This is a genomic window from Streptomyces longisporoflavus (assembly GCF_014649775.1).
GTDB lineage: Bacteria > Actinomycetota > Actinomycetes > Streptomycetales > Streptomycetaceae > Streptomyces > Streptomyces longisporoflavus.
This window is the reverse complement of sequence record NZ_BMTR01000011.1, coordinates 170,084-226,396: the sequence shown is the minus strand read 5'-3', so window position 1 is coordinate 226,396 and position 56,313 is coordinate 170,084. Positions and strand designations below refer to the sequence as shown.

Genomic DNA, 56,313 nt, shown 5'->3' with positions numbered 1-56,313 from the left:
TCGAGAAGATCGTCGTCACCGCGAGCCCGGACGCGCCGGGCCAGACCTTCCAGGGCATCGAGCCCACGGCCACGATCCGCAACGCGGACGACGGTTCCGTGCTCGCCACCTTCACGCCCCCGCAGCTCGGCGGCGAGACCGCCCTGGTGATCGTCGAGGTCTATCTGCGCAACGGCGCGTGGAAGGCACGCGCGGTCGGCCAGGGGTACTCGAACGGCCTGGCCGGCATCGCGACGGACTTCGGCGTCTCGGTCGAGGAGCCCGCGGCCCCGGCCGCCCCCGCCGCCGCTCCGGCCCCCGCCCCCATGGCGCCCCCGTCCGGCGCCCCGGTCCAGGGCCCGCCCCCGCCGGTCGCGGATCCCCGCCTGGCCGCACCGGCGGCGCCCGCCGCTCCCCCGGCGCCCGCGGCTCCCGCCCCCGGTGCCGGAAAGATCAACCTGGACAAGGGCCGGGTCAGCCTCCAGAAGAACCAGACCGTGTCCCTGGTCAAGGGCGGCCAGCCGCTCCTGTCCCAGGTCAAGATGGGCCTCGGCTGGGAGCCCGCGTTCCGCGGCAAGGACATCGACCTGGACGCCTCCGTCATCGCGTACGGCCCCCAGCGCAACCACGTGGACAGCTGCTACTTCGGCAAGCTGTCGATCGTGAACGGCGCGATCAAGCACTCCGGCGACAACCTCACGGGCGAGGGCGGCGGTGACGACGAGGTGATCGTCGTGGACCTCGGCCGTCTCCCGCAGGACGTGACGGGTCTGGTCTTCACGGTGAACTCGTTCTCCGGCCAGAAGTTCACGCAGGTCGCCAAGGCGTACTGCCGTCTGCTCGACGCGGCGACGGGCGAGGAGCTGGTCCGCTTCGACCTCACCAACGCCGAGGCGCAGACGGGCGTGATGATGGCCAAGCTGATCAAGCAGTTCACCGGCGAGTGGGAAATGACCGCAATGGGCGACTTCGTCAAGTCACGCACCGTGCGCGGAATGGTGAAGCCGGCGGCGCAGGCGCTGTAGCCGGGACAGACAGTGGTCGGCATGTGCAGGGGCGGCCGGCGATGAGGGGATGAACCCTCGTCGCCGACCGCCCCTTGTCGTGCGGTGCGAACACGCCCGCGGGCGTACGTCAGATCAGAGCTTGGCCAGCTTCGGGTAGGGACTCAGGAACCGTCCCTGGCGGCCTGCGAAGTCGATGACCACTGCTTCCTCGCCTTCGACTCCGACGATGCGTCCGAGTCCGTACTGGTCGTGAGAGACCCGGTCGCCCACGGCGAACTGCTCGATGGGCGGTGCGGGCGGCGGCGGAACGTTAAAGGGGCTGTTCGGCAGGTGGCGTCGGGTACCGGGGGGCCTCGTCATGTTCCGAGTATGCGCCCTCGGGACCCCGCCGCACCATGCTCCGAGCTCACACGGTCCTCACATCGGCATCAAACCGACACACAATCCAGGTTTTCCCGTAGCGTTACGTAGTTGCTTCGTGGCACCGCGCGCACATGTGTGCCCCACGGGCCCCGTCGGACCTCCAGCGCCCTTTCCCGCCACCGCGCGGAGGCCAGGGGTCAGAACAGGGCGCTGTAGGCGTTCAGGGCGGGCTGTCCGCCGAGATGGGCGTACAGGACGGTCGCGTCGCGCGCGATCTCGCCCCTCTCCACCAGATCGATCATCCCGGCCATCGACTTCCCCTCGTAGACCGGGTCGGTGATCATGCCCTCCGTGCGGGCCGCGAGCCGCATCGCGTCGAGGGTCCTCTCGTCGGGGAGCCCGTAGGTACCCGCGTGATAGCGCGGGTCCAGTTCGATGTCGGAGTCCTTCACCGCTGTCTGCACGCCGATCAGTTCGGCCGTCCCGCGCGTGATCCGGGCGATCTGCTCGCGGGTCCGGTCGGGGTCGGCGGAGGCGTCGATGCCGAGGACGCGGCGGGGTCGGCCGCCCTCCTCCTCCAGCGCGGCGAACCCGGCGACCATCCCCGCCTGCGTGGACCCGGTCACCGAGCAGACCACGACGGTGTCGAAGAAGACCCCCGACTCCTCCTCCTGTTCCGCCACTTCGTACGCCCAGCGCGCGAAGCCGAGACCGCCGAGAGGGTGCTCGGAGGCACCGGCCGGTATCGCGTACGGCTTGCCGCCCGCCTCCTCGACCTCGCGCACCGCCTGTTCCCAGCTCTCCTTGATCCCGATGCCGAATCCGGCGCGTACGAGGCGTACGTCGGCGCCCGCGAGCCTGCTGATCAGGATGTTGCCGACCTTGTCGTAGACGGCGTCGGGCCAGTCGACCCAGCTCTCCTGCACGAGCACGCACTTGAGACCGGCGCGGGCGGCGACGGCCGCGACCTGGCGGGTGTGGTTGGACTGGACGCCGCCGATCGACACGAGGGTGTCGCAGCCCTGCGCGAGGGCGTCGGCGACCAGGTACTCCAGCTTGCGCGTCTTGTTGCCGCCGTACGCGATGCCGGAGTTGCAGTCCTCCCGCTTGGCCCAGAGCGCGGCGCCGCCGAGGTGGTGGCTGAGGCGGTCGAGGGGGTGGACGGGCGAGGGGCCGAAGAGGAGGGGAAAGCGGGCGAAGGAGTCGAGGGATGCGGAAGAAGCGGACACGGGTGCCTCCGGGCGGTGCGGTGTCTTCAGGGGTGGGCGAGGTCTTCCAGGACGCGCCAGATCCGCGTGGTGACGGCCGCCGCCGCGTCCGCGTCGCCGTCCGCGCACGCGTCGATGAGCCGCTCGTGCAGTTCGGCCGATCCGCAGGTCACGCCCTCGCCGAAGCGCTGCCTCTCCAGACGGCGGATGAGCGGGGTGTAGCGGGCGATGGTGGCGGCTGCCGCGCTGTTGCCGCAGACCGCGACGAGGACGCCGTGCAGGTCGTCGTCCGCCCGCAGGGCCTCCTCCACGTCGCCGGACGCGACGGCCGCGGCGAACCGGCGGTTGGCGTCGCGCATCGCGTACAGGTGCGCGGGCTCCAGGCGGGGCACCGCGCCGCGGGCGACGAGTTCGTGCATGGCGCGGACCACGGCCGCCGCGTCCCTGACGTCGGCCGCGTCGAGCGGCGTCACACGGGTGTGGCTCTGCGGTTTGGTCTCCAGGAGCCCCTCGTCGACGAGGCGCGCGAAGGCCTCCCGGACGGGCGCGCGGGACAGGCCGAGCGACGCGGCGAGGTCGGCGTCCCGCACGACGCTGCCCGGCGGGATCTCCCCGCCGACGATCGCGTCACGGATCGATGCGTACGCCTGGTCCCTGAGGAGGGTGCGGCGCACCGGTTGCATGGCTCCCATGCATTGAAATGTTAGATACCAATCTCCGGCGCGGACAAGGGGCTTGAGGTCACCGACCCTCAAGCCCCCCGGTCCTCGCTCACTCCCGCGTCCACGGCCAGTCGCTCGAAGAACCCGCCTCGATCAGCTGCACCATCCGGAAAGCCGCGTCCGAGAGGCCCCCGAACACATGGCGGTTGCCCGTGCCGGACTCGCCGTGGCCCACCCGGTAGCCCGCGAGGTTCCAGGTGTAGACCGGGACGTTCGCCGGGACCTGCTCGGTCGGATCACCGTGGTAGTTGTACGCCGCCTGCTCGTCGGTGACGATCAGGACGCGGTCGTGCTTCTTGTAGAAGCGGCGCACCGCCTCGGTGGTGTTCGTGCCGCCGAGGCTGCCGAAGCGCTCCAGGACCTTCAGGACCGACTCGCCCTTGCGGTACTTCACCCGGGCGCTGCTCGTGCCGAACTCGACCAGGTCCGCGTGCTCCGCCCGCAGCGCGAGCGCCGTGCCGAAGACCGCGGCCGCGTCCGCGCGGTTGAGCTGCGAGCGGTCCGAGAGCGGCGACCACATCGAGCCCGAACGGTCGACCAGGATCAGCGAACGGCCGGTGAGCGCGGGCACGTTGCCCAGCGAGTGGCCGAGCGCCTGCTCGAGCGGGTACGCCCAGCGCAGCGACGGCGCGTGCTGGTACGCCGCGAGATAGCGGAAGGGGAACTGTCGCGACCTCGCGACCTCCGCCGGGTCCGCGAGCTTGGCCGCGACGACTGCCGCCGCCTCGTCCGAGACGCCTGCCTCGTCGAAGTTGCGGAGGTTGCGGACCAGCGCCATCGCGCCCATGGACGGAATGATCGCTTCCCAGGCCGCCTTGTCCATCGGCCCCTGCAGCCAGCCCGCGAGCGCCTCCCACGTCACGCCCGCCGCGGCGAGCCGCTCGGCGCCGCCCGCGCCGGTGACCACCGCGCGCCGCTCGGCGACCGGTACGGCCATCAGCTCGCGGTGCGCCGCGAGGACGCGGGCGGAGGCCGGCGGTACGGCGGTGTCGGGGTGGTGGCGGCGGTCGAGCGCGTACCGGAAGAGGTCGCCCTGCCACGGCTTGTCCGGGTCGGGTGCGGCGTGCACGAGGTTGAGGATGTCGCCGAAGCGGTAGCCCTTGGCCGCCGTGTCGTACTTGAGCAGCGCCCTCTCGCCGTACAGCCGGCGTACGGCGTCGGCGATGCCGCGCTTGACGGGCTTGGGGATGTTCCGGCCGTACGTCGCCGTCCAGTACCCGAGCAGCTCGCCGGGCTCGTCGGGGCGCCGCAGCACGGAGGCGACGACCCGGCGGTTGGCGGGGCCTTCGGTGGCGCCGGCGTCGAGGCGCGCCTTGACGTACTCGGCGGCGCCGACGATCGAGGCCGTGCGCATGTTGCCGTCGCCGCGCAGCCAGCCGAGCAGGCCCGCGACCCACTGGGGGTCCTGCACGGCCAGGCGCCGCACGAGCGTGGCGAAACGGTCGTCGCGGGTGTTCCCGGACTCGTAGAAGGTCTGCTGGGAAACGAAATTCGCCACCGCGAGCAGAAAGAGCTCGGAACGGGGATCGCGGAGACGGCCGCGACCGCCCTCGTGTGTCGCCGCGGTGCTCCCGGTCGACTTCACGACGGAAGTGACCAGCGCCTTGGCGGACTTGGTGTTGAAGCGTGCCATGTGAATTCCCCCGAATTCAGAATTTCCGCCTCCCGAGATCAAAGTGGCGGCGGCGTGGTTTCATCAGAAGAAGTAGCCGCCGCCCGCGCACCGGGAGGAGTTTCACTCTAAGAGAGTGGTAATTCGGGGGCCAATTGTTTTTCCGGGGGCCGTCGTTCAGGGGCGTCGGCGTCGCCAGGGGCCCGTGATCGCGAACATGATTCCGGGGGTCTGGATGTTGGCGTAGAGCGTCTTGCCGTCGGGCGAGAAGGTGACGCCGGTGAACTCGCTGTAGGAGGGCTTCTGGGGGGTGCCGCCGTTGAGTTCGTTGCGCGCGATCGGGTACGTACGGCCGCGCTCGGTCGCCCCGAAGAGGTGCTGGACGCCGTCGCCGTCCTCGGCGATGACGAGGCCGCCGTACGGGGAGACGGTGATGTTGTCGGGGCCGTCGAACGCGCCGTCCTCGGCGGGGTCCTGGTCGACGCCGAGCAGGACCTTCAGGGTGAGGGTGCGGCGCGAGGGGTGGTAGAACCACACCTGCCCGTCGTGCCGGACGGGGCTCTCGTCGCGGGCGAACGAGGCGACGATGTAGACGCCGCCGTCGCCCCACCACATGCCTTCGAGCTTGCGGGCGCGCGTGATGTCGCCGTCGTCGAACTGCTCGCGCACCGGGACCGTGCGGGCGTCGCGGTCCGGGACCTCGACCCAGTCCACGCCGTACACGGTGCCGATCTTGGTCGCGCGGGAGAGATCGTCCACGAAACGGCCGCCGGAGTCGTAGCACTTGGGCGCCTTCAGGACGCCGGCGTCGTCGGAGAGGGTGCGCAGCTTGCCGCGGCCGTGCTTGAAGCCGTGCGGCGGACTCCAGCGGTAGAGCAGGCCGTTCGGCCCCGAGGCGTCCTCGGTGAGGTAGAGGTGGCCGCGCTTCGGATCGACGACGACGGCCTCGTGGGCGTAGCGGCCGAGGGCCTTGATCGGCTTGGGGGCGCGGTTGGCACGCCGATCGTGGGGGTCGACCTCGAAGACGTAGCCGTGGTCCTTGGTCATGCCGTTCTGGCCGGCCCGGTCCTCGGTCTCCTCGCAGGTCAGCCAGGTGCCCCAGGGAGTGCTTCCGCCCGCGCAGTTGGTGGCGGTGCCCGCTATGCCGACCCATTCGGCGACGTGTCCGTCGCGGCGGACCTCGACGACGGTGCAGCCGCCGGCCGCCGCCGGGTCGTAGACGAGGCCCTCGGTGAGCGGGACCGGGTGCGGCCACTTGGACCGGGGGCCGCCCAGCTCGTGGTTGTTGACGAGCAGGGTCGTGCCGCGCGGACCCTCGAAGGTGGCCGTCCCGTCGTGGTTGGACGGCGTGAATTCGCCGCTCTCCAGCTTCGTCTTCCCGCTGTGGGTCAGGACGCGGTACGAGAATCCGGCGGGCAACGCCAGCAGGCCGTCCGGGTCGGGGACGAGGGGGCCGTATCCGGGCGCGCCGCGCAGCGCGTCGGTCTCGTCGGTCCCGCCGTCCGTCGTCTCCTCGGCGGCGAGCGCGCCGGGCGCGGTGGCGAGGGCGCCGACGCTGCCGGCCAGGGCGACCCCCGCGCCGGTGATCGCGGAGCGTCTGGTGAAGTCCCTGCGGGTGAGCGACACGATGTCTCCTCGGGGCGGGTCCGTACGAGCGGCCGGGCTGCTGTCGGCGTCACGTTCCCGCTCACGTATAAACGGCGGTTGAACACTGTTCGACGTCGAGGGGCTTCCTTCCATGAACCTGCCGGCCACCGACCGCCGCGTCCTGATCAGCGGGGCCTCCCGAGGCCTCGGGAGAACACTCGCCCGCGCCTTCGCCACGAACGGCGACCGCGTCGCGGTGCACTTCGGCTCGCGCGAGGAGGACGCGCGCGCGACGCTCGCCTCGCTCGACGGCGAGGGGCACGTCCTGGTGGGCGGGGATCTGTCGGACCCGGCGGGCGCCGCGGACGTCGCCGGGCGGGCCGTCACCGCGCTCGGCGGCATTGACGTCCTGGTGAACAACGCGGCCGTGAACCTGCCGCACCCCCTCGCCGACACGTCGTACGAGGACTGGGCGGCGCTCTGGCAGCAGCACGTCTCGGTGAACCTCCTGGCCACGGCGAACCTCAGCCACCTGGCGGCCCGCGACATGATCGACCGGGGCACGGGCGGCCGGATCGTGAACATCGGCTCGCGCGGCGCGTTCCGCGGGGAGCCCGACCACCCGGCGTACGGGGCGACCAAGGCGGCCGTGCACGCGCTCGGCCAGTCCCTCGCCGTGTCGCTCGCGCCGTACGGGATCGCGGTGGCGTCCGTGGCGCCCGGCTTCTTCGAGACGGAGCGGGTGGCGCACCGGCTGAGCGGCGACGAGGGCGCGGCGATCCGTGCGCAGAGCCCGTTCGGGCGTGCGGGCACGGCGGAGGAGATCGCCGCGGCGGTGCTGTGGCTGGCCTCGCCGGTCGCGGAGTGGGCGTCGGGCACGGTTCTGGACCTCAACGGCGCTTCACATCTGCGTACATGAGCCATGGGTCGGCGCACATGAGCCATGGGCGGGAAGAGACTTCGTAAACAAGGTCGACAGGCGCGGATCACCCGTAAAGCCAAGATTTCGTGCCAAACGCCTTGACCCGCCATCCGCACGGCAATAGACATCCCCTACCTGCATCACCCATTGGGGGAGGCGAGCCGCGTGGACGCTTCGCAGGCACGCAGCCTTCATGAGGGCCCGCTGATGAAGCTGGCCAATGTCACCGGTGTCGGCATCGGGAAGGACGAATTCTCGGGAGCGGACGTGATCGTCGTGTTCGTCGTCCGCAAAGTGCCCCGTGACCGGCTCCGGGACGAAGACGTGATTCCGGAAGAGCTCGAAGGCATCCCCGTGCGCGTCCTCGCCATCGGCGAGCCCACGGCGCAGTAGGACGGCCTGCGGAGGCCCACCGGAACTCCACCCTTCAACCAAGGGGAAGAGGTGGTCTGGCGTGGTGCGCCAGCCCGAATTGATGCGAGGACCCACCGGCGGTCAGCTCAGTGACAGCTCGCGCCGGCAGGCGACGGGTGACTTCCTGGGCCCCCAGACGTCCCCGGCCAACGTCGTCGGCTTCGGCCACGGCGTGAAGTGGGTCGACGGAGAGCCCACCGGCGAACCCGCTGTCATCGTGTTCGTGACCCAGAAGGTTCCGGAGTCCATGCTCCCGGAGCGGGATGTCATCCCCGCCCAGATGGACGACGGCACCCCCACCGACGTCGTCGCCGTCGGCCACGTCGCCGCGCAGCGCCAGCAGCGCAAGTCGTCCGGCCGCACCGAGGACCGCTCGATGACGTACGGCCCCGACGGCGGCGCGAGCGAGCAGCTCGCGGGCTATTCGCAGCCCATGCTGGAAGAGCGCGGCGGACTCGGCGCGTTCGAGCCGCAGCTCCTCAAGCGCCGCATGCGCCCCTGCCCCTCCGGCGCCTCGGTCGGCAACGTACGCGTGACGGCCGGCACGCTCGGCAGCGTGGTGTACGACTTCCTGCCCGGCGCCTCCGTGGACCCGCCCGGCGCGGGCCTCGGCGTACCGGCGAAGTTCTACGTCCTGTCCAACAACCACGTCCTCGCCGACTCCAACCGCGCCCAGCTGGGCAGCGCGATCGTGCAGCCCGGTGTCTTCGACGGCGGCCAGGACCCGGCCGACCGCATCGCGACCCTGGAGCGCTTCATCACGATCCAGTTCGCCCCGCAGATTCCGCCGGAGCGGCACAACAACGTCGTCGACGCCGCGCTCGGCACCGTCGACTTCCAGGACGCGACCCGTGAGACGTACTTCAGCGGGGCGCCGCGCGCCTGGCGCCGCAAGGCGAACGTCGCGGTCGGCGACCTGGTGAAGAAGACCGGCCGTACGACCAACATCTCCTTCGGCCGGATCATCGCCGTGGACGCCACCATCGACGTCAACTACGGCACCGCGGGCACGGCCCGCTTCAAGGACCAGATCCTGACCACGAACATCTCGGCGGGCGGCGACTCGGGGTCCCTGGTGACCTCGCTCGACAACGTCGCGCTCGGCCTGCTGTTCGCCGGTTCCTCGACCGTCACCGTGCTCAACCACTTCGAGAACGTCCGCGCGCTGCTGCGGGTCGAGGTCTCCGAACAGCTGGCCTGACCGGTCGCACCGCGAGAGGAGGGGTTCCATGACCACTCAGGCACGCAAGCAGAAGGGCCAGGCCCGCGGGGAGCACCGTTTCCACAATCCGCAGGGCGCCGAGGTCAAGACGCGCGACGAGGCGTTCGCCGCGCCCATGGACGTGTCCGCCGAGGCGGTCACCACCACCCGCAAGCTGGAGCTGCACAACGGTGCGATCACCTTCGCCATGGAGGTGAAATTCAACCCGAACACCTACCCGCACGTGGTGACCGGGGGCCAGATCACCTCCGGCATCTGCGGCGCCCCGTGGGAGATCACGGGCGGCATCATGGGCGACACGATCCGCCTGGACGCCAAGCGCACGGGGCAGGGCTCCTGCGCCGACACGGTCACGATCGTCGGCGAGTACCAGAATCCTCCGGCGTACCGGGGAACGTACGGCTTCAACGGCGCGACGTCGTCGTTCAAGCACACGACGCTGTACCAGTGCTGATCTGAGCTGAGCTGAGCAGCGCAGTGGCCGGGCCGCGCACCGCGGCCCGGCCACTGTCGGTGTCTGTCTGGGTCTGTCTGGGTTTGTCTGGGGCTGCCTGGGGCTGTCTGGGTCTGTCGGCGTCTACCGGCGTCAGACGCCCTGCTGCGAGCGCGCCTTGAAGGCCGCCTTGCGTGCTTCCTTGGCCACCTTCTTGTCGGGGTGCAGCCGCCCCATCGCCTCCAGGACGTCCGCGGTGGCGGGGTGCTCGACCCGCCAGGCGGCGGCGAAGAACCCGCTGTGCTGCTCGGAGAGCCCCTCCACGAGCCCCTGCAACTCGTCCGAGTTGCCCTCGGCGGCGAGCTGCGCGGCGATCGTGTCGATGGTCAGCCAGAAGACCAGGGCCTCGGAGGGCGGGGGCACATCGGCGGCCCCGTGCTCGGCCAGCCACACGCGGGCAAGGCCGCCGAGCTCGGCGTCGTCGAGCACCTCCCTGAGGGCGGGCTCCGCGCCGTCGCCCACCAGCGAGAGCGCCTGCTGGCACCGCAGCCGCCGCAGCGGCGCCCCCTCGTCCCCGCCGCGCGCGGCGGCCAGCAACTCCCGTGCCGCGTCCAGCGGTTCGTGCCGGGCGAGCCACAGCTCGATCTCGGCCTGCGCGGCGGCCTGCGGGAAACCGGCCGTCCCCGCGAGCAGCGCGTCGGCGCCCTTGTCCGCGAGGTCGCCGACCGCGGGGGCGTCCACACCGGCCTCCAGCATCCGGGCCCGGATGCCGTACACACCGAGCGGGGTCAGCTTGACCATGCCGTACCGCGAGACGTCCTCGTCGTCGTCCGGGAGCGGCGCTTCGGCCTCGTCGATGTCCACCATGAGGGCCTCGTCGACCGGCTGGTACTCGACGAGCCCCAGCGGCTCGAAGAGCCGGAACTGGTCGTCGAGCTTCATCATGGCGTCCGACACCTGCTCCAGGACGTCGTCCGTCGGCTCGCCCATGTCGTCGGGCACGAGCATCGACGCGGCGAGCGCGGGCAGCGGCACCGGCTCCTCGCCCGCTCCGGCGTCACCGGCGGTCAGCAGGTAGAGGTTGCCGAGCACGCCGTCCAGGAAGTCCGCCTCGGCCTGCGGGTCCCAGCCGAGCTCCTCGAAGTCGATCTCGCCGTTCTCCTCCAGGACGTCCAGGAGGTTGTCCATGTCGGGCACGGTCGCGTCCCCGTACACGGTGTCCAGGGCGCCGAGCCAGACGGCGAGGATGTCCTGCGGGCTGCCGGAGGTGAGCGCGGCGAGGTCCTCGCCCGCGGTCACCGTCCCGGGGGCGTCCTCGCCTTCTTCCTCGTCCGCGTCCGTGACGTCCACCAGGCCCGTGTCGACGGCCACGCGCCAGGCCTCGCTCGCGTACGCGGCGGCGTCCGGGTCGTTCGCGTCGAGGCCCAGCTCCGCCGCGGCGGCCGGCAGCTGCTCCTCGACGAGCTCACCGCCCGCCCCGACACGCGTACCCGGGCCCGCCCAGCGGGCGAGCCGCGCGGCGCGGGAGAGCAGCGGCGAGGCGAGCGCGGCCCGCGCGAGTTCCGCTTCGGAGTGCAGCAGCACCGGCGGCAGGGTGGCGGGACTTACGGACATCGGCTGATTCTCCTCCGAAGGATGGGGCCTCCCCTGCTCGAGCGATGTCGGGAGCCCGGGGAGGGACGGCTGGGCTGAAGCCTAGACGGATTTGGGCGCATGCCGCCCGGTTCATGTCCCTGTCAGGAGACATACACGGTGAGAACACCCGCCGAACCTTGACAACTCCCCTGGTCACGCAAGAGATTGACGCGCGTAGAGCGCCGGGCACCCACCGGTTCGCCTCACCCGCCTCATACGTACTCACCCCTCATATACGTACTCACCCTCATCCGGAGTCTCTCCATGCCGTACATATCCCGTGCCACCCGGCCCGCCGCGAGATCCGCCGCCGTCTCCGCCGTCGTGGCCGCCGCCCTCGCGGCCGGCCTGCTCGCCGCGAGTTCCCCGTCCGCTTCCGCCGCCGAGGTGCAGGTCCACGACATCCAGGGCGCCACCCGCCTCTCGCCCCTCGCCGGGCAGCAGGTGACGGACGTGACGGGCATCGTGACCGGCGTCCGCTCGTACGGCTCGAAGGGCTTCTGGCTCCAGGACCCCGAGGGCGACAAGAACCCCGCGACCAGCGAGGGCGTCTTCGTCTACACCGGCTCCGCCGCCCTGACCGTGCGGGCGGGGGACGCGGTCCGCGTCTCCGGGACCGTCGGCGAGTACGTCCCCGGCGGCCAGTCCTCCGGCAACCAGTCCCTGACCCAGATCACCAAGCCGACGGTGACGGTCGAGTCGTCCGGCAACGCGCTGCCCGCCCCCGTCACGGTGGACGCGAAGACGGTGCCCTCCGCGTTCGCGCCCGACGGCGACCCGGCCGACGGCGGCAGCATCAACGCGCTCCCGCTCAAGCCCCGCTCGTACGCCCTGGACCGCTACGAGTCCCTGGAGGGCATGAACGTACGCGTCGGCACCTCGCGCGTGGTCGGCGCCACGGACCCGTACTCGGAGCTGTGGATCACCGTGAAGCCGCACGAGAACGCCAACCGGCGCGGCGGCACGGTCTACAAGTCCTACGACGACCAGAACACCGGGCGTCTCCAGATCCAGCAGCTGGCCCCGGTCTCCGAGCAGCCCTTCCCGAAGGCGAACGTCGGCGACACACTGACCGGCGGCGCGGCGGGGCCGCTGGACTTCAACCAGTTCGGCGGTTACACGCTGGTCGCGCGGACGCTCGGCAAGGTCACGGACAAGGGCCTTGAGCGGGAGACGACGCGGCGGCAGGCCAAGGGTGAGCTCGCGGTCGCGACGTACAACGTGGAGAACCTCGACCCCACCGACCCGCAGACGAAGTTCGACGCGCTCGCCGGGGCCGTCGTCTCGAATCTCGCCTCGCCCGACATCCTCGCCCTGGAGGAGATCCAGGACGACAACGGCGCGAAGAACGACGGGACGGTCTCGGCGGAGGCGACCCTGAAGAAGTTCACGGACGCGATCGTCGCCGCGGGCGGGCCGCGGTACGCGTGGCGGTCCATCGACCCGGAGAACAACGAGGACGGCGGCGAGCCGGGCGGCAACATCCGCCAGGTGTTCCTCTTCAACCCCGAGCGGGTCTCCTTCACCGACCGGGGCACCGGGGACGCGACGACGGGCACGGACGTCGTACGTTCCGCCGGGCGCGCCGCGCTGACTCTCTCCCCCGGCCGTGTCGACCCCGCGAACGCCGCGTGGACGGACAGCCGCAAGCCGCTGGCCGGTGAGTTCAGCTTCCGCGGGCGGCCCGTGATCGTGGTCGCCAACCACTTCGGGTCGAAGGGTGGCGACGAGGGCCTGACCTCGCACCACCAGCCGCCGGTGCGGTCGTCGGAGGCCAAGCGGTTGCAGCAGGCGCAGGCCGTGAACTCCTTCGTGCGGGATGTGCGCAAGGTGCAGAAGAACGCCGACGTGGTGGTCGTGGGTGACGTGAACGACTTCGAGTTCTCGGCGACGACCGACGCCCTGGAAGCGGGCGGCGCGCTGAAGTCCGCCGTCAAGTCCCTTCCCCGGTCGGAGCGTTACTCGTACGTCTACCAGGGCAACGCCCAGGTCCTCGACCAGATCCTGACCAGCCCCGGGGTGGGCGGCGCGGGCGCCTTCTCGTACGACAGCGTGCACATCAACGCGGAGTTCGCGGAGCAGAACAGCGATCATGATCCGCAGGTGCTGCGGTTCCGGCCGTAGTCCGGGGCGTGGGGCCGTCGGGGCCGCTCGCTAGCCGTAGAGCCTGAGCAGCCAGTCGCGCCAGGCCAGTTCGGTGCCCTTGGGGTCCGCGTGCGGGGCGAAGTCGTGGATGCTCAGGGCCACGGGGGCGCCGAAGTGGTTGCGGCCGAAGAACCGCAGGAGCGCGGTTTCCGTCCGCAGGCCGATGAAGTGCCGGCTGCGGAAGTCGATCATCGCGTCGAGGTGTTCTCCGGGGGCGTCCACACGGACGCGGGCGCCCTCGGAGGCGTCGTCGGGCAGGCCGAGGCGTCGGCCCAGCCTGGCGAAGGCGTCCGGGGCGGCGGCGGGGGCGGGGCCTTCGAGTGCGGTGAAGGTGACGGGGAGGCCGGGGAAGTACGTGAGGTACTGGCGCAGGGTGTGCAGATAGAAGTCGGCGTGCTTGCCCGCCGCTTCGCACCTGCCGTCCCAGTCGTCGGTGAGGATGCCGCTGTGTTCGTAGCGGACCCAGGAGCGGCGGCCGCCGTCGCGGGGCTCGATGGTGTGGTCGAGCTGATCGAGGGTCTGGCCGGGCGGGAGCGTCTCGGGGTTCTCTACGCGGCCCGTCAGGCGGTGCGGCGGATCCCAGCGGGTGACCGTGCCGCCCGAGGGGGCTGCGCCGCCTTCGCGGGGTTCGTACTCCATGGGCCACAGCCAGCCGCCGGTGCCGGTGGTGAGCGCGTCCCAGACCACGGCGGGAGAGGCGTCGACCTCGAACTCCCGCGCTATCTCGAACTCCTTGCCGGTGGCCATGGCGACTCCCTGGTGCTGCCCGGAGGGCCGAGGTCCCCTGCGCCCGCCCCCGCACGGAGATTCCACCGTCCCACCGCCGAATATTTTCGTCCAGGGGATGCCGGGGCGGACGCCGGGCCTCCGGCGGTGCGCGGCGAAAGCGGAGCGCGCGCGACGCCGGCCGTGCGCTCAACGGCGCGGCCGGAAGTGGTACGCCAGGCGGTACCTGCCCTCCTCCGGCAGCCCGTCCCCGCTCTCGAACTCCGCGTAGCGGATCACCCGCGCGCCGTCCGTCGTCTCGTGGAAATGGACGGAGATCAGCCCCGGCGCGGCCTCCGGCACCCCGCCCTCCGCGCCGGCGTCCGCCTCGGTGATGACGACCGCGTCGGCCACCCGCTCGTCACCGGCGGCCCGCGCCACACCGCCCCGCAGCCGCGTCTTGTTCAGCCCGAGACGTTCGATGCCCGGCACGGCCGCGTCGATCTCGGCGTTCCGCTCGTCCCTGCCGCGGGCGAAGAAGTCCTGGTACGCCTCGTCGTCCCGCCACTGCGAGCGATGCGCCACCGTCGAGCCGTCCGCACCCGCGTACACGGTGTAGGAGAGCAGCCCCGCGTGCGGCCACGGACGGCTCGCCCAGGCTTCGGCGATCGCGTCGACCGCCGCCCGCTGCCGCTCCGGCGTGCCCGTGCTCCACGTGCTGAGGAAGACGAGACCGCCGTCCGCGCGGGCCGGGTCGGGGAGGGTCGTGGCATCGGTGAGGGTCTGCATGGCCTGCTCCTTCGGTGTGTGGGCGGGGTTCCGGCCCGCGACCCACACACTGCTACCTCAAGTGAACTTGAGGTCAACCCAGGAGATGTCCGCCGCACCGATCAGGCCAGAGGCCGTGCCGCTCCCCCTTCTACCCCTTTCCCTTCTCGTCTTCCGAAAGGCGAGCCAACTCGCCCTGGAAGAGGTCGAGTCGGGCCTGGAGGAGCGCCGCCTCGGCGACCAGTTCGGGCACTCCCAGGGCCTCGGCGGGCGTTCCCGGCACGGTGTCGGGGCGCGCCGCGGTGACCGTGAGCCCCTCCCCCGCGAGACGGGCGAACTCCGTGAGCCGCAGCGACATGCGCTTGCCCACGCAGGCACCGCACGCCCCCTCGACCACCCGCCACCCCGGCCTGCCCCATCCTGCGTCGGCGAGGACCGCCGCCCGCGCACCGCAGCCGCACGGCCGCACGGTGACGGTGCGCACCCGCTGGCGCGCGTACCGGAAGCCGCGCTCGAAGCGGATGTACGCGCCGAGCACCGTCACTTCGAGCAGCGCCGCCCCTCGGTGCTCGCCGGTGCACAGGAACGCCTCCGCCGCGGCGCGCTCGTGGACGCAGTGGAATCCGCAGTCGCAGCGGCGGTGCGGGGCCTTGTGCCGCCGGCCGTAGACGCAGTGGGCCGCGTCGAGGACGCCGTAGGGCAGGGCCGCGCCCAGGGAGACGCCGGTGAACCCGGCCCTGGCGCCGTCGTGGGACAGCGCCAGGCGGGCGATCTTGTATCCGGTCGGCGGCTCCGTCGGGCGTTCCTCGGGGAGCCGCAGCCTCACCGGACTGCCGGAACCCCGGCCACGGGCCTGTCGGCTGCGGGCCGCCCGGCCGCCGCCACCTGTTCGGACTCCGCCTCCGTGGGCCGCTCGGACTGTTCGTGCCGCTCGGGCTGCTCGGGCTGCTCTTGGCGCAGGCGGTCCTGCGGGGCTTCTTCGGCGATCCCGGTGGCGAGTGCTTTGCCCAGCCTCATGACGCCTCCTGTGACCGGCCGCGGTGCCGCGCGGCCATCCATCGACTACCGACGTCCCCATGGTGGCCCATACGGGGGCGAGTTGGCAGTAGCGCGCGACTGCCCACTCGCCGCCATTTCGTAGCGTTCCTGTCGCTTATCTCGTAGCAGAATTAAGTGGAGCTTCAGCGTCGGCGTACCGACACTGCCTTTATGACCTCTCCCCCAGCTCGCCCAGCTCCTTCAGCTCGCTCGGCTCCTTCAGCGACGCCTCCCCCTTTCGGTCGGGCCCTCTGCGCGATGGTCACGCCCTTCACGGCGGACGGGCTGCTCGACCTCGACGGGGCCCGGCTGCTCGCCGAGCGTCTGGTGGCCGAAGGCTGCGACGGGCTCGTGCTCTCCGGCACCACCGGCGAGTCCCCCACCACGACCGACGACGAGAAGGCCGCACTCGTACGGGCGGTGGCCGAGGCGGTCGGCCACCGGGCCGCGATCGTCGCGGGTGTCGGCAGCTTCGCGACACGGCACACCGTCGAGCTGGCGTTGCAGGCCGAGAAGGCGGGCGCGGACGGCCTGTTGGTGGTCACGCCGTACTACAGCAGGCCACCGCAGGACGCCGTCGAGGCGCACTTCCTGGAGGTCGCCGACGCGACCGGGCTCCCGCTCGCGCTGTACGACATCCCCGGGCGCACCGGGACCCGCATCGAGCCGGAGACGATGCTGCGGCTCGCGGAGCATCCGCGGATCGTCGCCGTCAAGGACTGCGCGTACGACCTGATGGGCACCCAGAAGGTGCTCTCGCGCACTGACCTGGCCTACTACACGGGCTGCGACGAATCCATCCTGGCGCTGTACGCGGTGGGCGGCGCCGGGTACATCAGCACGGTGGCCAACGCCGTGCCGCGGCAGCTGCGTTCGATCATCGACGCGTTCGACGCGGGCGACACCGAACGGGCCCGGCGACTGCAGCGGCAGTCCATGGAACTCATCGAGCTGATGATGGGCGCGGGCCTGCCGGGCGCGGTCACGTCCAAGGCGCTGCTCGACGCCCTCGGCCTGCCCGCGGGCCCCGTCCGCGCACCGCTGCACTCCGCAGGCCGGGAGGCGACCGGCGGGCTGCTCGCGGCGTACGAGGCGCTGCGGCAGGCGTCCCGCGGAAGCTTCAGCTCGTAGCGCCTCAGCTCGTGGCGGGGAAGCCGCCTGCCTTGGTCCAGGTGAGCTTGTCGGTGCCCCGGCTGAAGGTGGCCTTCTTTCCGCCCGGCGCGACGGCGATCTTCTCCCAGCCGTCGAAGTCCTTCGTGAGGTGCGTGGCCCACTTCGTCAGCGGGCCCGTGGCGACCGCGGCGACCGACTCGGTCGGCGGTTCGCCGTCCGCGCAGTACACGCCGAAGTCTCCGAAGGCGGCGACCGTGCCGTCCTTGGCCTTGAGCGTGATGCCCTGGCAGGCGTCGGTCTTGGTCCCGTGGACCAGGGCCGACTTGGACCAGCCCTTGGCCTTGGGGCTGTAGTCCTGGGCCAGGAGCCCCTTGCCCTTCATGTAGTGCATCGCCACGCGCCGCCCGTCGGCGAGCTTGACCTGTGCGTCGAACGGGCTCGGGCTGCCGCTCCAGGGAATGTCGCTCTTCTCCAGCGGGTAGCGGTGGTCACCGGCGGAGGCCCGGCTCACCTGCTGCGCGGCCCCGCCGCCGGCGTCCTTGCCCTGCCCGGCGCTCGCACCGCACCCGGCGACAAGACCGAGCGCCGCCACCGCGCCCAGGGCCATGGCCCGCACACCAACTCGCCGCATCACGCTCTCTCCCGTCGTCCCACGCGGCCCGCGCACGCGTGACAGGGCAGCTTACGCACGCCACGACGCGAAGAGCGCCCTCCGGTGTGGACCGAAGGGCGCTCCCGGCAGAAGGCGGTGCTCAGTTGTGGCTGTGCAGCACGTCGTTCAGGCCGCCCCACACCGCGTTGTTCGGGCGGGCCTCGACGGCGCCGGTGACCGAGTTACGGCGGAAGAGGATGTTCGAGGCGCCGGAGAGCTCGCGGGCCTTGACGATCTGCCCGTCGGGCATGGTGACGCGGGTGCCCGCGGTGACGTAGAGACCGGCCTCGACGACGCACTCGTCGCCCAGCGCGATGCCGACCCCGGCCTCGGCGCCGATCAGGCAGCGCTCGCCGATGACGATGCGGACGTTGCCGCCGCCGGAGAGGGTGCCCATCGTGGAGGCGCCGCCGCCGATGTCGGAGCCGTCGCCGACGACGACGCCCGCGGAGATGCGGCCCTCGACCATCGAGGTCCCCAGGGTCCCCGCGTTGAAGTTCACGAAGCCCTCGTGCATGACGGTCGTGCCCTCGGCGAGGTGCGCACCGAGCCGGACGCGGTCGGCGTCGGCGATGCGGACGCCCTTCGGCGCGACGTAGTCCGTCATGCGCGGGAACTTGTCGACGGAGGTCACCGCGAGGTGCAGGCCCTCGGCGCGGGCGTTGAGCCGCACCCTCTCGACGTCGTCCACGGCGACCGGGCCGAGCGAGGTCCAGGCGACGTTGGCGAGGAAGGCGAACTGGCCGTCGAGGTTCACGCCGTGCGGCTTGACCAGGCGGTGCGAGAGCAGGTGCAGCCGGAGGTAGACGTCGTGGGCGTCCACGGGCTTCTCGTCGAGGGACGCGATGACCGTACGTACGGCGATGGTCTCCACGCCGCGACGGGCGTCCGGGCCGATGGCCTTGGCCGCGCCGTCCCCGAGCAGCTGCACGGCGCGCTCGGCGGTGAGCCGCTCGGTGCCTGCGGGGCCCGCTTCGGCGACGAGCTCGGGCGCGGGGAACCAGGTGTCGAGGACGGTGCCGTCGGCGGTGACGGTGGCGAGGCCTGCGGCGACGGCGCCGGTGGTGCGGGAAGCGTTCGTGTCGGTCATGGGGAAAACCTAACCGGCGGCACACCACCCGAGCGAACCGGTCTCAGTGCCCGGGCCACCACCGGCACCGGCGCCCACCCCCACCGAGCCAAGCCCTCGCCCCACCCCAAGGACCACACACCCCACCGCCCAACCAAGCACCGCCCACACCAGCCGCAGCAGCCCCCTCACCGCCGCCGTACACCGTCCCGTACCGCTTCCCGCCGCGTACGCCCGCCCGGACGCCTGTCCGCCCGGCCGGGCGGCAGTCCCCGGAGCCCGTCCCGCCCTTCCGGCGCGCGCCCGCCTAGAGCAGCCGGTCCAGCATTTCGCGCGTGTAGACCGGGTCGTACTCACCGCCCGTGAGCAGCACCTGGAGGGATATCCCGTCCATCAGCGCGACGAGGGCGCGCGCCGTGACCGGGTCCGTGCGTCGCTCGAGCACTTCGGCGAGCCCCGCGCACCACTCCGCGGCCACCGGCCGCAGCGCGGGCCTGCGCAGGGCGGCGAGGTAGAGCTCGTACTCCAGCTCGACCCCTGACCGCTCCCCCGCGAACCAGTCGCCGAGAATCCGCGCCAGCTCCGCCGCGAGGTCGGCCTCGGGGTCCTCGAACGCGCGACCAGCGGCCATCACCTTCGCGAACCCCTCGTTGGACTGCCGCAGCGCGGCCACCATCAGCTCGTCGAGCGTCTTGAAGTGGTACGTCGTGGAGCCGAGCGGCACATCGGCCTCGGCGGCGACCGAGCGGTGGCTGAGCCCGCCGATACCCTTCTTCCCGACCACGCGGATCGCGGCGTCGATGATCCGCTGGCGGCGTTCGGGGTCGTACCGGCGGGCCATCAGTGGGCACCGCCGAGGTTGAGCAGGACGACGCCCGCGATCACGAGGGCGATCCCCGCGATCTTGGCCAGACCTGCGGACTCCCCCATGAAGATCATGCCGATGGCGGCGACCGCGGCGGTCCCGATCCCGGCCCAGATCGCATAGGCGGTGCCGACCGACAGCGTCTTCAGGGTCTGCGCGAGCAGGGTGAAGGCGATCAGATACCCCGCGACGGTGATCACCGAGGGCCAGAGCTTGCTGAACCCCTCGCTGTACTTCATGGCCGTCGTCCCGGCCACCTCCGCCACGATCGCGCCGGCCAGCAGTCCGTATCCCATGCGTACGAGAGTACACAACGTTGCGTACGGGCGTACATAACGAGGCCGATCGAACCGGCTAAGGTAACGCGACCGCTGTGGGGGGCCACAGGGAGCGCACGCGGGGCACCGCACGGAAATACGGAGCTACGGAGCACAGGGGCGAATGTCAGACACAGGGTGGGGACCTCAGGGACCGCAGGGACCAACAGGGCCGCAGGGACCGTACGGCGGGCAATACGGCGGACCGTACGGCGGCGGCTGGTACGGCGGAGGCTGGCCCGGTGGCTGGGCTCCGCCGCCCCCGCCGCCCAAGCCGGGCGTCATCCCCCTCGCCCCGCTGAGCGTCGACCGCATCCTCGCCGGCACCTTCACCACGATGCGCCGCTACGCGAAACCGCTGTTCGGCACCGCGCTCGCGGCATACGGCCTGCTGCTGGCGGTCGTGGCGGCCGCAGCCGTCATCGCCTACGTCACCGTCCGGGACCACTGGCACGCCCTGTCCGAGCCGGGCTCCACCTTCTCCTGGGACGACGGCAGACCCGCCCTGATCGCCTTCGGCGCGGTATGGCTGCTCGCCATGGTCTGCACGCTGGCGGTCAACTCGTTCATCCAGGCCTCGTGCGCGGCCACGCTGCACGAGGCGGTGCTCGGCCGCCCGGCGACCTTCGCGGCGGTCTGGCGCCGGGCGTGGGCGCGGACGCCGTCCGTGACGCTCGTGACCCTGCTGCTCGCGTTCATCGTGATGCTGCCGGTGGGCGCGTGCGTGCTGCTCTTCGCGGGCCTTTTCGTCTTGCTGCTCAGCGGGTGGGCGGTCCCCTTCGGCGCGCTCTTCCTGCTGCTCCTCGTCGTGACCCCGCTCGCGGCCTGGTTGTACGTCATCTTCGCCTTCGCCCCCGCGGCCGCGGTCCTGGAGACAGCGGGCCCGCTCCAGGCCCTGCGCCGCTCCGTACGCCTGGTCCGCGGCGCCTGGTGGCGCACGTTCGGCATCTCGCTGCTCGCCGGGTTCATCGTGGGCGCCGTGTCCCTGGCGGTGCGCCTCCCCCTCCAGTTCGCCGCGCCGACCCCGCCCTCGGTGGACCCGGACAGCTCCACCTCCGCGGTCCTGCTCGACCAACTGCGTTCCCAGTTCGGCCTGTACGCGGTGTTCACCCTGGCCGCCACCCTCGTCACGCAGCTGGCCGCCAGCGTGTTCCTGCCCCTGGTGACCGCCGTGCTCTACATCGACCAGCGCATCCGCAAGGAGGGCCTGGCCCACACGCTGGCGCAGGCCGCCGCCGAGGACGCCGAGGACCAAGCCGAACGGGGCGGCGCCCTGAGCTCCGCCCCGTGAGCCGAAAACGGTTCGGCCCCCCGCGCCAGATGCGCGGGGGGCCGAACCGTCAGTACTGCCGAAAAAACCTCAGACGTTGAACCCGAGCGCCCGAAGCTGCTCGCGGCCGTCGTCCGTGATCTTGTCCGGGCCCCACGGCGGCATCCAGACCCAGTTGATCCGGAGCTCGTTGACGATGCCGTCGGTGGCGGACTTCGCCTGGTCCTCGATGACGTCCGTCAGCGGGCAGGCCGCCGAGGTGAGCGTCATGTCGATCGTCGCGATGTTCGCGTCGTCGACGTGGATGCCGTAGATCAGGCCGAGGTTGACGACGTCGATGCCCAGCTCGGGGTCGACCACGTCGTACAGCGCCTCGCGGACCTCCTCCTCGGAGGCCGGCTTGGTCAGGGTCTCGTTCTCGCTCATGCGGTCTTCCTCTCAGCGACGTCGGTACCGAGTGCCTGTGCCGTCGCGTCCTTCCACGCCATCCAGCTCAGCAGAGCACACTTCACACGCGCCGGGTACTTGGAGACCCCGGCGAACGCGACGGCGTCCTCAAGGACCTCCTCCATCGCGTCGTCCGGCTCCAGCTTGCCCTTGGACTGCATCAGCTCCAGGAACACCTCCTGGACCTTCTGCGCGTCGGCGAGCTCCTTGCCGACCAGGAGGTCGTTCAGGACGGACGCGCTGGCCTGGCTGATGGAGCAGCCCTGGCCCTCGTACGACACGTCGGCGATCGTCGACCCGTCGTACTTCACGCGCAGCGTGATCTCGTCGCCGCACGTCGGGTTGACGTGGTGCACCTCGGCGTCACCCTCGCGCAGACCGCGCCCGTGAGGGTGCTTGTAGTGGTCCAGGATGACTTCCTGGTACATCGAATCCAGCTTCACGTCCCGGTCAGCCCCTCAGCCGAAGAAGTTCCGTACGTGCTCCAGGCCGTCGATCAGCGCGTCGATCTCGCCGGGCGTGGAGTACAGATAGAACGACGCTCGCGTGGTCGCAGGAATTCCGTAGCGGAGGCAGACGGGGCGGGCGCAGTGGTGACCCACGCGGACCGCGATGCCTTCCTCGTCCAGAACCTGGCCCACGTCGTGCGGGTGGATGTCGCCGAGCGCGAAGGAGATCGCGGCGCCGCGGTCCTCGGCCGTGGTCGGGCCGATGATCCGGAGGTCGGGGACCTCCAGGAGGCGCTTGACCGCGTACTCGGTGATCGCGTGCTCGTGAGCGGCGATCTTGTCCATGCCGATCGCGGAGAGGTAGTCCACGGCCGCGCCCAGGCCGACGGCCTGGGAGACCGGGGGCGTGCCCGCCTCGAACTTGTGCGGCGCGGGAGCGTATGTCGACGAGCTCATCGACACCGTCTCGATCATCTCGCCGCCGCCGAGGAACGGCGGCAGGTCCTCGAGCAGCTCCTGCCGTCCCCACAGGACGCCGATGCCGGTCGGGCCGAGCATCTTGTGGCCGGTGAAGGCCACGAAGTCGGCCTGCAGCGCCTGCACGTCGAGCACCATGTGCGGGGCGGCCTGCGAGGCGTCGATGCAGACCAGCGCGCCGACCTCCTGCGCACGGCGGATGATCGCCTCGACGGGGTTGTGCGTGCCCAGGATGTTCGAAACCAGGACGAAGGAGACGATCTTCGTCTTCTCCGTGATGATCTCGTCGATGTTGGACAGGTCGAGGCGGCCGTCGTCCGTGAGACCGAACCACTTCAGCTTCGCGCCCGTGCGCTGCGAGAGCAGCTGCCACGGCACGATGTTGGAGTGGTGCTCCATCTCCGTGATGACGATCTCGGTCTCGTGGTCCACGCGGTAGGGCTCGTCGGCCCAGCCCAGCATGTTGGCCACGAGGTTGAGCGACTCCGAGGCGTTCTTGGTGAAGATCACCTCGTCGCGGCTCGGCGCGTTGATGAACGCAGCGACCTTGTCACGGGCGCCCTCGTAGAGCGCCGTGGCCTCCTCCGCGAGGACGTGCACACCGCGGTGGACGTTGGCGTTGTGCTGCTCGTAGTACTCGTTGAGTACGTCGAGCACCTGGCGCGGCGTCTGGGACGTCGCCGCGTTGTCCAGGTAGACGAGCTTCTTGCCGTCGTGGATCGTGCGATCCAGGATCGGGAAGTCCTTGCGGATCGCCTCGGTGTCGAGGAGGCCGGAGAGCCCCTGGTGGGCCACTGTCACGCGGATGCGCCACCCTTCGTGTAAGCCTCGTAGCCCTCGGCCTCCAGCTTGTCGGCGAGCTCGGCGCCGCCGGACTCGGCGATGCGGCCGTTCGCGAAGACGTGCACGAAGTCGGGCTTGATGTAGCGCAGGATGCGCGTGTAGTGCGTGATCAGCAGGGTGCCGACCTCGCCGGTGTCGCGGACGCGGTTGACGCCGTCCGAGACCTGGCGCAGGGCGTCGACGTCCAGGCCGGAGTCGGTCTCGTCGAGGATCGCGATCTTCGGCTTGAGGAGCTCCATCTGGAGGATCTCGTGGCGCTTCTTCTCACCGCCGGAGAAGCCCTCGTTGACGTTGCGCTCGGCGAAGGCCGGGTCCATCTGGAGCTGCTCCATCGCTCCCTTGACCTCCTTCACCCAGGTGCGCAGCTTGGGGGCCTCGCCGCGGATCGCCGTCGCCGACGTACGCAGGAAGTTGGAGACCGAGACGCCGGGGACCTCGACCGGGTACTGCATGGCCAGGAACATGCCGGCGCGGGCGCGCTCGTCGACGGACATCTCCAGGACGTCCTCGCCGTCGAGGGTGACGGTGCCCTGCGTGATCGTGTACTTGGGGTGACCCGCGATGGAGTAGGCGAGCGTCGACTTGCCGGAGCCGTTCGGGCCCATGATGGCGTGCGTCTCGCCCTGCTTCACGGTGAGGTCGACGCCCTTGAGGATCTCCTTCGTGGCGTTGTCGGCCTCGACGGTGACGTGCAGGTCGTGGATTTCAAGCGTTGCCATGTGCCTCAGGACTCCTGGGTGAGGGAGACGAGCACATCGTCCCCTTCGATCTTTACGGGGTATACGGGGACGGGGCGCGTCGCGGGGAGGCCGGACGGCTTGCCGGTGCGGAGGTCGAAGGCGGAGCCGTGCAGCCAGCACTCGATCTGGCAGTCCTCCACCTCGCCCTCGGAGAGGGAGACGTTCGCGTGCGAGCAGATGTCGTTGATCGCGAACACCTCGCCCTCGGTGTGGACGACCGAGACCGGCGTGCCGTCGAGTTCCACCCGCTTCGGGGTGTCCTCCGACAGCTCGCTCAGTCCGCAGGCGCGTACGAATGTCATGCCGCGGACGCCTCCAGCTCCTCTTCGATCTTGGTGAGGAGGCGCTCTTCGACGTCGGGCAGGCCGATCTGCTGGATCAGCTCGGCGAAGAACCCGCGGACGACCAGGCGGCGCGCCTCGCCCTCCGGGATACCGCGCGACTGCAGGTAGAAGAGCTGCTCGTCGTCGAAGCGGCCGGTCGCCGAGGCGTGGCCCGCTCCGACGATCTCGCCGGTCTCGATCTCCAGGTTCGGCACGGAGTCGACACGGGCGCCGTCGGTCAGAACGAGGTTGCGGTTCATCTCGTACGTGTCCGTGCCCTCGGCGGCGGCCTCGATGAGGACGTCGCCGATCCACACCGCGTGGGCGTCGTCGCCCTGCAGCGCGCCCTTGTAGATGACGTTCGACTTGCAGTGCGGCTGGTTGTGGTCGACCAGGAGGCGGTGCTCCTGGTGCTGGCCGGCGTCGGTGACGTACAGGCCGAGGAGCTCGGCCTCGCCGCCGGTGCCCGCGTACTCGACGCGGGGGTGCAGGCGTACGACGTCGCCGCCGAAGGTCACGACGACCGACTTGAAGGAGGCGTCCCGGCCGATCAGCGCGTTGTGCTGCGCGATGTGCACGGCCTTGTCGTCCCAGTCCTGGACGGAGACGACGGTGAGCTTGGCGCCGTCGCCCAGGAGGTAGTCGACGTTGGCGGCGAGCACGGCGTCACCGGTGTGGTCGATGACGACGAGGGCCTCGGCGAACGCGCCCACCTCGATGACCTGGTGCGCGAAGGCGGTGCCGCCCTCGCCGTGCACGGCGATGCGGATCGGCTCGGTCAGGACCGTCTCCTTGGGGACGGTCACGACCGAGGCCTTCTCGAAGGAGCTGTAGGCCTGCGCGGCGACGCGGTCGACGGGCTTGCCCGCCTTGCCCACGCGCGCGTCCTCGCGGCCGACGGTCTCCTGGGTCACGCCCGCGGGGGCGCTCACCTCGACGCGGATGCCGCCGGTGGCCACAGCCGTGCCGTCGTGCAGCCCGCGAAGGCGCTCCAGCGGCGTGAACCGCCACTCCTCCTCGCGGCCGTGGGGGACGGGGAAGTCCGCCACGTCGAAGGACGGGGGAGCGCTCATACGGGTGGCGACGGTGGACTCGGCGGCCACCGCGATCGATCCGGCGGTGGTGGACCCCACCGGGATGTTCTGAGCCTCAGCCATGGCTGTCGTCGTGCTCTCTCTCTGGGTAAGAAATCTGCTCGCTGCGGGGGACGCGGCCGGTATTAACCGACCGAACCCTCCATCTGCAGCTCGATCAGCCGGTTCAGCTCCAGGGCGTACTCCATGGGCAGCTCCTTGGCGATCGGCTCGACGAAGCCGCGCACGATCATCGCCATGGCCTCGAACTCCGTCAGACCGCGGCTCATCAGGTAGAAGAGCTGGTCGTCGGAGACCTTGGAGACGGTCGCCTCGTGGCCCATGGACACGTCGTCCTCGCGGACGTCCACGTAGGGGTACGTGTCCGAGCGGGAGATCGTGTCGACGAGCAGCGCGTCGCACAGGACGTTCGACTTCGATCCGGCCGCGCCCTCGCCGATCTCGACGAGACCGCGGTAGGAGGTACGGCCACCGCCACGCGCCACGGACTTCGACACGATGTTGGAGGAGGTGTTGGGCGCCATGTGGACCATCTTGGAACCGGCGTCCTGGTGCTGGCCCTCGCCCGCGAAGGCGATGGACAGCGTCTCGCCCTTGGCGTGCTCGCCCATGAGGTAGACGGCGGGGTACTTCATCGTCACCTTGGAGCCGATGTTGCCGTCGATCCACTCCATGGTCGCGCCCTCGTACGCCACGGCGCGCTTGGTGACCAGGTTGTAGACGTTGTTCGACCAGTTCTGGATCGTCGTGTAGCGGCAGCGGCCGCCCTTCTTCACGATGATCTCGACGACCGCGGAGTGCAGGGAGTCCGACTTGTAGATCGGCGCCGTGCAGCCCTCGACGTAGTGGACGTAGGCGTCCTCGTCGACGATGATCAGCGTCCGCTCGAACTGGCCCATGTTCTCCGTGTTGATGCGGAAGTAGGCCTGGAGCGGGATCTCGACGTGCACGCCCTTGGGGACGTAGATGAACGAGCCACCGGACCACACGGCGGAGTTCAGCGACGCGAACTTGTTGTCGCCGACGGGGATGACCGTGCCGAAGTACTCCTTGAAGAGCTCCGGGTGCTCCTTCAGCGCCGTGTCGGTGTCCAGGAAGATGACGCCCTGCTCCTCCAGGTCCTCGCGGATCTGGTGGTAGACGACCTCGGACTCGTACTGGGCCGCGACACCGGCGACGAGGCGCTGCTTCTCCGCCTCGGGGATGCCGAGCTTGTCGTACGTGTTCTTGATGTCCTCGGGCAGGTCCTCCCAGGACTCCGCCTGCTTCTCCGTGGACCGCACGAAGTACTTGATGTTGTCGAAGTCGATGCCGGAGAGGTCCGAGCCCCAGTTCGGCATGGGCTTCTTGTCGAAGAGGCGCAGGCCCTTGAGGCGGAGCTTGGTCATCCACTCCGGCTCGTTCTTCTTGGCCGAGATGTCCTTGACGACGTCTTCATTGATGCCGCGCTTGGCAGAGGCACCGGCGACGTCGGAGTCGGCCCAGCCGTATTCGTACGTGCCCAGACCCTCGAGTTCGGGGTGGGCAGTCTCCGTGGGGAGCGTCATGCGGGGTTCCTCCCGGCCGTGCTTGCGGATGCGTTATCAGTGGTCTGTGAAGACTGCGGGGTGTTGCGGGGGATGAACGTCGTGCAGACGCCGTCGCCGTGGGCGATGGTGGCAAGGCGCTGCACGTGCGTTCCGAGGAGGGCGGAGAAGATCTCCGTCTCCGCCTCGCAGAGTTGTGGGTACTGCTCGGCGACGTGGGCGACCGGGCAGTGGTGCTGGCACAGCTGCTCGCCTACGGGGGCCGTGCGGGCCGTAGCAGCGTACCCGTCGGTGGTCAACGCCTTCGCCAGAGCCTCGGCACGCCGCTCGGGGGGCGCCGCCTCGACCGCCTTGCGGTAGGCCACCGCCTGGGCGGCCATCCGGTCGCGGGCGAATTCGACGACCGCTTCCTCGCCGTGCCGCTCGCTGATCCAGCGCAGGGCGTCGGCGGCCAGCTTGTCGTACGACTGGTCGAAGGCGTCCCGGCCGCAGTCGGTGAGCGCGAAGACCTTGGCGGGGCGGCCGCGCGTACGAGCGCCGTAGACCCGCTGTTCGCGGGGCTCGACGACGTTCTCGTGGGCGAGCGTGTCGAGGTGGCGGCGCACGGCGGCCTGGGTCAGCTTGAGGCGGCCGGCGAGGTCGGCCACCGTGGAGGGGCCGTGGTCCAGGATGGAGCGCGCGACCCGGTTGCGCGTAGACCGCTCCCCGGTCGCGAGTTCCTCCTGCGGAGCCTCGCCAACGTTTTTCACAACGCCATTGTTGCGTAATTCCTCAGAGCCTGACAACCCGCGCCGGGATCAAGGACCGGTGCGCTGCGTCACTTAGGCATACCTAAGCTGACCTGCGGAAATGATCACTGATCGATCAAATCGGTGGCGCGCGACAGCGGGTCCGTGCAGACTCCCTGACCATGCCGACACCCCCTCCCACCGGCCCTTTGTGTACGCGCGCGTCTCTCGCGGCCGACCTCCGCGAGCTCGGCGTGAGCCCCGGTGAGACCCTCCTCGTGCACTCCTCTCTCAGCTCCATGGGCTGGGTCGTCGGAGGCCAGGTCGCCGTCGTCCAGGCGCTCCTGGACGCACTGGGCCAAAAGGGGACCCTGGTGGTCCCCACGCAGTCCAGCGACAACTCCGACCCTTCCGAGTGGGGAAACCCGCCGGTGCCCGAGTCCTGGTGGCCCGAGATCCGCGCGTCCATCCCCGCCTACGACCCGCGCACCGCCCCCACCCGAGGCGTCGGCGTGATCCCCGAGACCGTGCGGACCTGGCCCGGCGCCCTGCGCAGCGCCCACCCGCAGACCTCTTTCGCCGCCGTCGGCCCCCGCGCACGGGCACTCCTGGAGGGGCACGCGCTGGACTGCCGCCTCGGCGAGCGCAGCCCGCTGGCCCGCCTGGAGGAATCGGGCGCCCGAGTGCTGCTGCTCGGCGCGGGATTCGACACCTGCACCTCGTTCCACCTGGCCGAGTACCGGATCCCCGCCCCCGAGACCGAGAACTCCTTCGCGGTCATGACGCCGGAAGGGCGCCGCTGGATGACGGTGCGCGAGCCCTCGATCTCCGAGGAGCGCTTCGACGAACTCGGCGCGGACTTCGAGCGGGACCGGCCCGTGCTGCGGGGCACGGTGGGCGCGGCGACGGCCCGGCTCTTCCCGGTGGCCGACGCGGTCGCGTACGCGCAGAGCTGGCTCCAGACCCATCGGCCGCGGGCCGAGTGGGCCCTCCAGCAGCCCCCTGCCCGCCGCCCGTCCGGTCCTCTCTAGACTTCCCGCCATGGGAAATGAGTCCGTCGTCCAGGTCACGGGACTGGTCAAGCGGTACGGCAGCAAGACCGCGGTGGACGGCCTCGACCTCCGGGTCCGCACGGGCACCGTCACTGCCGTCCTCGGCCCGAACGGCGCCGGGAAGACCACCACGATCGAGACCTGCGAGGGCTACCGCAGGCCGGACGCGGGCACGGTGCGCGTCCTGGGCCTCGACCCGGTCCGCGAGGCCGGCGCGCTGCGCCCCCGCATCGGCGTGATGCTCCAGTCCGGCGGCGTCTACTCCGGTGCCCGCGCGAACGAGATGCTGCGCCACATGGCGAAGCTGCACGCGCACCCCCTGGACGTGGGCGCGCTGATCGAGCGCCTGGGCCTGGAGAGCTGCGGCCGCACCACCTACCGGCGCCTGTCCGGCGGCCAGCAGCAGCGCCTCGCGCTCGCCATGGCCGTGGTCGGGCGGCCCGAGCTCGTCTTCCTGGACGAGCCGACCGCGGGCCTGGACCCGCAGGCACGCCGGGCCACCTGGGATCTCGTACGCGATCTGCGTGCCGACGGCGTCAGCGTCATCCTGACCACACACCACATGGACGAGGCCGAGCAGCTCGCCGACGAGGTCGCGATCATCGACGCGGGCAAGGTCATCGCCGAGGGCACTCCGGAGGCGCTGTGCCGCGGGGGCGCCGAGAACACCCTGCGCTTCTCCGGCCGCCCCGGGCTCGACGTCGGCTCCCTCCTCAAGGCGCTACCGCCGGACTCCGCGGCGGCCGAACTCACCCCGGGCGCGTACCGCGTGAGCGGCACGGTCGATCCGCAGCTGCTCGCCACGGTCACCTCCTGGTGCGCCCAGCACGGCGTGATGCCGGAGAAGATCGCCGTCGAACGCCACACGCTGGAAGACGTCTTCCTGGAACTCACGGGCAAGGAGCTGCGCGGATGAGCGCCGCCGGTACGTACACGCCGAAGCCGGGCGCCGCCCCGCTCTCCCGCATGATCGCCGCGCAGGCGGCGCTCGAGACGAAGATGCTGCTGCGCAACGGCGAGCAGCTGCTGCTCACGGTGGTGATCCCGACTCTCCTGCTCGTGCTGTTCAGCGCGGTCGACATCGTCGACACGGGCAAGGGCGAAGCCGTCGACTTCCTCGCGCCCGGCATCCTCGCCCTCGCCGTGATGTCGACGGCGTTCACCGGCCAGGCCATCGCCACCGGGTTCGAGCGGCGCTACGGAGTCCTGAAGCGGCTCGGCGCCTCTCCCCTGCCCCGCTGGGCCCTGATGGCGGCGAAGACCCTGTCGGTCCTGGTCACCGAGGTCCTGCAGATCGTCCTGCTCACGGTGATCGCCTTCGCCCTGGGCTGGTCACCGCACGGCAACCCCTTCGCCGTACTCCTCCTGCTGGTCCTCGGCACCGCGGCCTTCTCCGGCCTCGGCCTGCTGATGGCGGGCACCCTGAAGGCGGAGGCGACCCTCGCCGCGGCGAACCTGGTCTTCCTCCTGCTGCTGGTGGGCGGCGGAGTCATCGTGCCCCTGGACAAGTTCCCGGACGCGGCCCAGTCGGTGCTCGGCCTGCTGCCGATCTCCGCGCTCTCCGACGGCCTGCGGGACGTGCTGCAGCACGGCGCGGGGATGCCGTGGGGGGACCTCGGGATCCTTGCGGTCTGGGCGGTCGTCGGGCTCGGCGCCGCCGGGAAGTTCTTCCGCTGGGAGTAGGAAACGGCGTAAGACGCGTCACAGAAGCACCGGATACGTCCCCCTCGTGAAGCCGTGCACAAGCGGCCCCCTACGATGGGCGCGTGCCAAACGTGACCCGAGCCGACGCCGTCTCCGCCGTGCGCAACCCGCTCGCCTTCATCGCCGAACGCTGGACCCCGCAGCAGCGGACAGTCCGGCGTGCCGCCCTCATCTCGCTCGCGATGACGGTGTGCATCGTGGTCACCGGCGGCGCCGTCCGTCTCACCGGATCGGGCCTCGGCTGCCCGACCTGGCCCAAGTGCACCGACGAGTCCCTGACGGCCACCCACGAGATGGGTTTCCACGGGTACATCGAGTTCGGCAATCGCCTGCTGACGTACGTGCTCTGCGCGGCCGTCGGCTGGGCGATCATCACGGCCCGGTCGCAGAAGCCGATGCGGCGCAGCCTCACCCGGCTCGGCTGGGTCCAGTTCTGGCTGGTCATGGGCAACGCCGTGCTCGGCGGGATCGTGGTCCTCGTCGGCCTGAACCCGTGGACGGTCGCCGCGCACTTCCTGCTCTCCACCGCCCTGATCGCGGTCGCCGTCACGATGTGGCAGCGCACCCGCGAGGGCGACGGCGAAGCTCGTCCGCTGGTCGGCAAGGCCGTGGCGCAGCTGGTGTGGTTCCTGGTCGCGGCGTCCGTGCTGCTCATCGCGGTCGGCACGCTGGTGACCGGCTCGGGGCCGCACGCCGGTGACTCCAGCGAGGTGCCGCGGATGGGCTTCGACTGGGAGGCCGTCAGCAAGCTGCACGCCGTGCTCGCCTGGATCGTGGTGACGCTGACGTTCGCCCTGTGGTTCGTCCTCAAGGCGGTCGACGCGCCCAAGGGCCCGCTGCACCGCACCCGCGATCTGTTCCTGATCCTGCTCGCGCAGGGCGCGATCGGCTACGTCCAGTACTTCACGGACCTGCCCGAGGTCCTGGTCGGCCTGCACATGTTCGGCTCGTGCGTGGTCTGGATCGCCGTGATGCGCGTCCTGCTCTCGCTGCGTGAACGCCCGTACGGCACGGCGGAGGTCCCGTCCCAGAGCGCCGACTCCCGGCTGTCGGCCGTCTGAGGCTCAGGACCTCCGGACCTCCGGAAGTCCGCACGTTCTGAACCCGGCTTCCGGCGTCAGACCTCCGGAAGTCCGGCCTCCGAAAGCCCGTACACGCGCCGGGCGTTGCCCGCCGCGATGAGACCGGCCACCCGCTGCGCGTCCGGCAGCGACCACGCCCCGTCCGCGACCCACCCGCCGAACACGCGCCCGATCGCCTCCCCGAAGAGCCGCGCGCCCACCACGTGCAGTTCGGGCAGGCCGTGCGCGCCGCTGGAGAACAGCAGCTTGCCGAAGGGCGCGAGTTCCAGGATCTCGGCGAGCACGGCGGCCGCGCGGGCGCCGGTGCGCACCAGCGCGGGCCCCAGATCGGCGTACACGTGCGGGAAGAGGCCCGCGAGGTCCGCGGCGTTGCGGTGGTACGGGTAGCCGTGCAGCAGGACCAGATCGGTGCCGAGCCCCGCGGTCGCCCGCGCGAACCCCCCGAAGTAACCCTGCGGATCGCCGGCCCCCGCGTGCAGTTGCAGCGGACGCCCCGACGCGACGGCGATCCACAGCAGATGCCTGAGCAGCACGGGGTCCCGCAGCGCCCCGCCCACCTGCCGCCGGGCGAGCCACCGGTCAGCCGCGCCCCGCACCTCGCCGGGCCCCGGCGGTTCGGGGGCCATGGCGAGGCTGCGCCGGGCGCCCGCGACGGACGTGAACGCGACGGCGTGCGCGGCGGCCGCGTGCACCGACTCGGCGAGATTGGCCAGGAACGAGTCCACCGTGCCGGAGGTGTCGGCCACCTGTTCGGCGAGGAGTTCCAGGCGGACGATCTCGTGGGCGTCGGCGCAGCCGGCGGACGCCATCTCGCCGGGCCCCGTCAGATCTCCGGGCAGCCCCGTGTCGACGAGGTAGGTGGTGATGCCGCTGCCCCGCAGCAGCCGCCGCCCCGATTCCAGTACGCCCAGTTCACGGCGGCGGGCGAGGTACCGGGGAGGCGGGCAGTGCGGTTCGAGGCCGAGCAGCGGGGGGCACCAGCGGCGTACGGCGAAGCCCGTCTGGGTGTCGAAGAAGGTGGTGCCGGGAGCGGGCGGGCCCTCGCCGCGGCCGAGGTGGGCCTCGAAGGTGCCGAGGCCCAGCTCCGTACGCAGCACGCCATGGCAGTACTGGTCCACCAGGGACGGCGTTTCGATCATCCGGGCTCCCGGTAGGCGGACCGTGCGTCCTACGGTCTAACGGGTGACCCGGGCGTCAGGTGTTGCTTTCGGACGCTCTCGGAAACAGTGCCGAAAACTGTGGCGTCTCAGCCGTTGGAGGGGCCGCCGAGCTGAATGCCGGCCATGCGCGACCACTCGTACGGGCCGGTCTTCACCTTGGCCGCGAACTCGCCGTCGAACTCCTCGTGGACCGTGATCCCGGCCTTCTCCACGGCGCTCTGGGCGACCGCGTAGGTGGGCGCCACCAGGTCGCCCCAGGCGCCGTCCTCGCCGACCAGGACGATGCGGGTGCCCTCGTGCCCGATGTACGCGATCTGCCCCTCGGCACCGCCGTGCGCCCGCGCGAAGGTGCCGATCTCCTTGGCCAGCTTTACCGCCCGGCGCTCGGCCTTGGCGGCCTGCTTGCTGTCGTCGACCTGCTGCGTCTTAGCCGTGTCTGCCATAGCCAGGATGCTACCGACGGGTAGATCAACTGGCGACGGGCGGGGCACGTGGTGTTCGACACCACGTGCCCCGCCCGTCGGCGAGTCTGTTGCCCCGGCTGCCCCGGCTATCTCAGCGCAGGAAGGGGTCCACCGCGACCGCAACGAAAAGGAGCGAGACGTAGGTGATCGACCAGTGGAAGAGGCGCATCTCCTTGAGCTTGCCGCCCGTGACCTCCGCCTTGGCGCGGCTTTGCAGACCGTGCGCCTCCCACAGCCACCAGCCGCCGGTCACCGCGGCGACCACGGTGTAGAACCAGCCGGTGTAGCCGAGCGGCTGGAGCAGCAGCGAGACGGCGACCATCACCCAGCTGTAGAGGACGATCTGACGCGCGACCACCTTGTTCGACGCCACGACCGGCAGCATCGGTACGCCCACCCGGGCGTAGTCGTCCTTGACCTTCATGGACAGCGGCCAGTAGTGCGGCGGCGTCCAGAAGAACATGACGAGGAAGAGGATGACCGGCGCCCACGACAGGGAGTTCGTCACCGAGGACCAGCCGATGAGGACCGGCATGCAGCCCGCGATGCCGCCCCAGACGATGTTCTGCGAGGTCCGGCGCTTCAGGATCATCGTGTAGATGACCACGTAGAAGAGCAGGGCGCCGAGCGCGAGCCACGCGGACAGCCAGTTGACGGCGAGTCCGAAGAGGAGCGTCGAGCCGATCGCCAGTGCGATGCCGAACACGAGGCACTCGCGGGGGCTGACCATTCCCGTGACCAGGGGCCGCTGCGACGTACGGTCCATGAGGGCGTCGATGTCGCGGTCGATGTACATGTTGAGCGCGTTTGCGCCGCCCGCCGAGAGGTAACCGCCCAGGCAGGTCACGAAGACCAGCCACAGGTCGGGCACCCCCTGCTCGGCGAGGAACATCACCGGAACGGTGGTGATCAGGAGGAGTTCGATGATTCGCGGCTTGGTCAGCGCCACGAACGCCATGACACGGGCCCCGAGTGGCCGGTGGCTTGGGCTAGAGCTCGTCCCAATTGCTCCCGCTGGACGGGATTCAACGGCCGTCACGCACACCCCTGACAGAGACTTCCCAGCAAGCCGCGTCGGACGTTCTGACATGAAGATCCGGTAAAGGCTCGCGCGTACCACGCCACTGTAGACGTTGCCCATACCTCGCCCTTCGCGGGGGTGGGGTCGTGTTGGGCGGCGTGTTGGGCCGCCCTGAATACGGGCTGCATGCGGCCCGAATGCGGCCCGAATCCGGTTCGACACCCATTCAGATGAGCGGTGCCGTACTCGTTCCGAGAGTCCAGATGAGCGGCTTCGGGATCACATGGTGAACACCGTGGATCCCTTTCGGGAGGCGGATCGCGGCGCACCCCGGCACTCTGGAATCACTCGAAAAAATGCACGTCTTTACAGCGGTAGGCTCGACATCGGCCGGTGAGATCTACATCGCCGGCATTCGACATGTGGAGAGGAGCCCTGACTCAGGGTGAGCACCAAGCCGACCACCACAGACCTCGAGTGGACCGAACTGGACCAGCGGGCTGTTGATACTGCCCGCGTCCTGGCCATGGACGCCGTACAGAAGGTCGGCAACGGCCATCCTGGTACGGCCATGAGCCTCGCGCCTGCCGCCTACACCCTCTTCCAGAAGGTGATGCGGCACGACCCCGCGGACGCCGACTGGACCGGGCGCGACCGGTTCGTTCTCTCCGCGGGCCACTCGTCCCTGACCCTTTACATCCAGCTCTACCTGGCCGGCTTCGGCCTGGAGCTCGATGACCTGAAGGCGTTCCGCACCTGGGGTTCCAAGACCCCCGGCCACCCGGAGTACGGGCACACCACGGGCGTCGAGACCACGACGGGTCCGCTCGGCCAGGGCGTCGCGAACGCCGTGGGCATGGCGATGGCCGCCCGTTACGAGCGCGGCCTGTTCGACCCGGAGACCGCTGCCGGCGAGTCGCCGTTCGACCACCACATCTTCGCGATCGCCGGTGACGGCTGCCTCCAGGAGGGCATCTCCGGCGAGGCGTCGTCGCTGGCCGGGCACCAGAAGCTCGGCAACCTCGTACTGCTGTGGGACGACAACCACATCTCCATCGAGGGCGACACGGAGACCGCGGTGTCCGAGGACACCATGAAGCGGTACGAGGCCTACGGCTGGCACGTCCAGCGCGTGGAGCCCAAGGAGGACGGCGACCTCGACCCGGCCGCCCTCTACCGCGCGATCCAGGCCGCCAAGGCGGAGACGGAGCGCCCCTCCTTCATCGCGATGCGCTCGATCATCGCCTGGCCCGCGCCGAACGCGCAGAACACCGAGGCCGCGCACGGCTCGGCGCTCGGCGAGGAAGAGGTCGCGGCCACCAAGCGCGTCCTCGGCTTCGACCCGGAGCAGACCTTCGAGGTCTCGGACGAGGTCATCGCGCACACCCGCAAGGCCCTGGACCGCGGCAGCGACGCCAAGGCCGAGTGGGCCAAGAGCTTCGCCTCCTGGCGCACCGCCGAGGCCGAGCGCGCCGCCGAGTTCGACCGCATCGCCGCGGGCGAGCTCCCGCAGGGCTGGGAAGAGAAGCTCCCCGTCTTCGAGACGGGCAAGGGCGTCGCGACGCGTGCCGCGTCCGGCAAGGTCCTGCAGTCGCTCGGCGCGGTGATCCCCGAGCTGTGGGGCGGCTCCGCCGACCTCGCGGGCTCGAACAACACCACGATCGACAAGACGTCGTCGTTCCTGCCGGCGGGCAACCCGCTGCCGGAGGCCGACCCGTACGGCCGAACGATCCACTTCGGTATCCGCGAGCACGCCATGGCCGCGGAGATGAACGGCATCGCGCTGCACGGCAACACCCGCATCTTCGGCGGCACCTTCCTGGTGTTCTCCGACTACATGCGCAACGCCGTCCGCCTGTCCGCGCTGATGCACCTGCCGGTGACGTACGTCTGGACGCACGACTCCATCGGTCTCGGCGAGGACGGCCCGACGCACCAGCCGGTCGAGCACCTGGCCTCGCTGCGCGCCATCCCCGGCCTGAACGTGGTCCGCCCCGCGGACGCGAACGAGACCGCGATCGTGTGGCGCGAGATCCTCAAGCGCTACACCAAGGAGTTCGGCAAGGGCGCCCCGCACGGCCTCGCGCTGACCCGCCAGGGCGTGCCGACGTACGACCGCGAGGTCACCGAAGGCGCCGTCAAGGGCGGTTACGTCCTGTTCGAGGCCGACGGCGGCACCCCCGAGGTCGTCCTCATCGGCACCGGCTCCGAGGTGCAGCTCGCCGTCGAGGCGCGCGAGCAGCTCCAGGCGGCGGGCGTTCCGACGCGTGTCGTCTCGATGCCGTGCGTCGAGTGGTTCGAGGCGCAGGACCAGGGGTACCGCGACAGCGTCCTTCCGCCGTCCGTCAAGGCGCGCGTGGCGGTCGAGGCGGGCATCGGCCTGACCTGGCACCGCTTCGTGGGCGACGCCGGGCGCATCGTCTCGCTGGAGCACTTCGGTGCCTCGGCCGACGGCAAGGTGCTCTTCCGCGAGTTCGGTTTCACCGCCGACGCGGTCGCATCGGCCGCCCGGGAATCGATCGACGCCGCTCAGCGCTGACGCCGACATACGACCTAGTAGGAGATGTAATCCTCATGACAGACGCACTCAAGCGCCTTTCCGACGAAGGCGTCGCGATCTGGCTGGACGACCTGTCGCGCAAGCGGATCACGTCCGGCAACCTCGCCGAGCTGATCGACCAGAGCCACGTGGTGGGCGTCACCACCAACCCGTCGATCTTCCAGAAGGCCATCTCGCAGGGCGACGGCTACGACCAGCAGCTCAGCGACCTCGCCGCGCGCGCGGTCACCGTCGAAGAGGCCATCCGCATGATCACGACGGCGGACGTCCGTGACGCCGCCGACATCCTGCGCCCGGTCTTCGACGCGACGGGCGGCCAGGACGGCCGGGTCTCGATCGAGGTCGACCCGCGCCTGGCGCACAACACCAAGGCGACGACCGCCGAGGCCAAGCAGCTCGCCTGGCTGGTGGACCGGCCGAACGCGCTCATCAAGATCCCGGCCACCGAGGCGGGCATCCCGGCGATCACCGAGGTCATCGGCCTCGGCATCAGCGTCAACGTCACGCTGATCTTCTCGCTCGAGCGCTACCGCATGGTCATGGACGCCTACCTCGCCGGCCTGGAGAAGGCCAAGGAGCGCGGCCTGGACCTCTCGAAGATCCACTCCGTGGCGTCCTTCTTCGTGTCCCGCGTGGACACCGAGATCGACAAGCGCCTGGACGGCATCGGCACGGACGAGGCCAAGTCCCTCAAGGGCAAGGCCGCGCTCGCCAACGCCCGCCTGGCCTACGAGGCGTACGAGGAGGTCTTCTCCTCCGACCGCTGGGCCGCGCTCGACAAGGCGCAGGCCAACAAGCAGCGTCCGCTGTGGGCCTCGACCGGCGTCAAGGACCCGGCGTACAAGGACACCCTGTACGTCGACGAGCTCGTCGCCCCCAACACGGTGAACACGATGCCCGAGGCGACCCTGGAAGCCACCGGCGACCACGGCCAGATCACCGGCAACACCATCGCGGGCACCTACGACCAGGCGCGCGCCGAGATCGCCGCCGTCGAGAAGCTCGGCATCTCGTACGACGAGGTCGTGCAGCTGCTCGAGGACGAGGGCGTCGAGAAGTTCGAGGCGTCCTGGACCGACCTGCTCAAGTCGACCGAGGCGGAGCTCCAGCGCCTCGCTCCTTCGAAGGGCTGACCCACTTTGTCAAGCAGCAATCCGCTGCGTGACGCCGCAGACCGACGGCTCCCGCGTATCGCGGGGCCGTCGGGCCTGGTCATCTTTGGCGTCACGGGCGATTTGTCCCGTAAAAAGTTGATGCCCGCCGTCTACGACCTCGCCAACCGGGGTCTCCTTCCGCCGGGCTTCTCGCTCATCGGCTTCGCCCGCCGCGACTGGGAGGACGAGGACTTCGCCCAGGTCGTCCACGACGCGGTCAAGCAGCACTCGCGGACGCCGTTCCGCGAGGAGGTCTGGCAGCAGCTCATCCAGGGCATGCGCTTCGTCCAGGGCAACTTCGACGACGACGCCGCGTTCGAGCAGCTCAAGGCCACCATCCAGGAGCTCGACAAGGCGCAGGGGACGGGCGGCAACTTCGCCTTCTACCTCTCCGTGCCGCCGAAGTTCTTCCCGCAGGTCGTCCAGCAGCTCAAGAAGCACGAGCTCGCGGACGCCCCGCAGGGTTCCTGGCGCCGCGCGGTCATCGAGAAGCCCTTCGGACACGACCTGGCGTCCGCCAAGGACCTCAACTCGATCGTGCACGAGGTGTTCGCCCCGGACCAGGTGTTCCGGATCGACCACTACCTCGGCAAGGAGACCGTCCAGAACATCCTGGCGCTCCGCTTCGCCAACCAGATGTTCGAGCCGATCTGGAACCGGTCGTACGTGGACCACGTCCAGATCACGATGGCCGAGGACATCGGCATCGGCGGCCGCGCCGGCTACTACGACGGCATCGGCGCCGCCCGTGACGTCATCCAGAACCACCTGCTCCAGCTGATGGCGCTGACCGCGATGGAGGAGCCCGCCTCCTTCGACGCGAACGCCCTCGTGGCCGAGAAGGCCAAGGTCCTCGGCGCCGTCCGGCTGCCCAAGGACCTCGGCAGGGACACCGTCCGCGGGCAGTACGCCGCGGGGTGGCAGGGCGGCGAGAAGGCCGTCGGCTACCTCCAGGAAGAGGGCATCGACCCCAAGTCGAAGACCGACACCTACGCGGCCGTCAAGCTGGAGGTGGACAACCGCCGCTGGGCGGGCGTCCCGTTCTACCTGCGCACCGGCAAGCGCCTCGGCCGGCGCGTCACCGAGATCGCGGTCGTCTTCCAGCGCGCGCCCCACTCCCCCTTCGACCACACGGCGACGGAGGAACTGGGCCAGAACGCGATCGTCATCCGCGTCCAGCCCGACGAGGGCATCACGGTCCGGTTCGGCTCCAAGGTGCCCGGCACCTCGATGGAGATCCGCGACGTGTCGATGGACTTCGCGTACGGCGAGTCCTTCACCGAGTCCAGCCCGGAGGCGTACGAGCGCCTGATCCTGGACGTCCTGCTCGGCGACGCCAACCTCTTCCCGCGCACGGAGGAGGTCGAGCTCTCCTGGAACATCCTCGACCCGATCGAGGAGTACTGGGACAAGCACGGCAAGCCCGCGCAGTACCCGTCCGGGACCTGGGGCCCGTCCGAGGCGGACGAAATGCTCGCACGAGACGGACGGAGCTGGCGCCGGCCATGAAGATCGACCTCACGGACACCACGTCCAGCAAGATCAACAAAGCGCTCGTCAAGGGCCGCAGGGCGATCGGCACCCCGGCCGTCGGCATGGTGCTCACCCTCGTCATCGTCACCGACGAGGAGAACGCCTACGACTCCCTGAAGGCCGCCAACGAGGCGTCCCGCGAGCACCCCTCACGCACATTGGTCGTCATCAAGCGCGCCGCGCGCTCGCCCCGCGACCGCACGACGTCGCGTCTTGACGCCGAGGTGCGGGTCGGCGTCGAGGCGGGCACCGGCGAGACGGTCGTCCTGCGGCTGTACGGCGAGGTCATCGACCACGCCCAGTCGGTCGTCCTGCCGCTGCTGCTTCCCGACGCCCCCGTGGTCGTGTGGTGGTCGGTCAACGCGCCGCTCGACCCGGCCAAGGACCCGCTCGGCGCGCTCGCCCAGCGCCGCGTCACGGACACGTACGCCGCCGAGGAGCCGATCCACGAGCTGACCGCGCGCGCCGAGGCCTACCACCCCGGCGACACGGACCTCTCCTGGACCCGGATCACCCCGTGGCGCTCGATGCTCGCGGCCGCTCTGGACCAGGTCGCCTGCCGGGTGACGTCGGTCGAGGTGGAGGGCGAGGAGTTCAACCCGAGCTGCGAGCTGCTCGCCATGTGGCTCGCGGACCGGCTCTCCGTCCCCGTCAAGCGCTCGCTCTCCGCGGGCCCCGGCCTCACCGGCGTACGCATGGACACCGACTGCGGTCCCATCGTGCTCGGCCGGGCCGACGGCTCGCTGGCCACGCTCTCCATCCAGGGGCAGCCCGACCGCGCGGTGGCGCTCAAGCGCCGCGAGACGGCCGAGCTGATCGCCGAGGAGCTGCGCAGGCTCGACCCGGACGACACCTACGCGTCCGCGCTGAAGTACGGCGTGGACCGCTTGGGCATGCCCGTCGGGGAGAAGGAGGCGCCGGCGGACGAGGCGGCTTCCGAGGAGCCCAAGAAGGCCCCCGCGAAGAAGACCGCGGCCAAGAAGGCGGCAGCGAAGTGACCGCGGCCCCGCAGCTGGTCGTGCACCGCGACAAGGAGCTGATGGCGCAGGCCGCCGCGGCCCGCCTCATCACGAAGATCGTCGACGCGCAGGCCGCCCGCGGCTTCGCGTCGGTGGTCCTCACCGGCGGCCGCAACGGCAACGGCCTGCTCACGGCGCTGAGTTCGTCCGCGGCCAAGGACGCGATCGACTGGTCGCGCCTGGACCTGTGGTGGGGCGACGAGCGCTTCCTGCCGGACGGCGACCCGGAGCGCAACTACACCCAGGCCAAGGAGGCGCTGCTCGACTCGGTGCCTCTCAACCCGGCCCGGGTGCATCCGATGCCCGCTTCGGACGGCGCCTACGAGGTGGACGCGGCGGCCGAGATGTACGCCGCCGAGCTCACCGCGGCCGCCGGGCCCGAGGACCACGGCCGGGTGCCGACGTTCGACGTGCTGATGCTCGGCGTCGGCCCGGACACCCATGTCGCCTCGCTCTTCCCTGAGCTGCCCGCGGTCCGCGAGAGCGAGCGGACGGTGGTCGGCGTGCACGGCGCGCCCAAGCCGCCGCCCGTACGCATCACGCTCACGCTCCCGGCGATCCGGTCGGCGCGTGAGGTGTGGCTGCTCGCGGCCGGCGAGGACAAGGCGAACGCCGCGGCGATCGCCCTGTCCGGCGCGGGTGAGGTACAGGCGCCCGCCGCGGGCGCGTACGGCAGGGCGCGGACGCTGTGGCTGCTCGATGCCGCCGCGGCCTCGCAGCTGCCGCGCGATCTGTACCCGCCGGCTTCTCCCTGAGCGGCCCCGCAACAGCAAGCAGGCCCGGTCCGCCTCTCGGCGGACCGGGCCTGCTTGCGTTTCAGCGACTCAACGGCCGCGCATGGTGCGGTACTTGGCGACCAGGGCCGTCGTCGACCCGTCGAGGTCCGGCACGTCGGCGCCCTCGGTCAGGGCCGGCTCGATGCGCTTGGCGAGGACCTTGCCGAGCTCGACGCCCCACTGGTCGAAGGAGTCGATGTTCCACACGGCGCCCTGCACGAACACCTTGTGTTCGTAGAGCGCGATGAGTTGACCGAGAACCGACGGCGTCAGCTTCTTGGCGAGGAGCGTCGTGGTCGGGTGGTTGCCCTTGAACGTCTTGTGCGGGACGAGTTCGTCCGGCACACCCTCGGCCCGCACCTCGTCGGGCGTCTTGCCGAAGGCCAGCGCCTGCGTCTGCGCGAAGAAGTTGGCCATCAGGAGATCGTGCTGGGCGACCAGGCCGGGCCGCAGATCGGCCACCGGCTCGGCGAAGCCGATGAAGTCGGCCGGGATCAACTTCGTGCCCTGGTGGATGAGTTGGTAGTACGCGTGCTGCCCGTTGGTGCCCGGCGTGCCCCAGACCACCGGTCCCGTCTGCCAGTCCACGGGCTCGCCGTCACGGTCGACGGACTTGCCGTTGGACTCCATGTCCAGCTGCTGGAGGTAGGCGGTGAACTTGGAGAGATAGTGCGAGTACGGCAGCACGGCGTGCGACTGGGCGTCGTGGAAGTTGCCGTACCAGATGCCGAGGAGGCCGAGCAGCAGCGGCACGTTCGACTCGGCGGGCTCGGTGCGGAAGTGCTCGTCGACGAGGTGGAAACCGTCGAGCATCTCGCGGAAGGCGTCCGGGCCGATGGCGATCATCAGCGAGAGGCCGATCGCCGAGTCGAAGGAGTAGCGGCCTCCGACCCAGTCCCAGAACTCGAACATGTTGGCCGTGTCGATGCCGAAGTCGGAGACCTTCCCGGCGTTCGTCGACAGGGCCACGAAGTGCTTGGCGACCGCGCTCTGGTCGGCGCGCAGCTCGGTCAGGAGCCAGTCGCGCGCGGAGGTCGCGTTCGTGATCGTCTCGATCGTGGTGAACGTCTTCGAGGCGATGATGAACAGCGTCTCGGCGGCGTCCAGGTCCCGTACGGCCTCGTGCAGGTCGGCGCCGTCGACGTTCGACACGAAGCGGACGGTCAGATCGCGGTCGGTGAAGGACCGGAGCGCCTCGTACGCCATGGCGGGGCCGAGGTCGGAACCGCCGATGCCGACGTTCACGATGTTCTTGATGCGCTTGCCGGTGTGTCCGGTCCACTCGCCGGAGCGGACCTTGTCGGAGAAGGCGGCCATCTTGTCGAGCACGGCGTGCACGGCCGGCACCACGTTCTCGCCGTCGACCTCGATCACCGCGTCCCGCGGGGCGCGCAGCGCGGTGTGCAGGACGGCGCGGTCCTCGGTGGTGTTGATCTTCTCGCCGCGGAACATGGCGTCCCGCAGACCGAAGACGTCGGTGGCCGCGGCGAGCTCGCGCAGGAGCCTCAGCGTCTCGTCCGTGACGAGGTGCTTGGAGTAGTCGACGTGCAGGTCACCGACCTGGAGCGTGTACTGCGTGCCGCGCGCCGGGTCCTTCGCGAAAAGATCCCGCAGCCGCACCTCCCCCAGCTGCTCCCGGTGCTTGCCGATCGCCGCCCACTCGGGCGTCTGGTTGAGCCTGGCACGGCTTTCTGCGTTCATCTCGGACTTCAGCCTTCTCTCGTACCCGTGTACGTACCTTGCCCCGCTGCACGTTCCAACCTAATTGATCAGGGCCCGATATGAGATCTCTGAAGCTGTCTGTCCGCACACGTGCCGGTAAACGCGACGCGAAAACCGTGTCGCGGTATCCGCGGGGCAGAAAACACAGCGGCCGGACATCCACGGATGTCCGGCCCTTCTCACGCTCTAGATCTCGCCCCGCAGTTTCGCCAGCGCCTCCGCGAGAATTGCCTCGCCGTCCGCGTCGGTGCGCCGCTCGCGTACATACGCCAGATGCGTCTTGTACGGCTCGGTGCGGGGCGGGTCCGGCGGATTGTCCCGGTCCTGACCGGCGGGGAAGCCGCAGCGGGTGCAGTCCCAAGTGTCGGGCACCTGCGCGTCGCTGGCGAAGCTGGGAACCGTCTCGTGCCCGTTGGAGCACCAGAAGGAGATGCGCAGACGCGGCGCGGACTCACCGCGCTCGGCCTCGCCCATCGGCCCCGCCCCGACCCGACTTCCTCGGATCGCGTTGCCACTTGCCACGGTCGTAACTCCCTGCGTGATGGTGCTGCTGCGGGCGCCTCAGTCTACGTAAGGCCCAACGCGCGTCCAGTGTTTGGAGTTACACCCCCACCCAGAGACGCAAGCCCCATGATAATCCGCGCCGTGCGGCGCGCACCGTACATGGGGCTTTAAGCGAAGCTTTCGCAAGGTGGCAATCAAGCCGCTTTCGCGGTCAGTTGTTCACCTTCATCAACAGGCCGAGCACGACAATGCACGCGAACCAGAGAAGACCGACCACGACAGTGATGCGGTCGAGGTTGCGCTCCGCGACGGAAGAGCCGCCGACGGAGGACTGCATGCCGCCACCGAACATGTCGGAGAGACCGCCGCCCTTGCCCTTGTGCATCAGGACAAGAAGCATCATCAGCAGGCTGAAGACGATCAGGGCGATCGAGAACCCCATAACCACGGCTGGACCAACTTCCTCGGATCTGAATCGACTCTGTATCGACGACGGGGGCCGGATGCCTCGCGAAGCGAAGCCGCCCGGCCCCCGCAAGGGTACGACGTATCGGCGCTACCGCATACTCACTGGTCGCGGAAGCGGACGATCTTGACGAACTCGTCGGGGTCGAGCGCGGCGCCGCCCACCAGGGCGCCGTCCACGTCGGGCTGCGCCATGATCGCGGCGACGTTGCCGGACTTCACGGAGCCGCCGTACTGGATGCGCACCTTGTCGGCGAGCTCCTGCGAGTACAGCTCGGCCAGACGGCCGCGGATCGCGCCGCAGACCTCCTGGGCGTCCTCGGGGGTCGCGACCTTGCCGGTGCCGATGGCCCACACCGGCTCGTAGGCGATCACGATGGTCTCGGCCTGCTCGGCGGGCAGGTCCTTCAGGCCGCCGTCGAGCTGGGCGAGGGTGTACTGGATCTGCTGGCCGGCCTCACGGATGTCGAGGCCCTCGCCGATGCAGAGGATCGGGGTCAGGCCGTGCTTGTAGGCGGCCTTCACCTTGGCGTTGCAGATCTCGTCGCTCTCGGCGTGGTACTGACGGCGCTCGGAGTGGCCCACGGCCACGTACGTGCACTTCAGCTTGGAGAGCATCGGGCCCGAGATCTCGCCGGTGTAGGCACCGGTGTCGTGCGCCGAGATGTCCTGGGCGCCGTACTTGATCTTGAGCTTGTCGCCGTCGACCAGGGTCTGCACCGAACGCAGGTCGGTGAAGGGGGGCAGGACGGCGACCTCGACGGCCTCGTAGTCCTTGTCGGCCAGGGCGAAGGCGAGCTTCTGGACGTGCGCGATGGCCTCGAGGTGGTTGAGGTTCATCTTCCAGTTGCCCGCCATCAGCGGGGTACGCGTAGTCATCAGGTGTCAGTTCTCCAGTGCGGCGAGGCCGGGGAGCGTCTTGCCCTCGAGGTATTCGAGGGAGGCGCCGCCGCCGGTGGAAATGTGGCCGAATGCGTTCTCGTCGAAGCCCAGCGTGCGGACGGCGGCGGCGGAGTCGCCACCGCCGACGACCGTGAAGGCCGGGGAGTCGAGGAGAGCCCGGGCGATTGCCTTGGTGCCCTCGGCGTAGTCGGGGTGCTCGAAGACGCCCATCGGACCGTTCCAGAAGACGGTGCCCGCGTCGGCGAGCTTCGAGGCGTAGAGCTTACGGGTCTCGGGACCGATGTCGAGACCCTCCTGGTCGGCCGGGATGGCGTCCGCGGCGACCGTGGTGGGGTTGGCCGGGGCCTTGGTCTTCAGGTCCGGGAACTCGGTGGAGACCAGCACGTCGACCGGGAGGACCAGCTCGACGCCGCTCTCCTCCGCGCGCTTCATGTACTTCTTGACGACCGGGACCTGGTCCTCCTGGAGGAGGGAGATGCCGACCTCGTGCCCCCGGGCCTTGAGGAAGGTGTACGCCATGCCGCCGCCGATCAGGAGACGGTCGGCCTTGCCGAGCAGCTGGTCGATGACGTCCAGCTTGTCGGAGACCTTGGCGCCGCCGAGCGCGACGACGTACGGACGCTTGACGTCGTCGGTGAGCTTCTTCAGGACGCCGACCTCGGTGGCGATGAGGTAGCCGGCGTAGTGCGGCAGGCGCGCCGGGAGGTCGAACACGGAGGCGTGCTTGCGGTGCACCGCACCGAAACCGTCGCCCACGTAGACGTCCGCGAGGGCGGCGAGCTTGTCGGCGAACTCGCCGCGCTCGGTGTCGTCCTTGGACGTCTCGCCCGCGTTGAAGCGGAGGTTCTCGATGACGGCGACCTGGCCGGACTCCAGGCCGTCGACCGCGTCGTGCGCGGCGGGGCCGACGGTGTCCTGCGCGAAGGCCACGGGCTTGCCGAGGAGTTCACCGAGGCGCTCGGCGGCGGGGAGCAGCGAGAACTGCGGGTCCGGGGCGCCCTTGGGGCGGCCGAGGTGCGAGGCGACGATCACCTTGGCGCCCGCTTCGGCGAGCTTGGTGACGGTCGGCAGGACGGCGCGGATGCGGCCGTCGTCGGTGATGGTGCCGTCGGCGAGCGGCACATTGAGGTCGGCGCGGACGAAGACCCGCTTGCCTTCGACCCCTTCGGCGAGAAGTTCGTCGATCGTCTTCATGAGTTCGGACTCCTATTTGGGCTGGTGTTCTTCCCGGCGAACACCGCAACCATCAATTGAGCGACCCCGACGGCGAGCAACCAGGTCCGCGAGAGCGGCGGCGGTTTAGCCGCAAAGGGAAGCGCAACAAGGCCCGGACCACGCAGTATTGCGCGGTCCGGACCCTGTGCTCACATCGAGGTGCCTGCTCTGCTGATCAGAGCTGGCCGCCGACGAAGACCGTGAGGTCGACGAGGCGGTTGGAGTAGCCCCACTCGTTGTCGTACCAGCCGAGGATCTTCACCGTCTTGCCCTCCTGGACCATGGTCAGGGAGGAGTCGAAGGTGCAGGAGGCGGGGTCGCTGACGATGTCGGACGACACGATCGGGTCCTCGGTGTAGAAGAGGATGCCCTTGAGGGCGCCGTCGTCGGCGGCCTTCTTGAACGCGGCGTTGACCTCGTCCTTGGTGACCTCGCGCTGCAGGTCGACGACGAGGTCGGTGGCGGAACCGGTCGGGACCGGGACGCGCATCGCGATGCCGTCGAGCTTGCCCTTGAGCTGCGGAAGGACCAGAGCGGTGGCCTTGGCGGCACCGGTCGTGGTCGGAATGATGTTCTCGGCGGCGGCGCGGGCGCGACGCAGGTCCGAGTGCGGGAAGTCCAGGATGCGCTGGTCGTTGGTGTACGCGTGGACCGTCGTCATCAGGCCCTTGACGATGCCGAAGTTCTCGTCGAGAACCTTCGCCATCGGCGCCACACAGTTGGTGGTGCAGGACGCGTTCGAGATGACGTGGTGGTTGGCCGCGTCGTACTTGTCCTGGTTGACGCCCATCACGATGGTGATGTCCTCGTCCTTGGCCGGAGCCGAGATGAGGACCTTCTTGGCGCCACCGGTGATGTGCTTCTCGGCGTCGGCCTTCTTGGTGAAGATGCCGGTCGACTCGATCACGATGTCGACGCCGAGCTCGCCCCACGGGATGTCGGCGGGGTTGCGCTCGGACAGCACCTTGATGGTGTGGTTGTCGACCGTGATGGTGTCCTCGGTGTGCGACACCTCGGCCTTGAGACGGCCCAGGATGGTGTCGTACTTCAGGAGGTGCGCCGTAGTCGCGGTGTCACCCAGGTCGTTGACAGCCACGATCTCGATGTCCGCACCCTGCTCAAGCAGCGCCCGGAAGTAGTTGCGCCCGATGCGGCCGAAGCCGTTGATGCCTACGCGGATCGTCACGAACCGATCTCCTCGTTGGTACGCCGGTTTCAGACGCCGGCGAGTTGTATGGGATGTCCCCGACCGCCTCCGACCCTACCTCTCTGATGGCCTTTGGGTGACATCGACAGGGGGTCCGGACGGCACGGTGGCCCGTACCCCCGAGTAGGGAGCACGAGCCACCGGAAACCACGTCCTGATTACGCAGCGTCAGCGGCGCAGATGTGCAAGGGATGCGCCCATAAGAGCGGCCCGTTCGGCGTTTCCGGGTACATGCTCGAACCCGAAGCCGAGCAGCACGCTGTCACGCGCTGTGACGGCCGCGTAGGGCTTGTAGAGCTCCCCCGTACGGGCCCAGTCACCCGTGATGTTGGGGCTTCCGGGGGGTGCCGGAGCGACGTTCCAGGTGCCCAGCGAGGCCTCGAATCCCTCGGTCTGCGTGGCGTTGCCCCCTATCACGAGCTGAGCGTTGTCGGCAAACAGTCCGCGGCCCCCGCTGGAGGGGTCGGTGATGGCGCTGAGGGACACCTCGACCGTCTTGCCCGCGTAGGCGCTCAGGTCGAAGGAGACGGGCTTCCAGCCGCCGGATGACCCGGTGAAGCTGTTCCAGGCGCCGCTGGTGCCCGACGCCGTGCAGCCGGTCGCGGACTGCGTCAGGTAGTGGCGCAGGAACGGGTGCCCGTTGATGAAGAACCCGGCCCCGCACTCGGCGGGCACGGCCGCGGACGAGTTGCCGTTCGTGTCCGGGAGCGTGGTCCAGTCGTCGGCGCCTGTGGTGTGCGCCTCCAGGACGCCGTGGTCGTAACCGGTCTCCAGGTTCCAGTTGAGCGCGAACCGCAACTGCGGCTGGTCCGCGGCCGTGACGCCGGTCAGGTCGATGGTGCGGGTCAGGCGCTTCCAGTCCTGGTCGGCGTGGGTCGCCGATGCCATGCCCTGGCCCTCGAAGGGTGCGTACGGGTTGGTGATGCCGGGGTAGCTGCCTGCGGCCGCGCTCTTGAACTGCGGGAACTCGTCCGGGGGCAGGGTGTCGGACGTGACGGTGTAACGGCCCGCCTTGTCCAGCGGGTTGGTGTCGGCCGCGGCCAGCGGTGTCTTGACGCCGCCGAGGGCGCCGCTGCCCTCGAAGCTGGTGGCGCCGGGTGCGGACAGGCGTTCGTACGCACCGAGGTAGTACTGCGCGAAGTCGTCGGTGAGCGCGTCACCGAGGTCCACGTTGGAGCCGGTGCGCTCGCCGGACTCGATCAGCTTGCCGCCCTCGTTGAGGTAGGCGCGCAGGGCGAGCTGGGTGGGCGCGCCGGGCACCGGGTCGCCGGTGTAGTGCACGACCGCGGAGAAGTGCGACAGGACGCCGAGCGGGTGCGGGGCGCCCTGCTTGGCGACGTCCCAGACGACGGCCGGGCGCCCGTTGGCCTTGAGGGCGTCCACGTACTTCTGGGCCTGTGTCGCCGGTGCGCCCTCTTCGGCGACGACGAGCGTGTTCGCCTTGGCCCGCTCGGTGACGGTGTAGGTGAAGTGCGGGCTCTCCGTACGCCCCTTCTTGTTGCGGCCGGTGAACCAGACCTCGACCTTGTCGCCGACGCGCGCGTCCTCGACCTCGGCGCGGTACTGGTCGAAGTGGAGGTTGTCCTCGCCGCCGTACGTCTCGCCGCCCTTCCATGCCTTGACGTCCTCGTCGTGCGTACGGCCGCCGTTGACGCGGTAGTTGAGCTCCTTGTCGCGCACCGACTTGCGTGCGGTGACGGCGACTTCCTGGTCACCGCCGCGTGCGTACGACTGTGTGAAGGTGTCCGGGGTGAAGTCGGGAGCCTCGATGCCGGTGACGGAGACCGGCTGGTCGGGGTGGAGAGCGGTCTCGGCGACGGCGAGCGCGAACGGGACGTTCTTCGCGAACTCCTGCTGGATCAGCTTCTCGTCGTCCGGGAAGGTGAAGATCGAGGCGCAGTCCTCGGGCTTCCAGGCATCGTTCGGGTCGATGTCGGAGACGGTCTGGCAGGTGGACATCTCCGGCGTGAACATCGAGATGCCGTTGATGTTGCCCGCGTGGCCGTCCGCCTCGCCGTTGGTGGTGTAGAGCTCGGAGGAGACCTGCGGGTGGTAGCCGGGGACGGCGGGCTTCTCCGGGGTGCCGTTGAGCGCCCTGTAGAGGATGTCGTCCGGGCTCGGCGTGGCGACCTGCCAGCCGATTCCGTAGAGGAGCAGTTCGGCCGCCGAGTGGTAGTTGATCCCGTACTCGAAGCCGATGCGCTTCTGGAAGCGGTCGAGCGCCTTGGTCTCGGGCTCGGACATGGGGTCGGTGCCGCGGTAGGTCTCCGAGGACGGCTCGGGGGACGAGCCCTCGTTGTCGTAGCCCCACTTGTAGGCGAAGTTGCGGTTGAGGTCGACGCCGTCGCCCGCCGCGATCTTGCCGTCGCCATTGATGTCACGGAGGTTCTTGCGCCACTGGCGCTCGCCGTCGGCGGCGTGCGTGAAGTCGTAGCCGTCGGGGTTGGCGGAGAGCACGAACCACAGCTCGGTGGAGTTCACGAGCTTGGTGATGCGCTGGTCCTTGCCGTAGCCGTCGAGGTAGTGGTGCATCAGGCGGCGGGTCATCTCGGGGGTGATCCACTCGCGCGCGTGCTGGTTGGACATGTAGAGCGTGGACGGCTTGGAGCCGTCCTTGGACTTGCTCGCGTTCTTGGAGAGCTTCAGGGCGAGGATGTCCTGGCCCTTGATCGTCTTGCCGATGGAGACGACCTTGGTGAGTCCCGGGTGGGCCTGACCGGTCTTGACGATCTCTTCCTTGAGGCCGCCCTTGCCGCTGTACGGCCTGAAGACGCCGTCCCCCGCGGCCTTGAGCTTCTGCTGCGTACTGGCCGAGACCTTCTGCTCGGTGAGTTTGACGCCCTCCCGCTCGACGCCCTTGGCCTGCGCCTTCGTCAGGTAGACCTCGACGCGGGCGGTGCCGCGCTCGGGGGTCTGCCCCGCGAATTCGTGGGCGTCCTGGCCCGCTTCGACGAGGATCGGGATCTGCTTCTTGGTGACCTCGGCCTCGTAGACCTTCACGGCCGCCGGATCATCGGCGGCCGGGGCCTTCTCCCCGCTGTCGGCCTGCGCGTGCGGCACGGCGACGAGTCCGCCGACGAATAACGCGCCCGCGGCCACGACCGATCTGAAACCAGCTCTGGATCTCTTGGATCTCACTCTGCGTCTCATGAGCCCCCCTTGCGGTTGTCCGGCGCATTTGTGCGCGAACGCCAGGCTCGTGACACTTCATGATCATGTCAATATGGCACGGTCACATCCAGAGCGACGCAAAAAGCCGCCGGCGCCTCACGGCTCCGGCGGCTTACGTGACGTACGGCAGCGGTCAGACCGCCATGTTGTCGGCGAGCTCCTCGCTCAGGTTGGACTCCGTACCCGGAATCCCCAGGTCCTGTGCGCGCTTGTCCGCCATGGCGAGCAGTCGGCGGATACGACCCGCGACCGCGTCCTTCGTGAGCGCAGGCTCGGCGAGCGCGCCGAGCTCCTCCAGGGACGCCTGCTTGTGCTCCATGCGCAGCCGTCCGGCCGCCGCGAGGTGCTCGGGGACCTCGTCGGCGAGGATCTCCAGGGCACGCTGCACACGGGCGCCCGCGGCGACGGCCGCGCGGGCCGAGCGGCGCAGGTTCGCGTCGTCGAAGTTGGCCAGGCGGTTGGCGGTGGCGCGCACCTCGCGGCGCATCCGCCGCTCCTCCCAGGCGAGCACGGACTCGTGGGCGCCGAGCCGGGTGAGCAGGGCGCCGATCGCGTCACCGTCCCGCACGACCACGCGGTCCACGCCGCGCACCTCGCGGGCCTTGGCCGCGATCTGGAGCCTGCGCGCCGCGCCGACCAGGGCGAGCGCCGCCTCCGGGCCCGGGCAGGTCACCTCCAGGGAGGAGGAGCGGCCCGGCTCGGTCAGCGAACCGTGCGCCAGGAACGCCCCGCGCCAGGCGGCCTCGGCGTCACAGGTGGCCCCCGAGACCACCTGTGGCGGCAGGCCCCGGATGGGACGTCCGCGGCCGTCGACCAGGCCCGTCTGGCGGGCCAGCTGATCACCGCCCGCCACGACCCGTACGACATAGCGCGAGCCGCGCCGCAGTCCGCCGGGAGCCATCACGATCAGTTCCGAGCTGTGCCCGAAGATCTCCAGGATGTCCCGCTTCAGCCGCCGTGCGGCCATTGCCGTGTCCAGCTCCGCCTCGATCACGATGCGGCCGCTCACCAGGTGAAGGCCGCCCGCGAACCGCAGGATGGCCGAGACCTCTGCCTTTCTGCAGCAGGTCCGGGTGACGGGAAGCCGGGAGATCTCGTCCTTCACCGCTGCCGTCATCGCCATGGGCCGATCCTTCCATGCATCCGAAAAATACGGTCGTACGCGGTGGCCAGGTGCTCCGGATCGTGCCTCGGAGTGCCGTCCTGCCTGGCCACCGGCGCCAGCTCGACCGTGGCGCCGAGCCGCTTGGCGGCATCGGTGAGTGACTCACGGTCGGGCACGGCGGCGTCGTCGGCCAGCACCACGTCCAGGGCGAGTTTAGGGGCGTGTCGGGCCAAAACCTCCAAATGACGCTGCGGAGAGAACCCATCGGTTTCACCGGGTTGCGGCGCGAGGTTGAGCGAGAGCACCTTGCGGGCCTTCGTCTGGACGAGCGCGTCGAGCAGTTCGGGGACCAGAAGATGCGGGATCACGGAGGAGAACCAGGAGCCGGGACCGAGCACCACCCAGTCCGCGTCGAGCACGGCGGCGACCGCTTCGGGGACGGCCGGCGGGTCGTGCGGGACCACGTGCACGGACTGCACCTCACCGGGAGTGAGGGCCACCGTGGCCTGCCCGCGCACGGTGTCCACCTCGTCGGGACGCTCCGGATCGTGCCCCCTGACCAGCGCCTGGAGCTCCAGCGGGACCGCGGACATGGGCAGCACGCGCCCGTGCGCGCCGAGCAGCTTGCCCACCAGGTCGAGCGCCTGGACGTGGTCGCCGAGCTGCTCCCACAGGGCGACGATCAGCAGATTGCCGACCGCGTGTTCGTGCAGGTCACCCTTGGACTGGAAGCGGTGCTGGATGACGCGGGCCCAGGTCTGGCCCCAGTCGTCGTCGCCGCACAGGGCCGCGAGCGCCTTGCGCAGGTCGCCGGGCGGCAGGACGCCCAGTTCGTCGCGGAGCCGCCCGCTGGAGCCGCCGTCGTCGGCGACGGTGACCACGGCGGTGAGGTCACCGGTGATACGGCGAAGGCCGGCGAGCGAGGCGGACAGACCCATCCCGCCGCCGAGCGCCACCACCTTGGGCTGGGTGCCCCGCTTGCGGCCCAGACGGTTCAGCCGCAGGGAAGCCTTCACTCTCGCCCCATGTCCCGGTGGACGATGACGGTCTCCACTCCCTCGGACACGAGGCGCGCCGCGAGCTTCTCCGACATGGCTACGGAGCGGTGCTTGCCGCCCGTGCAGCCGACCGCGATCGTCACGTAGCGCTTGCCCTCGCGGCGGTAGCCCGCGGCGATGAGCTGGAGCAGCTCGGCGTACCGGTCGAGGAACTCCTTGGCGCCGGGCTGGTTGAAGACGTAGCCGGAGACCTCTTCGTTGAGCCCGGTGAAGGGGCGCAGCTCCGGGACCCAGTGCGGGTTGGGCAGGAAGCGGCAGTCCACGACGAGGTCGGCGTCGACCGGCAGGCCGTACTTGTAGCCGAACGACATGACCGTGGCCCGCAGCTCGGGCTCCTCGTCGCCCGCGAACTGGGCGTCCATCTTGGCGCGCAGCTCGTGCACGTTCAGGCTGGAGGTGTCGATCACCAGGTCGGCGTCGCCGCGCAGCTCGCGCAGGAGCTCGCGCTCGGCCGCGATGCCGTCGACGATGCGGCCGTCGCCCTGCAGCGGGTGCGGGCGGCGGACCGACTCGAAGCGCCGCACCAGGGCGTCGTCCGAGGACTCCAGGAAGACGATCCGGCGGGTGACGTGCTTGGCCTCCAGGTCCGCGAGGGACTGGCGCAGATTGTCGAAGAAGCGGCGGCCGCGGACGTCGACGACGACCGCGATGCGGGCGACGTTCCCCTGCGAGCGGGCGCCGAGCTCCACCATGGTGGGGATCAGCGCGGGCGGCAGGTTGTCGACGACGAACCAGCCGAGGTCCTCCAGACACTTCGCCGCGGTACTGCGTCCGGCACCCGACATGCCGGAGATGATCACCAGCTCGGGGATCGCCGTCTCGGCGGCCTCACCCGGCGTGATGGTGCTGCCCGTACTCACTTGCTCGCCGCCTTCGTCGTGCTCGGTCATGTCTCCTGCCCCCGTCGTTCTTCGGAGGGGCCCGCGGTCACGGACTCCTCGTTGTCGCTGAAGGCTCCCGCATCCGCGGGTTCCTCGTTATGGCTGGAGGCTCCCGCATCCGCGGGTTCCTCGCCGTCGTCCGAGGCCCCGACGCTCGCGGGCTCCTCACCGTTATCCGAGGTCCCCGCACTCGCGGGCTCCTCGCCGTCGTCCGAGGCCCCGGCACTCGCGGGCTCCTCGCCGTTATCCGAAGTCCCCGCACTCGCGGGCTCCTCGCCACCACCCGAGGTCCCCGCGCTAGCGGGCTCCTCGTCATCGCCCGAGGCCCCCGCACCCGCGGGTTCCTCGTCTTCAATGATCTCTCCGGTCGCCATGTTCACGGCGGGCCCCGCGGGCACCGCTCCGGCCAGGGTCGCGACGATCACCTCGGCCGTCTTGCGGCCTATGCCCGGAACCTCGCAGATCTGCTCGATTGTCGCGGATCGCAGCCTCTTCACCGAACCGAAGTGCTTGATCAGTGCCTGCTTGCGCGCATCGCCGAGACCCGGCACTGCGTCCAGCGGTCCGGCCTTGAAGCGCTTGGCCCGCTTGGTGCGCTGGTACTGGATCGCGAAGCGGTGCGCCTCGTCGCGGACCCGCTGGAGAAGGTACAGGCCCTCGCTGGTGCGCGGCAGGATCACCGGGTCGTCGTCGCCCGGCACCCAGACCTCTTCGAGGCGCTTGGCGAGGCCGCACACCGCGATGTCGTCGATGCCGAGCTCGTCGAGGGCCCGCTGGGCCGCCGCGACCTGCGGCTGACCGCCGTCCACGACGACGAGCTGGGGCGGGTAGGCGAAGCGCTTGGGGCGCCCGTCCTCTTCGGTCAGCGCGCTGACCTCGCCGTTCGCAACCCCGTTCGCAGCTCCGTTCGCGGCTCCGTTCACCCCGGCGTCCGTCCCGCCGCCGGCGTCTTGAGGGTCCCACTCCCCCGTCTGCTGCTTGTCGGAGAGATAACGCTTGAAGCGGCGCGTCAGGACCTCGTGCATGGAGCGGACGTCGTCCTGCCCCTCGAAGCCCTTGATCTGGAAGCGGCGGTACTCGCTCTTGCGTGCGAGGCCGTCCTCGAACACGACCATCGAGGCCACGACGTCGTCACCCTGGAGATGCGAGATGTCGTAGCACTCGATGCGCAGCGGGGCGCTGTCCAGATCGAGTGCCTCGGCGATCTCCTCCAGGGCGCGGGAGCGGGTCGTGAGGTCGGACGCGCGCTTGGTCTTGTGCAGCACGAGCGACTGCTGGGCGTTGCGCGCCACGGTCTCCATGAGCGCCTTCTTGTCGCCGCGCTGCGGAATGCGCAGCGAGACGTTCGAACCGCGGCGCTCGGTGAGCCACTCCTGGACGGGCTCCACGGGGTCGGGCAGCGCGGGGACCAGCACTTCCTTCGGTACGGTGTCGCCGCTCTCCTCGCCGTACAGCTGCTGGAGGGCGTGCTCGACGAGGTCACCGCTGGTGACCGCCTCGACCTTGTCGGTGACCCAGCCGCGCTGACCGCGCACGCGGCCGCCGCGGACGTGGAAGATCTGGACGGCCGCTTCGAGCTCGTCCTCGGCGAGGGCGATGAGGTCCGCGTCCGTGGCGTCGGCGAGGACGACGGCGCTCTTCTCCATGGCCTTCTTGAGGGCCCCGACGTCGTCGCGGAGGCGGGCCGCCTTCTCGTACTCCATGTCCTCGGCGGCGTCCGCCATCTGCCGCTCGACCCGGCGGATGTACGTGTTCGTGCGGCCCGTCATGAAGTCGCAGAAGTCCTCGGCGAGTTCGCGGTGCTCCTCCCGCGTGACCCGCTCCACGCAGGGCGCGGCGCACTTGCCGATGTAGCCGAGGAGGCAGGGGCGGCCGGCGCGCTCGGCGTTCTTGAAGACGCCGGCGGAGCAGGTGCGGACGGGGAAGACCCGCAGGAGGAGGTCCACGGTGTCGCGGATCGCCCACGCGTGGCCGTAGGGCCCGAAGTAACGGACGCCCTTCTTCTTGTGGCCGCGCATCACCTGCACACGCGGGAACTCTTCGTTCATCGTCACCGCGAGGTACGGGTAGCTCTTGTCGTCGCGGTATTTGACGTTGAACCGGGGGTCGAACTCCTTGATCCACGAATATTCGAGCTGGAGCGCCTCGACCTCGGTGGAGACCACCGTCCACTCGACGGAGGCGGCCGTCGTCACCATCGTGGCGGTGCGCGGGTGCAGGTTCGTGATGTCCTGGAAGTAACTGGCCAGGCGCTGGCGCAGGCTTTTCGCCTTGCCTACGTAGATCACCCGGCGGTGCTCGTCGCGGAACCGATAGACCCCCGGCGAGTCGGGGATCTGTCCCGGCTTGGGGCGGTAGCTGGAGGGGTCGGCCATGCTCCACACCCTACTGGCGAGGGCTGACAGTCAGGGTCGTGAGGGGTCTCGTCCCCGGCCCGCTTCGCGCCCGGTCCACCGACCTGCTCCGGGCCGCCCGGCATCCCATTCGCCTCCGTTCGCCTCCCTGTCTCCCCTCCCCGCAGCCCACCCGCCCTGACAAGGGCGGGTGGGTGGGGAAACCCGGCCGGAGGCCGGGAAAGGGTCAGCCCCGCTGCCGGGCGCGACGCCGCAGGACGGCCGCCCCGGAGAGGCCGAGGGCGGCCAGGGCCCCCGCTCCGGCCGCGGAGGAGGCCACCGTCACGGGCCCGTCGGCCGAAGCAGCCGCCGGGGCGGCCCGGGTCCGCTCCTTCGGGGCGAAGCCCCCCGCCTTGCCGGACTCCGCGTACGCCGAGCCCGGCAGCTTGTCCGCGTACGCGTCATGCACACGCCGCTGATAGGCGGCGACCGAGACCCCGCCCCGGCCCACGGCACGCACGGCGTCCGCGTCCAGCGGAAGCACCCGGCCC

At 70.2% G+C, this 56,313-nt stretch carries 54 protein-coding genes (2 of these 54 only partly in view); 17 read left to right on the top strand and 37 right to left on the bottom strand.

Annotated elements, in window-relative coordinates; genetic code table 11:
• A protein-coding gene (locus tag IE226_RS23460) for a TerD family protein (RefSeq protein ID WP_190083412.1) crosses the window boundary here: on the top strand, positions 1-1,004 show its 3' portion. The gene continues 232 nt to the left of window position 1, outside the view; the window shows 1,004 of its 1,236 coding nt (coding positions 233-1,236); its start codon lies off the left edge, out of view; the stop codon is at positions 1,002-1,004.
• A gap of 114 nt (positions 1,005-1,118) precedes the next feature.
• Here IE226_RS23460 and IE226_RS23455 read toward each other — a convergent pair whose 3' ends face one another.
• From IE226_RS23455 to IE226_RS23435, 5 genes are all read right to left on the bottom strand, one after another.
• The gene (locus tag IE226_RS23455) at positions 1,119-1,346 is read right to left on the bottom strand and encodes a CarD family transcriptional regulator (RefSeq protein ID WP_135329399.1); all 228 of its coding nucleotides are present in this window, start codon (positions 1,344-1,346) and stop codon (positions 1,119-1,121) included.
• Positions 1,347-1,546: 200 nt separating this feature from the next.
• Positions 1,547-2,578 (bottom strand): 1-aminocyclopropane-1-carboxylate deaminase, encoded by a 1,032-nt coding sequence (locus IE226_RS23450; protein ID WP_190083292.1) that lies wholly within the window; start codon positions 2,576-2,578, stop codon positions 1,547-1,549.
• Between the two features lie 26 nt (positions 2,579-2,604).
• Positions 2,605-3,249 (bottom strand): GntR family transcriptional regulator, encoded by a 645-nt coding sequence (locus tag IE226_RS23445; protein WP_190083291.1) that lies wholly within the window; start codon positions 3,247-3,249, stop codon positions 2,605-2,607.
• Between the two features lie 79 nt (positions 3,250-3,328).
• Positions 3,329-4,912, bottom strand: a complete 1,584-nt coding sequence (locus IE226_RS23440; protein WP_190083290.1) for a TROVE domain-containing protein — start codon at positions 4,910-4,912, stop codon at positions 3,329-3,331.
• Between the two features lie 156 nt (positions 4,913-5,068).
• Entirely contained in the window at positions 5,069-6,517 is a 1,449-nt protein-coding gene (locus tag IE226_RS23435) for an alkaline phosphatase PhoX (RefSeq protein ID WP_190083289.1), read from the bottom strand.
• Between the two features lie 112 nt (positions 6,518-6,629).
• On the opposite strand from IE226_RS23435, the gene IE226_RS23430 reads away from it, so the two are divergent.
• The 4 genes from IE226_RS23430 (at position 6,630) to IE226_RS23415 (ending at position 9,490) form a co-directional block, all read left to right on the top strand.
• On the top strand, positions 6,630-7,397 hold the full coding sequence (locus IE226_RS23430) for an SDR family NAD(P)-dependent oxidoreductase (protein ID WP_190083288.1): 768 nt from the start codon (positions 6,630-6,632) through the stop codon (positions 7,395-7,397).
• Between the two features lie 168 nt (positions 7,398-7,565).
• Complete coding sequence (locus IE226_RS23425; RefSeq protein WP_229871490.1) at positions 7,566-7,793, top strand: hypothetical protein; 228 nt, start codon at positions 7,566-7,568, stop codon at positions 7,791-7,793.
• A gap of 61 nt (positions 7,794-7,854) precedes the next feature.
• Positions 7,855-9,015: a chymotrypsin family serine protease gene (locus IE226_RS23420; RefSeq protein ID WP_229871489.1), complete on the top strand. Its 1,161-nt coding sequence runs from the start codon at positions 7,855-7,857 to the stop codon at positions 9,013-9,015.
• Between the two features lie 28 nt (positions 9,016-9,043).
• The gene (locus IE226_RS23415) at positions 9,044-9,490 is read left to right on the top strand and encodes a hypothetical protein (RefSeq protein WP_190083287.1); all 447 of its coding nucleotides are present in this window, start codon (positions 9,044-9,046) and stop codon (positions 9,488-9,490) included.
• Positions 9,491-9,622: 132 nt separating this feature from the next.
• Here the strand turns inward: IE226_RS23415 and IE226_RS23410 are convergent, their stop codons facing one another.
• Positions 9,623-11,083 (bottom strand): hypothetical protein, encoded by a 1,461-nt coding sequence (locus IE226_RS23410; protein ID WP_190083286.1) that lies wholly within the window; start codon positions 11,081-11,083, stop codon positions 9,623-9,625.
• Positions 11,084-11,368: 285 nt separating this feature from the next.
• Between IE226_RS23410 and IE226_RS23405 the strand changes: the two genes are divergently transcribed.
• Positions 11,369-13,228 (top strand): DUF8508 domain-containing protein, encoded by a 1,860-nt coding sequence (locus IE226_RS23405; protein WP_190083285.1) that lies wholly within the window; start codon positions 11,369-11,371, stop codon positions 13,226-13,228.
• A gap of 30 nt (positions 13,229-13,258) precedes the next feature.
• On the opposite strand, the gene IE226_RS23400 is transcribed toward IE226_RS23405, so the two are convergent.
• The 4 genes from IE226_RS23400 to IE226_RS23385 all read right to left on the bottom strand — a co-directional run bounded on the left by IE226_RS23400 (position 13,259) and on the right by IE226_RS23385 (position 15,739).
• Positions 13,259-13,996, bottom strand: a complete 738-nt coding sequence (locus tag IE226_RS23400) for an SRPBCC family protein (protein WP_190083284.1) — start codon at positions 13,994-13,996, stop codon at positions 13,259-13,261.
• A 168-nt stretch (positions 13,997-14,164) separates the two neighbouring features.
• Positions 14,165-14,743 carry an antibiotic biosynthesis monooxygenase gene (locus IE226_RS23395; RefSeq protein ID WP_190083283.1) on the bottom strand — a complete coding sequence of 193 codons (579 nt, stop codon included), beginning with the start codon at positions 14,741-14,743 and terminating at the stop codon, positions 14,165-14,167.
• Between the two features lie 130 nt (positions 14,744-14,873).
• Complete coding sequence (locus tag IE226_RS23390; protein WP_190083282.1) at positions 14,874-15,548, bottom strand: hypothetical protein; 675 nt, start codon at positions 15,546-15,548, stop codon at positions 14,874-14,876.
• Positions 15,545-15,739, bottom strand: a complete 195-nt coding sequence (locus tag IE226_RS23385; protein ID WP_190083281.1) for a hypothetical protein — start codon at positions 15,737-15,739, stop codon at positions 15,545-15,547. The genes IE226_RS23390 and IE226_RS23385 overlap by 4 nt, the downstream gene beginning before the upstream one ends.
• A gap of 192 nt (positions 15,740-15,931) precedes the next feature.
• Here IE226_RS23385 and dapA point away from each other — a divergent pair, with 192 nt between their 5' ends.
• Positions 15,932-16,891, top strand: coding sequence for a 4-hydroxy-tetrahydrodipicolinate synthase (gene dapA / locus IE226_RS23380; RefSeq protein WP_190083280.1), 960 nt, complete (start codon positions 15,932-15,934; stop codon positions 16,889-16,891).
• 4 nt (positions 16,892-16,895) lie between these two features.
• Here dapA and IE226_RS23375 read toward each other — a convergent pair whose 3' ends face one another.
• The 4 genes from IE226_RS23375 to IE226_RS23360 all read right to left on the bottom strand — a co-directional run bounded on the left by IE226_RS23375 (position 16,896) and on the right by IE226_RS23360 (position 19,755).
• A complete protein-coding gene (locus tag IE226_RS23375) occupies positions 16,896-17,507 on the bottom strand; it encodes a hypothetical protein (RefSeq protein WP_229871487.1) in 612 nt (203 codons plus the stop codon).
• 118 nt (positions 17,508-17,625) lie between these two features.
• Positions 17,626-18,615: a 2,3,4,5-tetrahydropyridine-2,6-dicarboxylate N-succinyltransferase gene (gene dapD / locus IE226_RS23370; protein WP_190083279.1), complete on the bottom strand. Its 990-nt coding sequence runs from the start codon at positions 18,613-18,615 to the stop codon at positions 17,626-17,628.
• Between the two features lie 286 nt (positions 18,616-18,901).
• Positions 18,902-19,435, bottom strand: a complete 534-nt coding sequence (locus IE226_RS23365) for a TetR/AcrR family transcriptional regulator (RefSeq protein WP_190083278.1) — start codon at positions 19,433-19,435, stop codon at positions 18,902-18,904.
• A complete protein-coding gene (locus IE226_RS23360) occupies positions 19,435-19,755 on the bottom strand; it encodes a DMT family transporter (protein WP_190083277.1) in 321 nt (106 codons plus the stop codon). The genes IE226_RS23365 and IE226_RS23360 overlap by 1 nt, the downstream gene beginning before the upstream one ends.
• Before the next feature lie 145 nt (positions 19,756-19,900).
• Here IE226_RS23360 and IE226_RS23355 point away from each other — a divergent pair, with 145 nt between their 5' ends.
• Positions 19,901-21,067 (top strand): DUF7847 domain-containing protein, encoded by a 1,167-nt coding sequence (locus IE226_RS23355; protein WP_190083276.1) that lies wholly within the window; start codon positions 19,901-19,903, stop codon positions 21,065-21,067.
• A gap of 69 nt (positions 21,068-21,136) precedes the next feature.
• On the opposite strand, the gene IE226_RS23350 is transcribed toward IE226_RS23355, so the two are convergent.
• The 8 genes from IE226_RS23350 to IE226_RS23315 all read right to left on the bottom strand — a co-directional run bounded on the left by IE226_RS23350 (position 21,137) and on the right by IE226_RS23315 (position 27,694).
• Positions 21,137-21,472 carry a metal-sulfur cluster assembly factor gene (locus tag IE226_RS23350; RefSeq protein WP_160504340.1) on the bottom strand — a complete coding sequence of 112 codons (336 nt, stop codon included), beginning with the start codon at positions 21,470-21,472 and terminating at the stop codon, positions 21,137-21,139.
• Entirely contained in the window at positions 21,469-21,936 is a 468-nt protein-coding gene (gene sufU / locus IE226_RS23345) for a Fe-S cluster assembly sulfur transfer protein SufU (RefSeq protein ID WP_190083275.1), read from the bottom strand. The genes IE226_RS23350 and sufU overlap by 4 nt, the downstream gene beginning before the upstream one ends.
• 15 nt (positions 21,937-21,951) lie before the next feature.
• Positions 21,952-23,220, bottom strand: coding sequence for a cysteine desulfurase (locus IE226_RS23340; RefSeq protein WP_190083274.1), 1,269 nt, complete (start codon positions 23,218-23,220; stop codon positions 21,952-21,954).
• Positions 23,217-23,981 carry a Fe-S cluster assembly ATPase SufC gene (gene sufC / locus IE226_RS23335; protein WP_190083273.1) on the bottom strand — a complete coding sequence of 255 codons (765 nt, stop codon included), beginning with the start codon at positions 23,979-23,981 and terminating at the stop codon, positions 23,217-23,219. The genes IE226_RS23340 and sufC overlap by 4 nt, the downstream gene beginning before the upstream one ends.
• Positions 23,982-23,986: 5 nt before the next feature.
• Positions 23,987-24,304 (bottom strand): bifunctional 3-phenylpropionate/cinnamic acid dioxygenase ferredoxin subunit, encoded by a 318-nt coding sequence (locus IE226_RS23330; RefSeq protein ID WP_190083272.1) that lies wholly within the window; start codon positions 24,302-24,304, stop codon positions 23,987-23,989.
• Complete coding sequence (gene sufD, locus IE226_RS23325) at positions 24,301-25,482, bottom strand: Fe-S cluster assembly protein SufD (RefSeq protein ID WP_190083271.1); 1,182 nt, start codon at positions 25,480-25,482, stop codon at positions 24,301-24,303. The genes IE226_RS23330 and sufD overlap by 4 nt, the downstream gene beginning before the upstream one ends.
• Before the next feature lie 62 nt (positions 25,483-25,544).
• Entirely contained in the window at positions 25,545-26,966 is a 1,422-nt protein-coding gene (gene sufB, locus IE226_RS23320; RefSeq protein ID WP_190083270.1) for a Fe-S cluster assembly protein SufB, read from the bottom strand.
• Positions 26,963-27,694 carry a helix-turn-helix transcriptional regulator gene (locus tag IE226_RS23315; protein WP_190083269.1) on the bottom strand — a complete coding sequence of 244 codons (732 nt, stop codon included), beginning with the start codon at positions 27,692-27,694 and terminating at the stop codon, positions 26,963-26,965. The genes sufB and IE226_RS23315 overlap by 4 nt, the downstream gene beginning before the upstream one ends.
• A 161-nt stretch (positions 27,695-27,855) precedes the next feature.
• Between IE226_RS23315 and IE226_RS23310 the strand changes: the two genes are divergently transcribed.
• From IE226_RS23310 to IE226_RS23295, 4 genes are all read left to right on the top strand, one after another.
• Complete coding sequence (locus tag IE226_RS23310) at positions 27,856-28,704, top strand: AAC(3) family N-acetyltransferase (protein WP_190083268.1); 849 nt, start codon at positions 27,856-27,858, stop codon at positions 28,702-28,704.
• Positions 28,705-28,714: 10 nt separating this feature from the next.
• A complete protein-coding gene (locus IE226_RS23305; protein WP_190083267.1) occupies positions 28,715-29,641 on the top strand; it encodes an ABC transporter ATP-binding protein in 927 nt (308 codons plus the stop codon).
• Positions 29,638-30,408, top strand: coding sequence for an ABC transporter permease (locus IE226_RS23300; protein WP_190083266.1), 771 nt, complete (start codon positions 29,638-29,640; stop codon positions 30,406-30,408). Before IE226_RS23305 ends, IE226_RS23300 begins: the two co-directional genes overlap by 4 nt.
• Positions 30,409-30,500: 92 nt before the next feature.
• A complete protein-coding gene (locus IE226_RS23295) occupies positions 30,501-31,490 on the top strand; it encodes a COX15/CtaA family protein (protein ID WP_190083408.1) in 990 nt (329 codons plus the stop codon).
• Between the two features lie 56 nt (positions 31,491-31,546).
• On the opposite strand, the gene IE226_RS23290 is transcribed toward IE226_RS23295, so the two are convergent.
• The 3 genes from IE226_RS23290 to IE226_RS23280 all read right to left on the bottom strand — a co-directional run bounded on the left by IE226_RS23290 (position 31,547) and on the right by IE226_RS23280 (position 34,180).
• A complete protein-coding gene (locus tag IE226_RS23290) occupies positions 31,547-32,650 on the bottom strand; it encodes an amidohydrolase family protein (RefSeq protein ID WP_190083265.1) in 1,104 nt (367 codons plus the stop codon).
• A gap of 107 nt (positions 32,651-32,757) precedes the next feature.
• Positions 32,758-33,114, bottom strand: coding sequence for a hypothetical protein (locus tag IE226_RS23285; RefSeq protein ID WP_190083264.1), 357 nt, complete (start codon positions 33,112-33,114; stop codon positions 32,758-32,760).
• A 112-nt stretch (positions 33,115-33,226) separates the two neighbouring features.
• The gene (locus tag IE226_RS23280; RefSeq protein WP_190083407.1) at positions 33,227-34,180 is read right to left on the bottom strand and encodes a heme o synthase; all 954 of its coding nucleotides are present in this window, start codon (positions 34,178-34,180) and stop codon (positions 33,227-33,229) included.
• Positions 34,181-34,601: 421 nt separating this feature from the next.
• Here IE226_RS23280 and tkt point away from each other — a divergent pair, with 421 nt between their 5' ends.
• The 5 genes from tkt to pgl are packed head-to-tail and all read left to right on the top strand — an operon-like array spanning position 34,602 to position 41,177.
• Positions 34,602-36,695 (top strand): transketolase, encoded by a 2,094-nt coding sequence (gene tkt / locus IE226_RS23275; protein ID WP_190083263.1) that lies wholly within the window; start codon positions 34,602-34,604, stop codon positions 36,693-36,695.
• A gap of 35 nt (positions 36,696-36,730) precedes the next feature.
• A complete protein-coding gene (gene tal / locus IE226_RS23270) occupies positions 36,731-37,849 on the top strand; it encodes a transaldolase (RefSeq protein WP_190083262.1) in 1,119 nt (372 codons plus the stop codon).
• A gap of 6 nt (positions 37,850-37,855) precedes the next feature.
• The gene (zwf, locus tag IE226_RS23265; protein WP_190083261.1) at positions 37,856-39,379 is read left to right on the top strand and encodes a glucose-6-phosphate dehydrogenase; all 1,524 of its coding nucleotides are present in this window, start codon (positions 37,856-37,858) and stop codon (positions 39,377-39,379) included.
• Positions 39,376-40,401: a glucose-6-phosphate dehydrogenase assembly protein OpcA gene (opcA, locus tag IE226_RS23260; RefSeq protein WP_190083260.1), complete on the top strand. Its 1,026-nt coding sequence runs from the start codon at positions 39,376-39,378 to the stop codon at positions 40,399-40,401. Before zwf ends, opcA begins: the two co-directional genes overlap by 4 nt.
• Positions 40,398-41,177 carry a 6-phosphogluconolactonase gene (gene pgl / locus IE226_RS23255; protein WP_190083259.1) on the top strand — a complete coding sequence of 260 codons (780 nt, stop codon included), beginning with the start codon at positions 40,398-40,400 and terminating at the stop codon, positions 41,175-41,177. The genes opcA and pgl overlap by 4 nt, the downstream gene beginning before the upstream one ends.
• A gap of 69 nt (positions 41,178-41,246) precedes the next feature.
• Here pgl and pgi read toward each other — a convergent pair whose 3' ends face one another.
• The 12 genes from pgi to IE226_RS23195 form a co-directional block, all read right to left on the bottom strand.
• Entirely contained in the window at positions 41,247-42,899 is a 1,653-nt protein-coding gene (gene pgi, locus IE226_RS23250; protein WP_190083258.1) for a glucose-6-phosphate isomerase, read from the bottom strand.
• A 207-nt stretch (positions 42,900-43,106) separates the two neighbouring features.
• Entirely contained in the window at positions 43,107-43,442 is a 336-nt protein-coding gene (locus IE226_RS23245; protein WP_190083257.1) for an RNA polymerase-binding protein RbpA, read from the bottom strand.
• A 193-nt stretch (positions 43,443-43,635) separates the two neighbouring features.
• On the bottom strand, positions 43,636-43,866 hold the full coding sequence (gene secG / locus IE226_RS23240; protein ID WP_135329442.1) for a preprotein translocase subunit SecG: 231 nt from the start codon (positions 43,864-43,866) through the stop codon (positions 43,636-43,638).
• Between the two features lie 125 nt (positions 43,867-43,991).
• On the bottom strand, positions 43,992-44,768 hold the full coding sequence (gene tpiA / locus IE226_RS23235; protein ID WP_190083256.1) for a triose-phosphate isomerase: 777 nt from the start codon (positions 44,766-44,768) through the stop codon (positions 43,992-43,994).
• 6 nt (positions 44,769-44,774) lie between these two features.
• Positions 44,775-45,986: a phosphoglycerate kinase gene (locus IE226_RS23230; protein ID WP_190083255.1), complete on the bottom strand. Its 1,212-nt coding sequence runs from the start codon at positions 45,984-45,986 to the stop codon at positions 44,775-44,777.
• Between the two features lie 196 nt (positions 45,987-46,182).
• Positions 46,183-47,193, bottom strand: a complete 1,011-nt coding sequence (gene gap, locus IE226_RS23225; protein ID WP_190083254.1) for a type I glyceraldehyde-3-phosphate dehydrogenase — start codon at positions 47,191-47,193, stop codon at positions 46,183-46,185.
• 189 nt (positions 47,194-47,382) lie between these two features.
• Positions 47,383-50,364, bottom strand: coding sequence for a M14 family metallopeptidase (locus tag IE226_RS23220; RefSeq protein ID WP_190083253.1), 2,982 nt, complete (start codon positions 50,362-50,364; stop codon positions 47,383-47,385).
• A gap of 154 nt (positions 50,365-50,518) precedes the next feature.
• Entirely contained in the window at positions 50,519-51,508 is a 990-nt protein-coding gene (gene whiA / locus IE226_RS23215; RefSeq protein ID WP_190083252.1) for a DNA-binding protein WhiA, read from the bottom strand.
• Positions 51,499-52,506, bottom strand: coding sequence for a gluconeogenesis factor YvcK family protein (locus IE226_RS23210; protein ID WP_190083251.1), 1,008 nt, complete (start codon positions 52,504-52,506; stop codon positions 51,499-51,501). The genes whiA and IE226_RS23210 overlap by 10 nt, the downstream gene beginning before the upstream one ends.
• Positions 52,503-53,438 (bottom strand): RNase adapter RapZ, encoded by a 936-nt coding sequence (rapZ, locus tag IE226_RS23205; RefSeq protein WP_190083250.1) that lies wholly within the window; start codon positions 53,436-53,438, stop codon positions 52,503-52,505. The genes IE226_RS23210 and rapZ overlap by 4 nt, the downstream gene beginning before the upstream one ends.
• Entirely contained in the window at positions 53,435-55,804 is a 2,370-nt protein-coding gene (gene uvrC, locus IE226_RS23200; RefSeq protein WP_229871486.1) for an excinuclease ABC subunit UvrC, read from the bottom strand. Before uvrC ends, rapZ begins: the two co-directional genes overlap by 4 nt.
• A 205-nt stretch (positions 55,805-56,009) precedes the next feature.
• Positions 56,010-56,313, bottom strand: partial view of a hypothetical protein gene (locus IE226_RS23195; protein ID WP_229871485.1) — the 3' portion only. The gene runs 590 nt beyond the window's last position; only the last 304 of its 894 coding nucleotides appear in the window; its start codon lies off the right edge, out of view — the gene reads right to left on this strand; it ends in the stop codon at positions 56,010-56,012.

Coding starts and splice junctions, on each gene's coding strand:
- IE226_RS23410 (WP_190083286.1), bottom strand. CDS start 11,083: ATGTCCGTAAGTCCCGCCACCCTGCCGCCGGTGCTGCTGCACTCCGAA.
- IE226_RS23230 (WP_190083255.1), bottom strand. CDS start 45,986: ATGAAGACGATCGACGAACTTCTCGCCGAAGGGGTCGAAGGCAAGCGG.
- IE226_RS23445 (WP_190083291.1), bottom strand. CDS start 3,249: ATGGGAGCCATGCAACCGGTGCGCCGCACCCTCCTCAGGGACCAGGCG.
- uvrC (WP_229871486.1), bottom strand. CDS start 55,804: ATGGCCGACCCCTCCAGCTACCGCCCCAAGCCGGGACAGATCCCCGAC.
- IE226_RS23220 (WP_190083253.1), bottom strand. CDS start 50,364: ATGAGACGCAGAGTGAGATCCAAGAGATCCAGAGCTGGTTTCAGATCG.
- IE226_RS23310 (WP_190083268.1), top strand. CDS start 27,856: ATGCCGACACCCCCTCCCACCGGCCCTTTGTGTACGCGCGCGTCTCTC.
- opcA (WP_190083260.1), top strand. CDS start 39,376: ATGAAGATCGACCTCACGGACACCACGTCCAGCAAGATCAACAAAGCG.
- sufC (WP_190083273.1), bottom strand. CDS start 23,981: ATGGCAACGCTTGAAATCCACGACCTGCACGTCACCGTCGAGGCCGAC.
- IE226_RS23355 (WP_190083276.1), top strand. CDS start 19,901: ATGTCAGACACAGGGTGGGGACCTCAGGGACCGCAGGGACCAACAGGG.
- dapD (WP_190083279.1), bottom strand. CDS start 18,615: ATGACCGACACGAACGCTTCCCGCACCACCGGCGCCGTCGCCGCAGGC.
- dapA (WP_190083280.1), top strand. CDS start 15,932: ATGACCTCTCCCCCAGCTCGCCCAGCTCCTTCAGCTCGCTCGGCTCCT.
- secG (WP_135329442.1), bottom strand. CDS start 43,866: ATGGGGTTCTCGATCGCCCTGATCGTCTTCAGCCTGCTGATGATGCTT.
- tal (WP_190083262.1), top strand. CDS start 36,731: ATGACAGACGCACTCAAGCGCCTTTCCGACGAAGGCGTCGCGATCTGG.
- IE226_RS23430 (WP_190083288.1), top strand. CDS start 6,630: ATGAACCTGCCGGCCACCGACCGCCGCGTCCTGATCAGCGGGGCCTCC.
- IE226_RS23290 (WP_190083265.1), bottom strand. CDS start 32,650: ATGATCGAAACGCCGTCCCTGGTGGACCAGTACTGCCATGGCGTGCTG.
- IE226_RS23300 (WP_190083266.1), top strand. CDS start 29,638: ATGAGCGCCGCCGGTACGTACACGCCGAAGCCGGGCGCCGCCCCGCTC.
- IE226_RS23285 (WP_190083264.1), bottom strand. CDS start 33,114: ATGGCAGACACGGCTAAGACGCAGCAGGTCGACGACAGCAAGCAGGCC.
- whiA (WP_190083252.1), bottom strand. CDS start 51,508: ATGGCGATGACGGCAGCGGTGAAGGACGAGATCTCCCGGCTTCCCGTC.
- IE226_RS23365 (WP_190083278.1), bottom strand. CDS start 19,435: ATGGCCCGCCGGTACGACCCCGAACGCCGCCAGCGGATCATCGACGCC.
- IE226_RS23395 (WP_190083283.1), bottom strand. CDS start 14,743: ATGCAGACCCTCACCGATGCCACGACCCTCCCCGACCCGGCCCGCGCG.
- IE226_RS23415 (WP_190083287.1), top strand. CDS start 9,044: ATGACCACTCAGGCACGCAAGCAGAAGGGCCAGGCCCGCGGGGAGCAC.
- IE226_RS23440 (WP_190083290.1), bottom strand. CDS start 4,912: ATGGCACGCTTCAACACCAAGTCCGCCAAGGCGCTGGTCACTTCCGTC.
- IE226_RS23350 (WP_160504340.1), bottom strand. CDS start 21,472: ATGAGCGAGAACGAGACCCTGACCAAGCCGGCCTCCGAGGAGGAGGTC.
- IE226_RS23305 (WP_190083267.1), top strand. CDS start 28,715: ATGGGAAATGAGTCCGTCGTCCAGGTCACGGGACTGGTCAAGCGGTAC.
- IE226_RS23455 (WP_135329399.1), bottom strand. CDS start 1,346: ATGACGAGGCCCCCCGGTACCCGACGCCACCTGCCGAACAGCCCCTTT.
- tpiA (WP_190083256.1), bottom strand. CDS start 44,768: ATGACTACGCGTACCCCGCTGATGGCGGGCAACTGGAAGATGAACCTC.
- sufD (WP_190083271.1), bottom strand. CDS start 25,482: ATGGCTGAGGCTCAGAACATCCCGGTGGGGTCCACCACCGCCGGATCG.
- IE226_RS23405 (WP_190083285.1), top strand. CDS start 11,369: ATGCCGTACATATCCCGTGCCACCCGGCCCGCCGCGAGATCCGCCGCC.
- IE226_RS23360 (WP_190083277.1), bottom strand. CDS start 19,755: ATGGGATACGGACTGCTGGCCGGCGCGATCGTGGCGGAGGTGGCCGGG.
- IE226_RS23330 (WP_190083272.1), bottom strand. CDS start 24,304: ATGACATTCGTACGCGCCTGCGGACTGAGCGAGCTGTCGGAGGACACC.
- IE226_RS23400 (WP_190083284.1), bottom strand. CDS start 13,996: ATGGCCACCGGCAAGGAGTTCGAGATAGCGCGGGAGTTCGAGGTCGAC.
- rapZ (WP_190083250.1), bottom strand. CDS start 53,438: ATGACCGAGCACGACGAAGGCGGCGAGCAAGTGAGTACGGGCAGCACC.
- IE226_RS23385 (WP_190083281.1), bottom strand. CDS start 15,739: ATGAGGCTGGGCAAAGCACTCGCCACCGGGATCGCCGAAGAAGCCCCG.
- sufB (WP_190083270.1), bottom strand. CDS start 26,966: ATGACGCTCCCCACGGAGACTGCCCACCCCGAACTCGAGGGTCTGGGC.
- pgi (WP_190083258.1), bottom strand. CDS start 42,899: ATGAACGCAGAAAGCCGTGCCAGGCTCAACCAGACGCCCGAGTGGGCG.